Source organism: Streptomyces sp. MS06, from assembly GCF_047200655.1.
Taxonomy (GTDB): Bacteria; Actinomycetota; Actinomycetes; order Streptomycetales; family Streptomycetaceae; genus Streptomyces.
The window spans coordinates 1-56462 of the sequence record NZ_JBJZOJ010000052.1 but is presented as its reverse complement, the minus strand read 5'-3'; the positions used below and the strand labels follow the sequence as shown (position 1 = coordinate 56462).

At 72.8% G+C, this 56462-nt stretch carries 44 protein-coding genes and 1 pseudogene; 19 read left to right on the top strand and 26 right to left on the bottom strand.

Features of this window, described 5'->3' with window-relative positions; translation table 11 throughout:
• Nucleotides 1–277: 277 nt before the first annotated feature.
• Nucleotides 278–1285 carry a stage II sporulation protein M gene (locus tag ACL02U_RS24735; RefSeq protein ID WP_412793121.1) on the bottom strand — a complete coding sequence of 336 codons (1008 nt, stop codon included), beginning with the start codon at nt 1283–1285 and terminating at the stop codon, nt 278–280.
• A gap of 143 nt (nt 1286–1428) precedes the next feature.
• Here ACL02U_RS24735 and ACL02U_RS24730 point away from each other — a divergent pair, with 143 nt between their 5' ends.
• Nucleotides 1429–2445 carry an RDD family protein gene (locus ACL02U_RS24730; protein WP_412793120.1) on the top strand — a complete coding sequence of 339 codons (1017 nt, stop codon included), beginning with the start codon at nt 1429–1431 and terminating at the stop codon, nt 2443–2445.
• A gap of 52 nt (nt 2446–2497) precedes the next feature.
• Here ACL02U_RS24730 and ACL02U_RS24725 read toward each other — a convergent pair whose 3' ends face one another.
• The 8 genes from ACL02U_RS24725 to ACL02U_RS24690 all read right to left on the bottom strand — a co-directional run bounded on the left by ACL02U_RS24725 (nt 2498) and on the right by ACL02U_RS24690 (nt 11615).
• Complete coding sequence (locus tag ACL02U_RS24725) at nt 2498–3112, bottom strand: hypothetical protein (RefSeq protein ID WP_412793119.1); 615 nt, start codon at nt 3110–3112, stop codon at nt 2498–2500.
• A gap of 185 nt (nt 3113–3297) precedes the next feature.
• Entirely contained in the window at nt 3298–4755 is a 1458-nt protein-coding gene (ahcY, locus tag ACL02U_RS24720) for an adenosylhomocysteinase (protein WP_412793118.1), read from the bottom strand.
• Between the two features lie 283 nt (nt 4756–5038).
• Nucleotides 5039–6019: a cation diffusion facilitator family transporter gene (locus tag ACL02U_RS24715; RefSeq protein ID WP_412793117.1), complete on the bottom strand. Its 981-nt coding sequence runs from the start codon at nt 6017–6019 to the stop codon at nt 5039–5041.
• Nucleotides 6020–6190: 171 nt separating this feature from the next.
• Nucleotides 6191–7342, bottom strand: coding sequence for a mannose-6-phosphate isomerase, class I (gene manA / locus ACL02U_RS24710; RefSeq protein ID WP_412793116.1), 1152 nt, complete (start codon nt 7340–7342; stop codon nt 6191–6193).
• 76 nt (nt 7343–7418) lie between these two features.
• A complete protein-coding gene (locus ACL02U_RS24705) occupies nt 7419–8546 on the bottom strand; it encodes an SIS domain-containing protein (RefSeq protein ID WP_412793115.1) in 1128 nt (375 codons plus the stop codon).
• Between the two features lie 541 nt (nt 8547–9087).
• A complete protein-coding gene (locus ACL02U_RS24700; protein WP_361673752.1) occupies nt 9088–9258 on the bottom strand; it encodes a Trm112 family protein in 171 nt (56 codons plus the stop codon).
• Nucleotides 9259–9653: 395 nt separating this feature from the next.
• Nucleotides 9654–11018, bottom strand: a complete 1365-nt coding sequence (locus ACL02U_RS24695) for a phosphomannomutase/phosphoglucomutase (protein WP_412793114.1) — start codon at nt 11016–11018, stop codon at nt 9654–9656.
• 180 nt (nt 11019–11198) lie between these two features.
• On the bottom strand, nt 11199–11615 hold the full coding sequence (locus tag ACL02U_RS24690; protein WP_412793113.1) for a DUF3499 domain-containing protein: 417 nt from the start codon (nt 11613–11615) through the stop codon (nt 11199–11201).
• A 299-nt stretch (nt 11616–11914) separates the two neighbouring features.
• Here ACL02U_RS24690 and ACL02U_RS24685 point away from each other — a divergent pair, with 299 nt between their 5' ends.
• Nucleotides 11915–12364 carry a metallopeptidase family protein gene (locus ACL02U_RS24685; protein ID WP_412793124.1) on the top strand — a complete coding sequence of 150 codons (450 nt, stop codon included), beginning with the start codon at nt 11915–11917 and terminating at the stop codon, nt 12362–12364.
• A 66-nt stretch (nt 12365–12430) separates the two neighbouring features.
• Here ACL02U_RS24685 and ACL02U_RS24680 read toward each other — a convergent pair whose 3' ends face one another.
• From ACL02U_RS24680 to ACL02U_RS24670, 3 genes are all read right to left on the bottom strand, one after another.
• The gene (locus ACL02U_RS24680) at nt 12431–13981 is read right to left on the bottom strand and encodes a DUF5719 family protein (RefSeq protein WP_412793112.1); all 1551 of its coding nucleotides are present in this window, start codon (nt 13979–13981) and stop codon (nt 12431–12433) included.
• On the bottom strand, nt 13978–17904 hold the full coding sequence (locus ACL02U_RS24675; RefSeq protein ID WP_412793111.1) for a glycosyltransferase: 3927 nt from the start codon (nt 17902–17904) through the stop codon (nt 13978–13980). The genes ACL02U_RS24680 and ACL02U_RS24675 overlap by 4 nt, the downstream gene beginning before the upstream one ends.
• Before the next feature lie 366 nt (nt 17905–18270).
• Nucleotides 18271–18534 carry a WhiB family transcriptional regulator gene (locus tag ACL02U_RS24670; RefSeq protein WP_164338682.1) on the bottom strand — a complete coding sequence of 88 codons (264 nt, stop codon included), beginning with the start codon at nt 18532–18534 and terminating at the stop codon, nt 18271–18273.
• 765 nt (nt 18535–19299) lie between these two features.
• On the opposite strand from ACL02U_RS24670, the pseudogene ACL02U_RS24665 reads away from it, so the two are divergent.
• The 4 genes and pseudogenes from ACL02U_RS24665 to ACL02U_RS24650 form a co-directional block, all read left to right on the top strand.
• Nucleotides 19300–19782 (top strand): annotated as a pseudogene (locus ACL02U_RS24665) (cysteine dioxygenase); the annotation flags it as partial.
• Between the two features lie 225 nt (nt 19783–20007).
• Nucleotides 20008–20967: a 2-phospho-L-lactate transferase gene (gene cofD / locus ACL02U_RS24660; RefSeq protein ID WP_412793110.1), complete on the top strand. Its 960-nt coding sequence runs from the start codon at nt 20008–20010 to the stop codon at nt 20965–20967.
• Nucleotides 20964–22337 (top strand): coenzyme F420-0:L-glutamate ligase, encoded by a 1374-nt coding sequence (locus ACL02U_RS24655; protein WP_412793109.1) that lies wholly within the window; start codon nt 20964–20966, stop codon nt 22335–22337. The genes cofD and ACL02U_RS24655 overlap by 4 nt, the downstream gene beginning before the upstream one ends.
• A gap of 121 nt (nt 22338–22458) precedes the next feature.
• The gene (locus ACL02U_RS24650; protein WP_412793108.1) at nt 22459–23460 is read left to right on the top strand and encodes a DNA-3-methyladenine glycosylase family protein; all 1002 of its coding nucleotides are present in this window, start codon (nt 22459–22461) and stop codon (nt 23458–23460) included.
• A 223-nt stretch (nt 23461–23683) separates the two neighbouring features.
• Here ACL02U_RS24650 and ACL02U_RS24645 read toward each other — a convergent pair whose 3' ends face one another.
• Nucleotides 23684–25216, bottom strand: coding sequence for a peptidoglycan recognition protein (locus tag ACL02U_RS24645; protein WP_412793123.1), 1533 nt, complete (start codon nt 25214–25216; stop codon nt 23684–23686).
• 141 nt (nt 25217–25357) lie between these two features.
• Here ACL02U_RS24645 and ACL02U_RS24640 point away from each other — a divergent pair, with 141 nt between their 5' ends.
• The 7 genes from ACL02U_RS24640 (at nt 25358) to ACL02U_RS24610 (ending at nt 35040) form a co-directional block, all read left to right on the top strand.
• Nucleotides 25358–26116, top strand: a complete 759-nt coding sequence (locus ACL02U_RS24640) for a TIGR03089 family protein (protein WP_412793107.1) — start codon at nt 25358–25360, stop codon at nt 26114–26116.
• A 416-nt stretch (nt 26117–26532) separates the two neighbouring features.
• Nucleotides 26533–27693, top strand: coding sequence for an LCP family protein (locus tag ACL02U_RS24635; RefSeq protein WP_412793106.1), 1161 nt, complete (start codon nt 26533–26535; stop codon nt 27691–27693).
• 228 nt (nt 27694–27921) lie between these two features.
• Entirely contained in the window at nt 27922–29706 is a 1785-nt protein-coding gene (locus ACL02U_RS24630; protein ID WP_412793105.1) for an LCP family protein, read from the top strand.
• A 104-nt stretch (nt 29707–29810) separates the two neighbouring features.
• Complete coding sequence (locus ACL02U_RS24625) at nt 29811–31496, top strand: LCP family protein (RefSeq protein WP_412793104.1); 1686 nt, start codon at nt 29811–29813, stop codon at nt 31494–31496.
• A gap of 159 nt (nt 31497–31655) precedes the next feature.
• Nucleotides 31656–32102, top strand: a complete 447-nt coding sequence (locus tag ACL02U_RS24620; RefSeq protein ID WP_412793103.1) for a hypothetical protein — start codon at nt 31656–31658, stop codon at nt 32100–32102.
• Nucleotides 32103–32113: 11 nt separating this feature from the next.
• Nucleotides 32114–32554 (top strand): hypothetical protein, encoded by a 441-nt coding sequence (locus ACL02U_RS24615; protein ID WP_412793102.1) that lies wholly within the window; start codon nt 32114–32116, stop codon nt 32552–32554.
• An 812-nt stretch (nt 32555–33366) separates the two neighbouring features.
• Entirely contained in the window at nt 33367–35040 is a 1674-nt protein-coding gene (locus ACL02U_RS24610) for an LCP family protein (protein ID WP_412793101.1), read from the top strand.
• Nucleotides 35041–35155: 115 nt separating this feature from the next.
• On the opposite strand, the gene ACL02U_RS24605 is transcribed toward ACL02U_RS24610, so the two are convergent.
• A complete protein-coding gene (locus tag ACL02U_RS24605) occupies nt 35156–36217 on the bottom strand; it encodes a glycosyltransferase family 2 protein (RefSeq protein ID WP_412793100.1) in 1062 nt (353 codons plus the stop codon).
• 276 nt (nt 36218–36493) lie between these two features.
• On the opposite strand from ACL02U_RS24605, the gene ACL02U_RS24600 reads away from it, so the two are divergent.
• Nucleotides 36494–37867, top strand: a complete 1374-nt coding sequence (locus ACL02U_RS24600) for an LCP family protein (protein ID WP_412793099.1) — start codon at nt 36494–36496, stop codon at nt 37865–37867.
• 263 nt (nt 37868–38130) lie between these two features.
• Here ACL02U_RS24600 and ACL02U_RS24595 read toward each other — a convergent pair whose 3' ends face one another.
• Nucleotides 38131–38688, bottom strand: coding sequence for an acyl-CoA thioesterase (locus ACL02U_RS24595; protein ID WP_412793098.1), 558 nt, complete (start codon nt 38686–38688; stop codon nt 38131–38133).
• 119 nt (nt 38689–38807) lie between these two features.
• Between ACL02U_RS24595 and ACL02U_RS24590 the strand changes: the two genes are divergently transcribed.
• The gene (locus ACL02U_RS24590; protein ID WP_412793097.1) at nt 38808–40112 is read left to right on the top strand and encodes an LCP family protein; all 1305 of its coding nucleotides are present in this window, start codon (nt 38808–38810) and stop codon (nt 40110–40112) included.
• A 126-nt stretch (nt 40113–40238) separates the two neighbouring features.
• Here ACL02U_RS24590 and ACL02U_RS24585 read toward each other — a convergent pair whose 3' ends face one another.
• The 3 genes from ACL02U_RS24585 to ACL02U_RS24575 all read right to left on the bottom strand — a co-directional run bounded on the left by ACL02U_RS24585 (nt 40239) and on the right by ACL02U_RS24575 (nt 42926).
• Entirely contained in the window at nt 40239–41057 is an 819-nt protein-coding gene (locus tag ACL02U_RS24585; RefSeq protein WP_412793096.1) for a class I SAM-dependent methyltransferase, read from the bottom strand.
• Between the two features lie 71 nt (nt 41058–41128).
• Nucleotides 41129–41497, bottom strand: a complete 369-nt coding sequence (locus tag ACL02U_RS24580) for a four-helix bundle copper-binding protein (RefSeq protein WP_412793095.1) — start codon at nt 41495–41497, stop codon at nt 41129–41131.
• Between the two features lie 271 nt (nt 41498–41768).
• Nucleotides 41769–42926 (bottom strand): acyl-CoA dehydrogenase, encoded by a 1158-nt coding sequence (locus ACL02U_RS24575; RefSeq protein WP_412793094.1) that lies wholly within the window; start codon nt 42924–42926, stop codon nt 41769–41771.
• Between the two features lie 240 nt (nt 42927–43166).
• Here ACL02U_RS24575 and ACL02U_RS24570 point away from each other — a divergent pair, with 240 nt between their 5' ends.
• Nucleotides 43167–44510 (top strand): UDP-glucose dehydrogenase family protein, encoded by a 1344-nt coding sequence (locus ACL02U_RS24570; protein WP_412793122.1) that lies wholly within the window; start codon nt 43167–43169, stop codon nt 44508–44510.
• 526 nt (nt 44511–45036) lie between these two features.
• Here the strand turns inward: ACL02U_RS24570 and ACL02U_RS24565 are convergent.
• The 3 genes from ACL02U_RS24565 to ACL02U_RS24555 are packed head-to-tail and all read right to left on the bottom strand — an operon-like array spanning nt 45037 to nt 48021.
• Nucleotides 45037–46248, bottom strand: a complete 1212-nt coding sequence (locus ACL02U_RS24565; RefSeq protein ID WP_412793093.1) for a dipeptidase — start codon at nt 46246–46248, stop codon at nt 45037–45039.
• 55 nt (nt 46249–46303) lie between these two features.
• The gene (gene purE, locus ACL02U_RS24560) at nt 46304–46837 is read right to left on the bottom strand and encodes a 5-(carboxyamino)imidazole ribonucleotide mutase (RefSeq protein ID WP_412793092.1); all 534 of its coding nucleotides are present in this window, start codon (nt 46835–46837) and stop codon (nt 46304–46306) included.
• Nucleotides 46834–48021: a 5-(carboxyamino)imidazole ribonucleotide synthase gene (locus tag ACL02U_RS24555; RefSeq protein ID WP_412793091.1), complete on the bottom strand. Its 1188-nt coding sequence runs from the start codon at nt 48019–48021 to the stop codon at nt 46834–46836. The genes purE and ACL02U_RS24555 overlap by 4 nt, the downstream gene beginning before the upstream one ends.
• Nucleotides 48022–48222: 201 nt before the next feature.
• Here ACL02U_RS24555 and ACL02U_RS24550 point away from each other — a divergent pair, with 201 nt between their 5' ends.
• Nucleotides 48223–48798: a GtrA family protein gene (locus ACL02U_RS24550; RefSeq protein ID WP_412793090.1), complete on the top strand. Its 576-nt coding sequence runs from the start codon at nt 48223–48225 to the stop codon at nt 48796–48798.
• 127 nt (nt 48799–48925) lie between these two features.
• Here ACL02U_RS24550 and ACL02U_RS24545 read toward each other — a convergent pair whose 3' ends face one another.
• Both ACL02U_RS24545 and ACL02U_RS24540 read right to left on the bottom strand, forming a co-directional pair.
• On the bottom strand, nt 48926–50203 hold the full coding sequence (locus ACL02U_RS24545; protein ID WP_412793089.1) for an ATP-binding protein: 1278 nt from the start codon (nt 50201–50203) through the stop codon (nt 48926–48928).
• Nucleotides 50204–50236: 33 nt separating this feature from the next.
• Nucleotides 50237–50914 carry a response regulator transcription factor gene (locus ACL02U_RS24540; RefSeq protein WP_412793088.1) on the bottom strand — a complete coding sequence of 226 codons (678 nt, stop codon included), beginning with the start codon at nt 50912–50914 and terminating at the stop codon, nt 50237–50239.
• A 505-nt stretch (nt 50915–51419) separates the two neighbouring features.
• Between ACL02U_RS24540 and ACL02U_RS24535 the strand changes: the two genes are divergently transcribed.
• Nucleotides 51420–52916 (top strand): oligopeptide:H+ symporter, encoded by a 1497-nt coding sequence (locus ACL02U_RS24535; protein WP_412793087.1) that lies wholly within the window; start codon nt 51420–51422, stop codon nt 52914–52916.
• Between the two features lie 531 nt (nt 52917–53447).
• Here the strand turns inward: ACL02U_RS24535 and ACL02U_RS24530 are convergent.
• Together ACL02U_RS24530 and ACL02U_RS24525 are read right to left on the bottom strand one after the other, a co-directional pair.
• Complete coding sequence (locus ACL02U_RS24530; RefSeq protein WP_412793086.1) at nt 53448–53924, bottom strand: ATP-binding protein; 477 nt, start codon at nt 53922–53924, stop codon at nt 53448–53450.
• Between the two features lie 290 nt (nt 53925–54214).
• On the bottom strand, nt 54215–54664 hold the full coding sequence (locus ACL02U_RS24525; RefSeq protein WP_412793085.1) for an STAS domain-containing protein: 450 nt from the start codon (nt 54662–54664) through the stop codon (nt 54215–54217).
• A 250-nt stretch (nt 54665–54914) separates the two neighbouring features.
• Here ACL02U_RS24525 and ACL02U_RS24520 point away from each other — a divergent pair, with 250 nt between their 5' ends.
• Nucleotides 54915–55874: an RNA polymerase sigma factor SigF gene (locus ACL02U_RS24520; RefSeq protein WP_412793084.1), complete on the top strand. Its 960-nt coding sequence runs from the start codon at nt 54915–54917 to the stop codon at nt 55872–55874.
• A 268-nt stretch (nt 55875–56142) separates the two neighbouring features.
• On the opposite strand, the gene ACL02U_RS24515 is transcribed toward ACL02U_RS24520, so the two are convergent.
• The coding region (locus tag ACL02U_RS24515; protein ID WP_412793083.1) for a LamG-like jellyroll fold domain-containing protein at nt 56143–56462 on the bottom strand (320 nt) is incomplete at its 5' end.

Sequence of the window (56462 nt, the reverse complement as noted above, 5' to 3'; positions counted from 1 at the left end):
CCCTCGGTGCTTTCCAGGTTCCCGCTCTCGCGTTTCCCTTTCCGGCGGTTCCGACTCTATCAGAACTTTTTGGCTGTTTGATCAGCCGCTCGTTTCCGATTTATCGGGAGGTGCTTCGCCGGAATCGAATTCCGGGAGGCGGTCAGATACCAACGGTTGCCGATCGGGTTCAACCCATCTCCAGGCAACTGTTCGAATCTACCTCCCCGGAGTCGCTGTGTCAACAGCTCTTCCGGGGCGAGGGAGAGACTAACAGCTCACCGGGCCCGCACGCACATCAGGCGGCGGTGGGCACGGCGGCGCTGCGCTCGGCCGGCTCGACATCGCCGGTGGCACCGGACCGGGCTGCGCGGCCGCCGAGGACGTAGACATAGGCGAGGAAGGCCAGCTCGGCTCCGACGCCGACACCGATCCGCGCCCAGGTGGGCAGGCCCGAAGGGGTGACGAACCCTTCGATGGCTCCGGAGACGAAGAGGACCAGGGCGAGCCCGATGGCCATGCCCACTGCGGCACGTCCCTCCTCCGCCAGGGCGGCGCGGCGGGTCCGCGGGCCCGGGTCGATCACCGTCCAGCCCAGGCGCAGCCCGGTTCCCGCGGCGACGAAGACCGCGGTCAGTTCCAGCAGGCCGTGCGGCAGGATCAGGCCGAGGAACGTGTCGAGGCGACCGACCGAGGCCATCAGTCCCACGCCGACGCCCAGGTTGAGCATGTTGAGGAGGAGGATCCACAGGACCGGCAGCCCCAGGAACACCCCCAGCACCAGGCACAGCGCGGCGGCCTGGGCGTTGTTCGTCCAGACCTGCGCCGCGAAGGCGGCCGCGGGATGGCTTGAGTAGTAGGTCTCGTACCCGCCGCCGGGGCGCGTCAGCTCGCGCAGGTCGCCGGGGGCGGCGATGGTGGACTGCACCTCGGGGTGCGTGCCGATCCACCACCCCAGCAGGACGGCCACGGTCGTGGACAGCAGTGCGGTGGGGACCCACCAGTGGCGGCAGCGGTAGACGGCCGCCGGGAAGTCCTGGGTGAGGAACCGCGTGACGTCCCGCCAGGAGGCGCGGCGGCTGCCGGTGACGGCGCTGCGCGCGCGGGCGACGAGCTGGCTGAGCCGACCCGTCAGCTGCGGGTCGGGGGCGCTGGACCGGAGCAGTGAGAGGTGCGTGGCGGTGCGCTGGTACAGGGCCACCAGTTCGTCGGCCTCCGCTCCGGTCAGGCGTCGCCGGCGCCGGAGGAGGGCGTCGAGGCGGTCCCACTCGGCTCGGTGGGTGGAGACGAAGACGTCGAGGTCCATCGGGTGCCTGCTCCTGCGCGGTTCGTCGGCGGCTCGTCCGGGTGTCGGGCCGGACTGTCGGGCAGTCGCACTGCGGGCGCGATGCGCCCTCAGCTTGGCAGACTGGCGGTACTCGGGGCAGGCCAGGGGAAGGGGATGCGAACGTGGACGAGCTGGTGACCGGTGAGGCGGTGGTGCTCGAGCTGCGCCCGGCGAGGCTGCCCAGCAGGGCTCTGGCCGTCCTGATCGACCTGGCCGTGGCGATGGCCGTCTTCCTCGCGGTGAGCCTGGTGCTGGCGCTGTCGACGGCTTCCCTCGACGTGGCGGCGCAGACGGCGATGTCGATCGCCGCGTTCGTGCTGGTGCTGGTGGGCGGGCCGATCGCGGTGGAGACGCTCAGCCACGGTCGTTCGCTCGGGAAGCTGGCATGCGGGCTGAGGGTGGTGCGGGACGACGGCGGTCCGGTCCGGTTCCGGCATGCGCTGGTGCGCGGTGCGATCGGCGTGGTGGAGATCCTGCTGACGTTCGGGGTCGTGGCCTGCGTGGCCTCGCTGGTCTCTGCCCGCGGGCGGCGGCTCGGGGACGTCTTCGCCGGAACCCTGGTCGTGCGGGAGCGGGTGCCCTCGGCGCCGTCGGGTTTCGTTCCGGCGCCTCCGCCGTGGCTCGCCGGCCGGTTCACGGAGCTGGACCTTTCGGCGGTGCCGGACGGACTGTGGCTCGCGATACGCCAGTACCTGACACGTATGCAGCAGTTGGACCCGCAGGTGGGCTGGTCGATGGGGGAGCGGCTCTCCGCGGACCTCTCGGCCTGCACGGGTGCTCCGGCGCCGTACGGGGTGCCTGCTGCCGCGTATCTGGCCGCCGTGGTGCAGGAGCGGCAGGCACGGGAGGCCCGCCGGTTCCCTGCGGGCGGGTACGGCGCCGACGCGAGCGGGGTTGCGGTGGGCGGTGCCTCTGAGATGTACGGGGTCGGTGGTGCCGGTGGTGCCGCAGTGTCCAACGGGACGACCGGCTGGGCGGAACCGGCGGGACCCGCGGAAGCGGCGGCACCGGCGGCGTCGGCAGCGTCGGCGCAAGCTGTTCGGGGTCCCGGCACGATGGGACGAGCCGACTCCGCGTCGAGCGGTCCGTCGGGGGCTGCCGCCGAGGGGCGGGCGACGGGGTTCGCACCACCGGCGTGACTTGGGGGGGGCGGGCGGGCGGCGGCTGCCCGGCGGTGGACCGTCCGGCCGCTCAGTCGAAGGACGACGGCGGCGAGTCGAGGTCCTCCAGCTCGATGCCGGGGGCGGACAGGACGACGTCGCCGGCGAGGTGCACGGTGTGCTGCTCTCCCGTGTCCAGGGCTGTGACCTGGTATTCGTCCACGGTCAGCGGGCCGTTGTCAGTGGGGTGTGCTTCTCTTCTCGTCAGGGCCCAGGACTGGTCGACGGTGCGTGGGGCGAGCACCGGATCGGTGAAGGCGACGAGGCGCAGGCGGGTGGCCTGCCCGGAGGGGGTGAGGCGGAGGAGACGGGTGATGGCGACCAGGAACGCGGGGGAGCTTCCGGTGAAGGCGTGGGCGCCCACGTTTCCCTCACTGGCGTCGGCCCCGGCGGGATCCGAGCGGACCCAGGTCAGACCGTCGAGAGCAGCGCCGCGCACCTGCCAGCCACCCGCGTGGAGCTCGAGGCGCAGCGGGCGGCCCAGCTCGTCGAGGGTGAGGTCGACGGATCCGCGCTGATCGCCGGCGGGCGTGGTCAGCCGCGATACGTAGCGCCAGCCGGACGGGCCGGGGGCGCACTGGAAGTGCTCTTCCGCGAGAGGGGTGTGATCGTGCGGATCGTGAAGCGAATAGCGACCGCGGGGCATGGGGGTCCTGGATCGTGACGGGCCGTTCCCCCTGCTCCGGCCGACCGGTCCGGCCGCGCCTGCGGCCGGACGGGACCGGAGCCTGAGGCAGGCCCCCGACACGGGGGTGCGGGGGCCTGCCTCGGAGGACCTGCCGCGGTGGGGTGCGGGTGCACCGGCACCCCACCGCGGACAGAGCGGCGGACTCAGTAGCGGTAGTGGTCCGACTTGTAGGGGCCGTCGACCTCGACACCGATGTACGCGGCCTGCTCCGGGCGCAGCGTGGTGAGCTTCACGCCGAGCGCGTCGAGGTGGAGGCGGGCGACCTTCTCGTCGAGGTGCTTGGGCAGCGTGTAGACGCCGGTGGGATAGACGTCGGGCTTGGTGAACAGCTCGATCTGGGCCAGGGTCTGGTCGGCGAAGGAGTTGGACATCACGAACGAGGGGTGGCCGGTGGCGTTGCCCAGGTTCAGCAGGCGGCCCTCGGACAGCACGATGATCTTCTTGCCGTCGGCGAAGGTCCAGGTGTGGACCTGCGGCTTGATCTCGTCCTTGACGATGCCGGGGACCTTGGCGAGGCCGGCCATGTCGATCTCGTTGTCGAAGTGGCCGATGTTCCCGACGATGGCCTGGTGCTTCATCGCGGCCATGTCGGACGCCATGATGATGTCCTTGTTGCCGGTCGTGGTGATGAAGATGTCGGCCTTGTCGACGACCTCGTCGAGGGTGGTCACCTGGTAGCCGTCCATCGCGGCCTGCAGGGCGCAGATCGGGTCGATCTCCGTGATGATCACACGGGCGCCCTGTCCGCGGAGGGACTCCGCGCAGCCCTTGCCCACGTCGCCGTAGCCGCAGACGACCGCGGTCTTGCCGCCGATCAGGGTGTCGGTGGCCCGGTTGATGCCGTCGACCAGGGAGTGGCGGCAGCCGTACTTGTTGTCGAACTTCGACTTGGTGACCGCGTCGTTGACGTTGATCGCCGGGAACAGGAGGACGCCGTCGCGCTGCATCTCGTACAGCCGGTGCACGCCGGTCGTGGTCTCCTCGGTGACACCGCGGATCTCGGAGGAGAGCTGGGTCCACTTCTGGGGGCTCTCGCCCAGGGTGCGGGTGAGCAGTTCGAGGATGACGCGGTGCTCGTCGGATTCGGCGGTGTCGGGCGAGGGGACCTTGCCGTCCTTCTCGTACTCGACGCCCTTGTGGACGAGGAGGGTGGCGTCGCCGCCGTCGTCCAGGATCATGTTGGGGCCGCCGGTCGGGGTGTCCGGCCAGGTCAGCGCCTGCTCCGTGCACCACCAGTACTCCTGGAGCGTCTCGCCCTTCCAGGCGAAGACCGGGATGCCCTGCGGGTCGGCCGGGGTGCCGTGCGGGCCGACGGCGACGGCCGCGGCCGCGTGGTCCTGAGTGGAGAAGATGTTGCAGGACGCCCAGCGGACCTGCGCGCCGAGCGCGACCAGGGTCTCGATCAGCACGGCCGTCTGCACCGTCATGTGCAGCGAACCGGTGATGCGGGCGCCCGCGAGGGGCTGCGCCTCCGCGTACTCCTCGCGGATCGCCATCAGGCCCGGCATCTCGTGCTCGGCGAGGGTGATCTCCTTGCGGCCGAACTCGGCCTGGGACAGGTCGGCGACCTTGAAGTCCTGCCGGTTGTCGACAGTCGTCATTACGGGCTGCTCCTCGGGTTGGGACGAGGTGGGTACGGCTGACCTGCGCGGCGGCGGACACAGGGGTGCCCGGAAGGGACACGGCATGCCCGCGTGCGCGCAGCGCAGTCCGTCGGAGGCCCTCTCTCCCTCGGCCGGCCCGTACGGACCGCCCGACCGCCATCAGCAGCGACGTCTGGCTCCCCTCCAAGCTACACCGGCGGGCCCGGCTGTCCCCAGCCCGCCGGCGCACAGATCACGCCGATCACCGCGGGTGACGTCGGCGTGCGCACGCGAGGCGCGGTCAGTGGTCGGCGCCGTGCGGTCCCGGACCGCCCGGGGTGGCCTCGGGGTCGGGGCCCTTCGCGGCCTCGGCCTCGCTGTAGATGTCGGGTTCGAGGTAGATGACCCGGGCGATGGGCACGGCGGCGCGGATACGGGCCTCGGCGGCGTCGATGGCGGCGGCCACCTGGGCGGCCGTGTCGTCGTGCCGGACGGCGATCTTGGCTGCGATGAGCAGTTCCTCGGGGCCGAGGTGGAGGGTGCGCATGTGGATGATGCGGGGGACGGTCTCCCCGTCGACGAGTGCGGTCCGGATCCTCTCGACCTCCTCGACGCCGGCGGCCTCGCCCAGGAGCAGCGACTTGGTCTCGGCGGCGAGCACCAGGGCGATCATGATGAGCAGGACGCCGATGCAGAGGGTGCCGACGCCGTCCCAGACCCCGTCGCCGGTGAGCAGGGCCAGCCCGACGCCGCAGAGGGCGAGGACGAGGCCGATCAGCGCGCCGAAGTCCTCCAGGAGGACGACGGGCAGTTCGGGCGCCTTGGCGCGGCGGATGAACTGCGACCAGGACAGTTTTCCGCGCAGGTCGTTGGACTCCCTGATGGCGGTGCGGAAGGAGTAGCCCTCGGCGAGGACGGCGAAGACGAGTACGCCCACCGGCCAGTACCAGTGCTCCAGTTCGTGCGGATGCCTGATCTTCTCGTAGCCCTCGTAGACGGCGAACATGCCGCCGACGGAGAAGAGGACGATCGAGACGAGGAAGGCGTAGATGTAACGTTCGCGCCCGTAGCCGAAGGGGTGTTGCGGGGTCGCCTCGCGCCGGGCCTTCTTCCCGCCGATCAGCAGCAGGAACTGGTTGCCGGAGTCGGCGAGGGAGTGCACGCCTTCGGCGAGCATCGAGGAGGAGCCGCTGAACGCGAACGCCACGAACTTCGACACGGCGATCGCCAGGTTGGCGCTGAGCGCCGCCGCGATCGCCTTGGTACCGCCTGACGCGCTCATCTGTCCGCGTTGTCCCTTCGCTGCGCCGGGCCTCGGACTGCGCCCGGCCCGGTGCGGTCGGTGTGGTGCCGGTGGGCCATTGTTGCAGCCCGGTCCGTGCGCGGTGCGGCGGACCGGGCGTGCGCGCGGGACGGTTCCGGGGGGGGCGGGCGGCGGCGGTGGCGCGGGAGTTCAGGCGGCGACGGTGGCGCGGAAGAGGGTGCCCCGGCCGGTGACGCGGGTGGGTTCGCCGGCGGGCACGAAGACCGACTGGCCGGGTGTCAGCAGGTGTTCGCCGACGCGGACGGCGCCCGCGGTGCAGAGCAGGATCTGCGGGGCCGGCCGGGTCAGGTCGCGGGCCGGGCCGCCTGCCGGGAGGACGTGGCGTGAGAGGCGGAACTCCTCGGTCGGGGTGTCGTAGAGCTCCTCGCCGTCCGGAGACGCCTCGGGGCGCAGCACGCCGGGGTCGGACGCCTCGAAGCGGACGATGCGCAGGAGTTCGGGTACGTCGACGTGCTTGGGGGTGAGGCCGCAGCGCAGGACGTTGTCCGAGTTGGCCATGATCTCGACGCCCAGTCCGCTGAGGTAGGCGTGCGGGACGCCGGCGCCGAGGAAGAGGGCCTCTCCGGGCTGGAGCCGGACGTGGTTGAGGAGCATCGCGGCGATGACGCCGGGGTCGCCGGGGTGGTGGTGGGCGACGGCGGCGTAGGGGGCCCAGTCGCCGCCGAGGCGGTCGCAGGCGGCCGCGGCCTCGGTGACGGTGCGGGCCATCTCCTCGCGGTCGGCGGTGAGGATCGCGGTGAGGACCTCGCGCAGCGCGGCCTCCTCGGGCTGGGCGTGCAGCAGGTCCACGTACGGCTTGAGGGAGTCCACGCCGAGGCCGTCGAGCAGGGCGGCGGCGCGCAGCGGGTCGCGGAAGCCGCACAGACCCTCGAACTCGGTGAGCGCGCAGAGCAGTTCGGGCTTGTGGTTGGCGTCCTTGTAGTTGCGGTGCGGGGCGTCGGCGGGGACGCCGCGACGTTCCTCGTCGGCGTGGCCCCGCTTCGCCTGGTCCAGGTCGGGGTGGACCTGGAGGGAGAGCGGGGCGCCGGCGGCGAGGAGCTTGAGCAGGAAGGGCAGGCGGGGCCCGAACCGGGCGACGGCGGCCGGACCGAGTTCCTTCTCGGGGTTCGCGTCGATCACCTCGGCGAGGGTGCCGCGGCCGGTGCGCGAGGGCGCGCCGGGGTGGGCTCCCATCCACATCTCGGCCTGGGGCTCGCCGGTCGGCTCGACACCGAGCAGCTGCGGGATCGCGGTCGGGGACCCCCAGGCGTAGGGGCGGACGGTGTTGTCGAGGCGGTCCATGGGTGTCTGTGTCTGCTCTCTCTGCGTGCGGCGCGGTGTCGCTCCGCGTACGGCGGTCAGCGTGTCGCGGACAGGATCAGGCTCCGGAGGCGAGCGCCAGGTAAACGGCGGCGAAATCGGTGACGGCGATCAGTTCGGCGAGCGTCTCCAGTTCACCACCGGGTTCCGGCTCCAGCTCGCTGATCGGCGTGTCGTGGCTGAGGGCGAGGTCGCGGGCGGCGGGCGCGGCGGTGAGGCCGTCGATCGGGCGGTCGCGGAGCAGCACCACGCGCGCGTGCAGCGCGGGGGGTTCCTCGACCCGGTCGCGGAAGAAGTCGTCCGGGTCGGCACCGGCGGCGAGGCGGCCGGCGAGCAGGGTGGTGTGGGCGGCGAGGGCCTCGGGCAGTTCGGCGACGACCGCGGGCGCGCCGGACAGTTCGGCGAGAGCGGCGGCGAAGCGGCGGCCGGCCGGGCCTGCCGAGGTGCCCTCGGTCCAGACCACGGGCAGGGAGTCGGCGAGTTCGGCGGCGAGGGTCTTGGCGGGGTTGCTGTAGGTCTCGATGGCGGGCCCGCAGCGTTCGGCGACGTGGTCGAGGCGGTCCGCGACCCTCTGCAGCGCGTCGGGCGGTGCGGACAGCAGGCCGGCGCGGTCCAGGAGGGCGAGGAGTGGGGTGAGCAGGGCCCAGAGCACGCCGGGGGCGGAGGCGGCGATGGGCTCCTCCGGCTCGTAGGGGGCGGTGGCCATGGGGACGAACAGGCCGTGCGCGCCGGCCACGGCCTCGGCGAGCGGAGTGCGCGTGGGGGCGACGGCGACGACGGTGCAGCCGCGCCGGTAGGCCTGCTCGGCGAGGGCGGAGAGGGACGGCTCGGTGCCGTCGGGGGTGGCGATCAGGAGGAGGTCGACGGAGCCGACCCAGCCGGGCAGTTCCCAGCGCAGCGCTCCGGCGGCGGGTGCGACGCCGCCCGGGGCGAGCCGGATGACGGGGCCTCCCGCGCCGGCGAGCGTGCCGAGCAGGTCGGCGGCGCAGGTGGCAGCGGCGCCCGGCCCGGCGATCAGCACGGCGCGGGGGCGGCCGTCGGGTTTCAGGTCGTTGACGCCGGACTCGGCGGCGTGCCGGGCCGCGGTGCGGACGCGGGCGCCGGCCTCGGCGGCGCCGCGCAGCAGGGCGCGGCGATCGGCCTCGGCGAGCGCCTCCGGGGTGTCGAGCAGCGATTCGTCGAGCATGGTCGGCAGTCTCCGATCGCCGGGTTCGTCTCTGGGCGAGAACCGTAGCTGGTGTGGCCCGCGGGGCAGGTGGGGGCGGCTTCCGGTAGGGCCGTGCGGTCGCCGGGTGCGCGGTGGCACGACCCGCCCTGGCCGGCCGGAGCGGCCGGACCAAGCCGTCGTGCCCGATGCCGAGCCACCGACGGGCCGGCGCCGGCGCGTCGACACGCCCACGGGATCCGTACCCCGCCCGGCCGGCGCCTTCCGCGGTACGCGCTCCGTGCCTTTGCCCGTGGCCGCGCGCCGATGGTCGGGGGCGGTGGTGGACGGCGGGTCCGCCGGTGGTCGTCGGCCGCCGGTTCGCGCCCGGTGCCGCCACCCGTGGAAGCCCCGTTCCGGTACCCCTTGCGCATGCGCCGTGCTCGCAGGCGGGGATGCCGTCCGGGTGGCCGTCCCGTGTCCACGACGGTGGCCACGGCCCGCGCGCCGACCGAGTACGGCCGCCCGGCGGGTCACCGAGGTGACGGCGGGAGCGGTCGTCCGGCGGACTCCGGCCCGGACGTCACTCGGGGCGGCGGGCCTCGTCGACGAGCAGGACGGGGATCCCGTCGCGGACCGGGTAGGCCAGACCGCAGTCCTGCCCGGTGCAGATCAGCTCCGCGTCCTCCTCCTTCAGGGGAGCGTGGCAGGCCGGGCAGGCGAGGATCTCCAGGAGGCCGGCTTCGAGCGGCATGGGCTGTCCCTTCGGGGCTGTTCGGGGGTGTCACGCGTCTGTGAGTCGTGTGCAGTTGTGCCTGGTCAGGGTACCGCCGTACAGGGGCGCGTGTCGGGGTCGGGCGATCCGCGGTTCGCGGTGGGCGGGGCGAGGCGCACGGCGGGCGGGCGCACGGACCCGGCGGTGCCGCTGCCATGAGGTGGCGGAGTACGCGGCAGGGTCACTGGGTGCGCCGCGAGGCCGCGAGGCGTGCCCCGAGGTGACGAGGTGAGCGGCGAGGTGACGCGGTGCGCGGCGACGGCGGTACCGGGCGGCGGGTCCCGGTGCCGGTCCGGCGACGCGCGGGGCGGTGCGCCGGTCGGGCGGGGCGGTGCGCCGGTCGGGCGGGGGCCCGCCGGGCCGGCTCCGCGCCGTCAGCCCCTGATGATCGCCAGGACCTCGTCCCGCACCTTGGCCATCAGCGCCGCGTCCCGGGCCTCCGCGTTCAGGCGCAGCAGCGGCTCGGTGTTGGAGGGGCGGACGTTGAACCACCAGTCGGCGGAGGACACGGTCAGTCCGTCGAGGTCGTCCAGGGCGACGTCGTCGCGGCCTTCGTAGGCGGCGCGGATGGCGGCCAGGCGGGCGGACTGGTCGGCGACGGTGGAGTTGATCTCGCCCGAGCCCGCGTAGCGGTCGTACTGGGCGACCAGCGCCGACAGCGGGCCGTCCTGGCCGCCGAGGGCCGCGAGGACGTGCAGCGCGGCCAGCATGCCGGTGTCGGCGTTCCAGAAGTCCGCGAAGTAGTAGTGGGCGGAGTGCTCGCCGCCGAAGAGGGCACCGGTCCGCGCCATCTCGGCCTTGATGAAGGAGTGACCGACCCGGGTGCGGGCCGGTGTTCCGCCGTTCTCGCGCACGACCTCCGGGACGGACCGGGAGGTGATCAGGTTGTGGATGACGGTGCCCCGGCCGCCGTGCCGGGCGAGTTCCCGCGAGGCGACCAGGGCGGTGATCGCGGACGGGGAGACCGGATCGCCGTGCTCGTCGACGACGAAGCAGCGGTCGGCGTCGCCGTCGAAGGCGAGCCCGAGGTCGGCGCCTTCCTCCCGTACCCGCTGCTGGAGGTCGACGAGGTTCGCCGGGTCGAGGGGGTTGGCCTCGTGGTTCGGGAAGGTGCCGTCCAGCTCGAAGTACATCGGCACCAGGGTGAGGGGCAGCCCGGCGAAGACGGTGGGGACGGTGTGGCCGCCCATGCCGTTGCCCGCGTCGACGACGGCCTTCAGGGGGCGGATCGACGCCAGGTCGACGAGGGAGCGCAGGTGGGCCGCGTAGTCCTGCAGGATGTCGCGCCGGGTGACGGTTCCCGGCGCTGCGGCGGACTCCGGGGCGCCCGACTCGCTCCACTGCTCGACCAGTTCGCGGATCTCGGCGAGACCGGTGTCCTGGCCGACGGGTGCCGCACCGGCACGGCAGAGCTTGATGCCGTTGTAGCGGGCGGGGTTGTGCGAGGCGGTGAACATCGCACCGGGCAGGTCGAGCGCGCCCGAGGCGTAGTAGAGCTCGTCGGTCGCGCACAGGCCGATCTCGGTGACGTCGACGCCGAGGGCTGCGGCGCCCCGGCCGAAGGCGCCGGCGAGGCCCGGCGACGAGGGCCGCATGTCGTGGCCGACGACGATCGCGGTCGCGCCCGTCACCCGCGCGAAGGCGGCACCGAACAGCTCCGCCAGTGGCTCGTCCCACTGGTCCGGGACCACTCCGCGCACGTCGTACGCCTTCACGATCTGCGACAGATCAGCAGCCACGGCCAACCCTCCTGATGTCCTAGCGGTCAGCACAAACTACCCGCACCGGCCTGCCGGCCGCCGTGCGGTACGGCAGGAGCGCTGGGAGAGGGAGCGGAACGCGCCGCGCGGCCCGCGGACGGTCCCGGCGCGCTCGGTGCGGCTCGGGGTGTCAGGGTGCCCGCAGTGCGGGCGGCCGGTTCAGTCCTCCGGTGAGCGCAGTACCCGGAGGTGGCCGCGCCGGGCGACCTCCATGGGGTCCGCGCCGCGCCCGCCGCCGCCGGCAGCCCGCTCCTGGGGGCGGGCCGCCTCGCGCACGGCGTTGGCGAGGGCTTCCAGATCGTCACCGCTGGGGCGGGCCGGAGCGGAGCCGTCGAGGAGGCGGACGACCTCCCAGCCGCGGGGTGCGGTGAGGCGCTCGGAGTGCTCGGCGCACAGGTCGTAGCAGTGGGGTTCGGCGTAGGTGGCGAGCGGGCCGAGGACCGCGGTCGAGTCGGCGTAGACGTACGTCAGCGTCGCGACGGCGGGTCGGCCGCAGGCGGTGCGCGAACAGCGACGTACAGGGCTCACGATGTTGGACGGTACCGCACTCTTGAGCGGGCCGCGATGACTCTCCACCAAGGTCACCCCACCGTGTCGTGTCGGGAAACGCAGCACAGGACCTCTCTGTCATACCCCGCTGACCTGCACCGGCACCAGGTCCCGTGGCCCCTCCCGGCCGGGCCGCCGGTCGCTGTTCGGTACAAACACCGTCATTCGGCGGGACCCCGGTGGACCCGGAAGGGGGCGGAATCGAGCCCGGACTTGGCCGAAACGTTCAGCCCGGGTCACGGCGTGCGGGCCGGGCCGCGGTGCCGGGCGGGCACGGCGGCGCGGCACCCGCGCGGCACCGCGCCGGGGACTACCCTGCACCAGTGATGGACAAGCCCGTACCGCCTCGTGCCGCCGGCCCCTGGCCCCGCCGCCGCGATCGCCACGGAAGGGGCATGCGCGGACCGATCGCGCCACCTCAGGTGCCGCTGGCCGCGAGCCGTGCCGAGGTGTTCGCGGACCTGGTGCAGGACTCCGTGGAACGCCTGGAGCGGCGGTGGCCGCAGCTCGCCGACATCGATTTCCTGGTCCTGGAGGTGCCGCGGCTGGACGGCACCGGTACGCCCTGGAACGACGAGGCGGTGCCGCTCGGCGGGACGGTCTCCGCGCGGGACGGCAGACGGGCCCGGGTGGTCGTCTACCGGCGACCGGTCGAGATCCGCACCAAGGGGCGGGACGAGCGGGCGGCCCTGGTCCACGAGGTGGTCGTGGAGCAGGTGGCGGAGGTCCTGGGACTGACGCCGGAGACGGTGGATCCCCGGTACGGGGAGGAGTGAACCCGCTGGCGGGGAGGCCTGCCCGGCCCCCCGAGCAGACCTCGGCGCGGGCCTGGGGCCTTCCCCCTAGTCCTGCAGCACGGTGAGGTCCTGTTCGGCCTCCGGCACCGCCACCGTGCCGCGGTCGTCCGGCAGCGGCTGGACGGTGATGCCGGGGACGCCGTCCTCGGTGGCGGTGAGGGTGCGCGAGGCGTACACCGGTCCGCCGGACACGGGCTCGACGGTCAGGGCGTAGACGCCCTTCAGGCCGGCCGGGGCGGGCGGGGTGATGTCCTGGGTGGTTCCGGCCTTGATCGTGTACGTCTTGGTCGCCGCCGAGCCGCCCCCGCTGCCGGCGGAGGCGGTGACCTTGACCTGCGCGGTGGCCGTGGGCGCCGTGACGGAGAGCGTGGTGCCCTTGGCGGTGTTGTCGGCGGACGTCGCGCGCGCGCCGACGGGGGCGGTCGCCGGGAGGAACGCCGTCTCCTGCTTGCTTCCCTTGCCGCGCACGATCCGCAGCGCGGCGACGACCGGCACGGACCGCTCGGTCGGTGTCAGCACCAGCGAGCCGGCCTCCCCGCGGGTGACGTCCCCGAGGTCGACGGCGGTGGTCATGCCGGCCTTCACGTGCAGGGTCTCGTGTCCGGCGGGGGTGATCAGACCGGAGGGGGAGGCCAGCTGCACCTTGAGGTCCGCGTCGGCGTCGCCCGGCGTGTACGCGATCAGGTGGACGGACGCGGCGTCCTTGGGGATGCCGGGCAGGACCAGGGTTCCCGCCGGGTCCGCGGCGGCGGGCAGCCAGTCTCCGCCGAGCTTGTCGTCCAGGGCCTGCACGGCGGCGGCGACCCGCCCGCTGCGCACGTTGAGGTGCACCGTCAGGTCGTTCTGCTTCTCGCCGGTCAGCGTGGACAGCAGCACGGGTTCGCTGGAGTGCGGTTTGACCGTGATGCCGTCCCCCACCGTCGTCTTCAGGGCGCCGTCCTTGCCGTAGAGCTCGATGTCGACGACGGCCGCGGAGTCGTCCGGGTTGGTCAGGTGGACGTAGTCGGTGCGGGAGGAGGCCGTGCTCGCGCCGGGGAACCAGAACTCCGTGTCCGGGGCAGTGCAGGCGACCCCGTGCAGGCCGCGACCGGTACCGGCGGCGATCTCGGTGGTCTCCTGGACGGTCCAGCCGGGCGCGAACCTGCCTTCCGCCGTGCCCACGAGTGCCGGGGCGTCGCCACCGGAGACGTCCCCGGTGGCGGGCTTGCCGGGGTCCTCGGGCGTGAGGACCGGCTTGTCCGACTTCTTGTCGGTGCTCTTCTTGTCGGTGCTCTTCTTGTCGGTGCCCGTGGTGCTTCCGTCCTTCGTCCCGTCGGCGGAGTCAGTGCCGGCCGGGGGCTGCGTGACCGGGCGCAGGGCGGCTGCGCCGTCCTTGCCGGTGCCCTCGGTGGTGGGTGTGAAGGAGGTGTACGAGGTCTCGGCGAGGTCGGAGGTGCTGGGCGCCGGACAGGCCAGTGTGGTGCGTTCCACGGGCCGGCGCACCGCCGCCGCGGCGGTTCCGCCGCCGGGGCCGTCGGGCGCGGTGAGGGCGGCGGCGCCGGTCAGGGCGGCGAGCGCGGCGCCGCAGGCGATCAGGGACAGGGTGGTGCGGTTCACTGCTGGCTCCCGTCGGGGCGCTCGCTGCCGGTGCCGTGCGGGTGCGGCCGCGCGGGGTCGTACGTCGTCGCGTCGTAGCCCTGGTCGTAGGGCTGCCCGTACTGCGCCTCGCCGTGGTTCCCGCCGTAGGCCGCCCCGCCGTATCCGGAGCCGTCGTACTGGGCCGGGTCGTACCCGGTGTCGTAACCGGCCGTCCCGGCACTGCCGTCGTAGGCGTAGGGGTCGTACGTCCCGGACCGGTACGGGTCGGCGCCGTAGCCCTGGTCGTAGCCGCCGTCCGCCGGATACTGCTGCCGGGCGCCCTCGTAGGTGTCGCCGGGCTGCTCCGTGTACACGGTGCCCGCCCCGTCCGAGGCGCCCCAGTCGTCGTAGGACTGCCGGGAGTAGGGCTGCTCCTCGTAGGACTGCTCCTCGTAGGGCTGCTCCTCGTAGGGCTGCTGCTCCTCGTAGGGCTGCTCCGGGTGGGGCGCTCCTTCGTGGGACTGCTGGCGCGGGATGGCGACCGGGTGCTGCTGCGGCGGGGGCGGCGCTTCCTCGTCCACCCGGCCGGCGGCCTCGGCCTCCGCCTCGGCCTGGGCGCGCAGGCGGCGGGCGCGGCGGCCCTCGCCGGCGGCGGCCTCGGCGGGGGCGGACGGCTCCTCCGGCAGGTCGTCGTCGATGTCGCGGCGGCGGCCGGGCAGGGCGAGCACCACGAGAACGGTGGCGAGGGCGCCCTGGGTCCACAGCCAGCCGGTGTGGCCGATCGGGGTGTCGTAGACGACGTCCAGCCGCCCTCCGGACGCCGGCAGTGCGAAGCCCTGGGCCCAGCCGTCGACGGTGGTGCGGGTGAGGGGCCTGCCGTCGAGGGTGGCCGTCCAGCCGTCGGCGGCGGAGTCGGCCAGGCGCAGCACACGGCCGGCGGGCCCGGCGGGGATCTTCGTGTGGATCTCCACGGGCCCGGCGGCGACGGACTGCGGGGTGCCGGTCTCGGAGGCGGTGCCGGAGCCGGTGCCCGCCTTCACCGGGGGCACGATCGTGGCGCGCGCCACCTCGCGGTCCACCCGCCACAGCCCGCTGCCGTCCTGCTGGCTGAGCCGGCTCAGGCCGGGGGTGGCGTCCAGGACGTGGGCGATCCCGCGCGGTGCGCCCTTGTGGACGAGGACGTAGCGGACGGCGAAGGCGCCGAGCTGGTCGGCCTGGTTGGCGCCGGAGCCGGCGACGAGGTTGGCGACGACCTTGTCGAGCCGCTCGTTCCCTCCGGTGGCGGCGGCGAGTTCGGCGTCGCCGAGCCGGGCGCCGGAGCCGCGGACCAGCACGTAGCCGACGCGGGCGGCCGAGTCGCTGTCCAGGACGAGGGTGCGGGCCTGGTCGCGGGTGCCGCTCTCCTCCGCGACGAACGCCGGCACCTGCACCGGGTCGCGGCGCTCCAGTGGGCCGTCGGCGCCTCCGATCACCCAGCCGGCGGCGACGAGCAGCGGGCCCGCGGCACAGGCGAAGGCGATCAGTGCGGCGACCGGCTGGCGCCAGCCGAAGCTCTGCTCGGCCACCCGCGAGCGGGCCCCGTCCGCGCCGAGCACCGCGGCGGTCAGCACGGCGAGCCCGTAGACGAGGGTGGCCGGGCCGGCCCAGGCGGAACGGCTGGACAGCACCGCGAAGAGGAGCCCCACCAGGGCTACCGCCCAGGCGGTGAGGATGCCCGCGCGGCGCTCGGTGCGCAGCAGGGCGGCCAGCGCGGCGAGCACGACGCCGATGAGCATCAGCCCGTGGACCGTGCCGGGCCCTCCGGGGCTGGCGCCGAGCAGGTCCAGGGCCGAGGGGGCGGTCGTCCCCCGGTCGAGGCCGGCCTCCCGGAAGAAGCCGAACGGCAGCAGCGTCAGTGACCAGGGCGCCAGGACGAGCAGCGGGGTGCCGAGCTGGGCCAGGAAGCGCAGTCCGTAGGCGGGGAGGTCGGTGCGGCGCACGGCCAGCAGGGCGAGGCCGAGGGCCAGCGCGATGGGCCAGACGACGGGCGTGAAGGCGGTGGTGAGGGTGAGCAGCAGCGCGTAGGCCCAGGTGGCGCGCCAGCTGCCGCGGGCGCCGGAGGGGTGGGTGAGGCCGCTGGCGGCGAGGGATGCGCGGGCCAGCAGCGGGAGCAGCACGGCCAGCACGGCGGTGCCGATGCGGCCGCCGGCCAGTGCTCCGGTGGCGGCCGGCAGGAAGGCGTAGACGACGGCGGCCCAGGCGCGCAGCAGGCGCGACTCGACCAGCGGCCGGGAGGCGAAGTACGCGGCGAAGCCGGCCAGCGGCACCGAGCACACCAGCAGGACGGTGATCGCGAGGCCGGTGGAGCCGAACAGTGCGGACGCCAGCAGGGCGATGATCGCCAGGTAGGGGGGTGCCGCGGGGGTGCCGCCCGGGCCGACCGGGTGCCAGGCGTCGAGATAGTGCGCCCAGAGCGCGGAGGCGTCGGCCGGGGCGGGGAGCAGGGCGCCTCCGGCGAGCGCGCCGCCGCCGAGGAGGTTGCGGCAGGCGGCCAGGGAGACCAGCAGCAGTACGAGGAAGAGGACCGGGCCGGGTTTGCGGGCGATGCGCCTGAGGCGGGCGAACTGCTCGATCTCCAGGAAGTCGGCGTCGTCGCCGCCGGGCCCGGATTCGACCGCGCCGCCGTGCCGGCCGGCCGAGGTCAGTTCCGGGTCGGAGCGGCCGACGAGGTTGCCGGCGACCTGCTCCACGGTGGCGCGCACGGTCGCGCCGGGCGGCGGGAAGAGCGGCCGCAGTTCCTGCTTGCCGACTGCCGGTCGGCCTCGCCTGCGCCGCGCGGCGATGATCCGCCCGGGCCGCAGCAGGGTGCCGAGCAGGCCGCGGATCTCGTCGACGGCCTGTCCGGGGACCTTGCCGACGAGGTAGGCGACGGTGCGCAGGACGGTGCCGAGGACGAGGCGCAGCAGCACCCAGGGCAGCACGGTGGTGCGGCTGTTGACGAGGAGGGTGTAGGCGGCGCCCGCCTTGTCGACCCGGTGCGGGGACGCGCCGTGCCGGGCGAAGAGGTTCGCCGCGGCGTCCCGGTCGGGCGCGGTGCGGGAGGCGCGGCCGATGCAGTCGACGGTGCGGCGTTCCCGGGAGGCGGCCTCGGCGTGGCGGACCACGGCCTCCGGGGCGACGAGGACGCGATGGCCGGCGGCGTTCGCACGCCAGCACAGGTCCACGTCGTCGCGCATCAGCGGCAGCCGGCGGTCGAAGCCCCCGAGCTGTTCGAAGACGTCCCGGCGGATCAGCATGCCGGCGGTGGACACCGACAGGACCGGTCCGACGTGGTCGTGCTGGCCCTGGTCCTGTTCGCGGCGGTCCAGGCCGGTCCAGCGGCGGCCGGAGTGGGCGATGGTGACGCCGACCTCCAGCAGCTGGCGGCGGTCGTACCAGCCGCGCAGTTTGGGGCCGACGACGGCCACGTCGTCGCGGCCGGCCTCCCGCTCGCGCTCGACGACGCGCAGCAGCTCGGCCAGGGCGTCGGGGGCGGGGGCGCAGTCGTCGTGCAGCAGCCACAGCCACTGCACCGGTTCTCCGTGCGGGAGTTCGGGGAGGTCGTAGGCGTCGTCGCGCCAGGTGCGGGTGACGGGGTCCCAGCCGCTGGGCCGCCTCAGGTACGGCAGGTCCTCCGGGGTGAGGACGGGGGCCGCGCGGTGGGCTTCCTCGACGGCCTGGCCGAAACCGGTACGGCGGGCGAGGTGCAGCACGCGGTCGGCGCCGAGGGCGTCGGTGACGAGCTGGGCGGAGTCGTCGGCGCTGCCGGTGTCGGCGGCCACGGCGGACTGCACGGGGCGCTCCTGGCCGAGCAGGCCGGCGAGCGCGTCGGGCAGCCAGCGGGCGCCGTCATGGGAGACGAGGACCGCGGTCACCACATGACGCGGGAACTCTGGGGTGGCAGCCGCGCTGGGCTGGTCTGCCGTGTGGCTGTGCACGGACATCGAGGTACGGGCCCCGGTTCGGTGGACTGCGGTGGACGCCTGCGCCCGGTGAGGGCGGCGGGGCGTCTCGGACGAGCGACCACACTATCGGCTGGGCATGACGGCGGCCCGCCGCCTGTGGACAACCCACGGGCAACGGGCCGTTGGATGCGTGCGTGGATGCCGTTTGCTCGCACGGGCCGGCTTCGCCGCGGACCCGCTCACGCCCGGGGGCACCCGGTGTCCGGCACTCTCGTCCGGACGGCAGCCGCCCTGTTCGGACGGGGGGCCGCCCGCCTGCGTCCGGCAGCCTTGCCTTGCCGGAGCAGTGCCGGCCGGTCCGGGAGGGCGGCCTGCGCGGCCCGCCTCGTCGGGGCCGGGCCCGTTCTAGACGGCGGCCTTCTTCAGCCGGCGCCGCTCGCGCTCGGACAGGCCGCCCCAGATACCGAAGCGCTCGTCGTTGGCGAGGGCGTACTCGAGGCACTCGGACCGGACCTCGCAGGCCAGGCAGACCTTCTTGGCCTCCCGGGTCGAGCCGCCCTTCTCGGGGAAGAAGGATTCGGGATCGGTCTGGGCGCACAGCGCGCGCTCCTGCCAGCCGAGTTCCTCGTCCGCGTCGTCGACCAGCAGTTCCTGCACCAGCTCGGTCATGTGCGCCCCTCGTCCGTCTTTCGCGTCCCCGTGATGCAGCCGTTACCGAACCGGCTGAACGACACGAGTGAAATTACAAGTGTGCTGCTCCGGGCGAGTCAAGCCGAGATCTGCTATTGGGCCCCTGATTCACTCTGCGGAACCAAGGCCCTGCGGTAAGTGTTCAAATCGCCATAAACCTTGACACAGAGCCGCGCCCTCAAGGGCGCTCTCCCCCGTTCGAAGCCCTCACAGGGCCAGTACGAAGAAGGACGCCCCGGCGTTCGATCCCGTTCCGACACGCACCGCGAAGCGAGCCGGATCACATTCGGATCACGGGATCGCAACGGGGCTTGCGCACCCGGTTGTGCGCCATGTCTCCCGGAGGCCACACGAACAAACCTTTCCCCTCACGGATGAACCGGAAGAGGTGAAAGACGTCCCACATACCGGGAGGGAAGTTGACAGTGCGGGTGTGAGCCGCTGTCCTTGTGGGCATGCTCGCGAACTTGGCACTCACCTCGACCCGCCCCGCCGGGTCCCACGGTGCTGCCCGCGCTCGCTGTAGCTGTTGCCGCTCCTGCTGTTGAGCCGACCGCGCTCCGGCAGTCCGCGCCCGCCCGGGCCCGGCCGCACCGCTCCGCCCCCGCCCCCTCCCGCGGGCCCTCACTCCGCAGCCCGTCGGCAGGAGACCGCACCCCGGCGTGCGGCGCGCACACCCCCACCGGGCCAGCGCACCCGCCCCGCCCTTCCGACCGTCCTCACGGCAAGGAACCCACCGCTTCCATGAACAGCGACAGCGACCTCCAGATCGCCGGCGATCTCCTCGAAGTGCCCCACCTGCTCCAGCCTCCGCGTGAACACCCCGCCACCGTCGCCGAGTTCGCCGGCCTGGCCCGCTCCCTCGCCGCCGGCCGCGCGCAGTGGGAGCACCTCGTGCGCTTCGACGCCGCCACGCGCTGGTACCACCGGCTGCGCACCGGCCCCGGCTACGAGGTGTGGCTGCTGTCCTGGCTTCCCGGTCAGGGCACCGGACTGCACGACCACGGCCGCTCCAGCGGGGTCCTGACCGTCCTGGAGGGCACCCTGACCGAGCGGACCCACCGCGGCTCCCGCGCGCTCGCGCCCGGAGCGCAACGCGTGTTCGCACCCGGATACGTGCACGAGATCGTGAACGACGCCCTGGAGCCGGCGGTCAGCCTGCACGTCTACTACCCGGGCCTCACCGAGATGCCGATGCACACGGCCGCCGACCGCGCAGTTGCCGGTCCCGCCGCCCGCTCCCCCTACACCGCGTCCCCCTACGGCGCGTCCTCCGGCACCACGCCCGCCGGCACCACGCCCGCCGGCACCGCGCCTTCCGGCGCCCGAGCCGCCCAGTCCTCGGGCACGCCGTCCTCGGGCACGCCGTCCTCGGGCACGCCGTCCTCCGCCGGCCCGGGCCCGACCGTCGCCGCCTGACGCGTCGTCGCGGGCGCCTGACAGACTTGGCCCATGCGCATTGTGGTTCTGGCAGGCGGCATCGGCGGTGCCCGGTTCCTGCGCGGTCTGAAGCAGGCCGCACCGGACGCGGACATCACCGTCATCGGCAACACCGGCGACGACATCCACCTCTTCGGTCTGAAGGTCTGCCCCGACCTCGACACGGTGATGTACACGCTCGGCGGCGGCATCAACGAGGAGCAGGGCTGGGGGCGCACCGACGAGACCTTCCACCTGAAGGAGGAACTCGCCTCGTACGGAGTGGGCCCGGAGTGGTTCGGGCTGGGCGACCGGGACTTCGCCACGCACATCGTGCGGAGCCAGATGCTGGGTGCCGGCTATCCGCTCAGCGCCGTCACGGAGGCGCTGTGCGACCGGTGGAAACCCGGAGTGCGGCTGATCCCGATGTCCGACGACCGCATCGAGACCCATGTCGCGGTCGAGGTGGACGGCGAACGCAAGGCGGTCCACTTCCAGGAGTACTGGGTGCGGCTGCGCGCCTCGGTGCCGGCCGAGGCGGTCGTGCCGGTCGGTGCGGAGCAGGCCAAACCCGCCCCGGGGGTGCTGGAGGCGCTCGCCGAGGCGGACGTCATCCTCTTCCCGCCGTCCAACCCGGTGGTCTCGATCGGCACGATCCTCGCGGTGCCCGGCATCCGGGAGGCCATCGCCGAGGCCGGGGTGCCCGTCGTCGGGCTCTCCCCCATCGTCGGGGCCGCCCCGGTGCGCGGCATGGCCGACAAGGTGCTCGCCGCGATCGGAGTGGAGTCCTCCGCCGCGGCGGTCGCCGAGCACTACGGCTCGGGGCTGCTGGACGGCTGGCTCGTCGACACGGTGGACTCCGGGGCGGTGGCGCGGGTCGAGGACGCGGGCATCCGCTGCCGCGCCGTCCCGCTGATGATGACCGACGTCGAGGCGGCAGCGCAGATGGGCCGGGAGGCGCTGGCGCTGGCCGAGGAGGTGCGGGGGGCTTGAGTGCACCGCGGGCGGAGGGGTACCGGGTCTGGGCCGTGCCGGGGCTGCCGGAGGTGCGGCCGGGCGACGACCTCGCCAAGCTGATCGCCGCCGCGGAACCCGGTCTGGCCGACGGGGACGTACTGCTCGTCACCTCCAAGATCGTTTCCAAGGCGGAGGGTCGGATCGTCCGGGCGGCCGACCGGGAGGCGGCGATCGACGCCGAGACGGTCCGGGTGGTGGCCCGGCGCGGGACGCTGCGCATCGTCGAGAACCGGCAGGGCCTGGTGATGGCCGCCGCCGGTGTCGACGCCTCCAACACCCCCGCCGGCACGGTTCTGTTGCTGCCCTCGGACCCGGACGCGTCCGCGCGGGCGATCCGGAAGGGCGTGCGCGACGCGCTCGGCGTGCGCGTCGGCGTCGTCGTCACCGACACCTTCGGCCGGCCCTGGCGCACGGGACTCACCGATGTCGCGATCGGCGCCGCGGGCGTGCGGGTGCTGGACGATCTGCGTGGCGGCGAGGACGCCCACGGCAACCCGCTCGCCGCGACGGTGGTGGCGACCGCCGACGAACTGGCCGCCGCCGGGGACCTGGTCAAGGGCAAGACCGCGGGGCTGCCCGTCGCGGTCGTGCGCGGCCTCGGGCACCTGGTCGCGCCCGAGGCCGACGCCGACACCGACGACACCGACGACCCGGACGACGCAGCCGACGCGGATGACGCGGACAGCTGCACGGGTGCGCGGGCCCTGGTCCGGGATACCCGTGACGACATGTTCCGGCTGGGCACCTCGGAGGCGGTCCGGCTGGCGGTGACGCAGCGGCGCACCGTCCGGGAGTTCACCGAGGAGCCGGTGGACCCCGGGGCGGTCCGGCGGGCCGTGGCCGCCGCGGTCACGGCGCCCGCACCGCACCACACGACGCCCTGGCGTTTCGTACTGCTGGAGTCGGCGGGCGCGCGGACCGCGCTGCTGGACGCCATGCGGGACGCCTGGGAGGCCGACCTGCGGCGGGACGGGAAGAGCGAGGAGTCCATCGCCCGGCGGGTGCGCCGCGGCGAGGTGCTGCGCCGGGCCCCGTACCTCGTCGTGCCGTGCCTCGTCGCGGACGGCGCGCACCACTACGGTGACGTGCGGCGGGACGGGGCCGAGCGGGAGATGTTCGTGGTCGCGGCGGGCGCCGGGGTACAGAACTTCCTGGTCGCGCTCGCCGGGGAGCGGCTGGGGTCGGCGTGGGTGTCGTCGACGATGTTCTGCCGGGACGTCGTGCGCGGGGTGCTGGGCCTGCCGGCGGACTGGGACCCGATGGGCGCCGTCGCGGTCGGCCACCCGGCGCAGCGGCCCGCGCCCCGGCCGGACCGGGACCCGGCGGCCTTCGTCGAGGTGCGCTGAGGGTGGCCCAGGGCCCGTTCCGGGCTCCGGCACCGCGCCCCCGGGCGTCCCCTCGGACCGGGCGGTCCCGGACAGGCCCTACTCTCGTGGGACACATCTCCGGCTCATCTGGGACCCGACAGTGGCAGGACGCTTCGCACCCCGGCCCACCCGCACCACCGTGCGCGGGGGGCATGTCGCCGTGCCCGCCGCGCTTCCCCGCCCGGCTCCCGTGCCGGGACGGGTGCGGACCTGGGTGCCCGAGGGCCCGCTCGACCTCGGGCTGGTGCTGGGTCCGCTGCGGCACGGGAGCGGCGACCCGACCTTCCGCACGCTGCCGGACGGGTCGGTGTGGCGGGCCAGCCGGACACCCGCCGGCCCCGGCACGCTCCGGGTGTCCGGTCAGGGCGGCGAGGTCCGCGGCGAGGCCTGGGGACCGGGGGCCGAGTGGCTCCTGGAGAGGTTGCCCGAGCTGCTCGGCGCAGCGGACGATCCCTCCGCCTTCGCGCCGCGGCACCGGCTGCTGGCGGTGACCCGGCACCGGCGGCCCGGGCTGCGGCTCACGCGTACCGGTCTGGTGCTGGAGTCGCTGATCCCCGCGGTGCTGGAGCAGAAGGTCACCACGCAGGAGGCCTACCGCGCCTGGCGCCTGCTGGTGCGCAAGTTCGGGGAGCCGGCGCCCGGGCCGGTCGACGGGCGGATGTGGGTCATGCCGGAGCCGCGGACGTGGGCGCTCGTCCCGTCCTGGGAGTGGCATCGCGCCGGGGTGGACGACAAGCGGGCCTCCACGGCCCTGCGGGCGGTGCGGGTCGCCGCCCGGCTGGAGGAGGCGGTGGCGATGGAGCCGCAGGCGGCGCAGCGGCGGCTGGAGCTCGTACCGGGCGTCGGCCCGTGGACGTCGGCGGAGACGGTGCAGCGCAGCCACGGCGCCCCGGACGCGGTGACCGTCGGTGACCTGCATCTGCCGGGAATCGTGGGGTGGGCGCTGGCCGGGGACCGGGACGCCGACGACGCGGAGATGCTGCGGCTGCTGGAGCCGTACGCGGGTCAGCGGCACCGCGCGGCCCGGCTGGTCCTGCTCAGCGGACGGACGCCCGGGCGGCGGGCGCCGAAGATGCCGCGGGTGGACATCGCGCGGTGGTGAGCGGCACCGGACCGGCCCGGGGGCAAGGCGGTACGGGCCGACCGGTCGGTGACGGTCTCCTCCGGCGCCTGCGGCTTCTCCGGGAAGGCCGGCGCGCGCCCCGCGGCGTCGGTGGGTGCCGGGCGTAGGCGCACGGTCCCTCCTCGGTGACGTACTCCGGCCGACGGACCGCCGGGCCGGGCCCGGGTTTCCGGTGGCGCTCGGCGGTGCCGCCGGTCCGGTGTCAGCGCCCCTGGTAGCGGGCGGCGGTCGAGCGGGTGGAGTCGAGCTTGCCGTAGAGGTAGCGGCCCGGGCACTCCGTGGCGTAGCCGTCCCGGTGTCCGGAGATGACGTTCAGTCGCACCTCCTTGCCCTTCTTGTAGAGATTGCCACCGCCGGACTTGAGGTACGTCTTCGCGCTGGGGTTCCTCCCGTACAGGCCGAGCTTCCAGGCCGTCAGCTGCGCGATGGCCTTCACCGCCGCGGACGACGGCTTCGCCGAGGTGAAGGTGCCGAGGACGGCGACTCCCATGCTGTCGGTGTTGAACCCGTAGGTGTGGGCTCCCATCACCGGCTTCGCCACGCCGCCGGCACGGCCCTCGTAGATCTTTCCGCACTTGTCGACGAGGAAGTTGTAGCCGATGTCGCGCCAGCCCAGGCTCTTGACGTGGTAGCGGTAGATGCTGCGGATGACCGCCGGGGCCTGCGAGCAGCTGTACGCGTTGCCGGTCACCGTGTGGTGCACGAAGGCCGCCTTGACGGTGTTCGTGTAGCGGAACTTGCTCTCCCGGAGCTTCTCGTCCGCCCCCCAGCCGCGCCGGGTGACGATCCCCGGGCGGGGGCCGATGTACGGCTTCGCCCGCTGCTGCTCCGTCAGCCCGGTGCCGGGCAGGGCGAGCAGTTCCCGCTCCGTCTGCTGCCGGTCGAGCGCGGGGATCTCGGTGGCGCCGAGCGCCACTCCGGCAAGCTCGGTGTTGGCGGCGGAGGCGGCCCGCGCCCGGGAGCCGAGCGCCGCCGGCACCGCGCCCGGCACCGCCTCCGGCTGCCCGGCCACCTGGTCGGGGGTGTCCCGCCCGACCGGCCCGGCAGGTGCGGCGCCGGCGCGGTCGGCACCGGCGGCGCGGTCGGTCCCCTCGGCACGACCGGTACCGTCGGCCGGTGCGGCGCGGCCCGGGTCGACCAGTTCCACACGGAGACCGGAGGGAAGCCGGGAGGGGGCGTCCCCGCCGGTCCCGCCGGTCCCGCCGGTCCCGCCCTCCGCGCGGACGCGGACCTGTACGCCGTCGGAGTCGCCGACCCACAGCGGGGCGGTGCCGCCGCGGACCCGGCCGGAGGCGCGTTCGGCGCTGCCCGGGTCGGCGCCGTGGTCGGCGTTGTCCGGCTCGACGTCCTGCCAGCCGGACCAGGCGCCGGTGGCGGTGGCACGGGCGCGGACCTGCACGGTGCCGTGCAGCGCGGCGTCGGGATCGTCCCAGACGACTCCCACGAGGGAGAAGCGCCGCACCCGGCGGCGGGGCAGGCCCTGTTCGGCGGCCGGGCCGAGGGAGCGGTCGCGGGCCAGGGGTTCGAGGGGCAGCGACTGGGTACCGCCGGCGACACCGCCGGACGCGGCCGCCGCCCGGCCGGCTATGGCCGCCGCGCCGGCAGCCGGCGACGTACGTGCCGCCGGCGCGGGCGTTGCCGCGGCGGGCTGGGTCAGGGGGAGGGCGAGCGCGGCCGCACAGGTGGCGCCGATCGAAGAAGCAAGCAATCTACGCATGCCCTCGATCCTGGACATAGTCATACATATCTGTCCATCGGGGAACTGACGGTGCATCGGAACCATTCCGCCGAACCGGTGGCGCACGGCGGGCCGGCCGGGGCCCGACCGGGCTACGCGGGTCGGACCGCGGGCAGGGGGCGGCGTAACCTGATGCGGGTGAACGCCACCGATCGCACCCCTGCCGACCTGCTGCGTTCCGCGCTCGCCGCGGATCCCGCGCGCCCGCTGGTGACTTTCTACGACGACGCCACCGGCGAACGCGTCGAACTGTCCGTCGCCACCTTCGCCAATTGGGTGGCCAAGACGTCGAATCTGCTCCGCGACGAGATGTCCGCCGAGCCCGGCGACCGGGTCGCGCTGCTGCTGCCCGCGCACTGGCAGACGGCCGTCTGGCTGCTGGCGTGCGCCTCGGTGGGCGCCGTCGCGGACGTCGACGGCGATCCCGCCCGGGCGGACTTCGCGGTGGCCGGTCCGGGCCGTTTCGAGGAGGGGCTGGCCTGCCGCGGGGAGCGGTACGCGCTGTCCCTGGCGCCGCTCGGCCGGCGCTTCGTACCCGAACCACCCCAGGGCTACGCGGACTACGCGGTGGAGGTGCCCGGCCACGGCGACCTGTTCACGCCGTACGCGGCGGTGGATCCGGAGGAACCGGCGCTGATCGTCGCCGGGGCCGAGTACACCGGGGCCGAGATCGTGGAGCGGGCGCGGGCGGACGCCGCGGGACTGGGCCTGACCGGGCCCGGCTCGCGACTGCTGTCGGCGCTGCCGTACTCCACCTGGGAAGGCCTCAGCGCGGGACTGTACGCACCGCTCGCCTCCGGCGGTTCGGTGGTGCTGTGCCCCGCCCTCGGCCAGGCCGACGCCGAAGCGGTGGCCAAGCGGATCGAGAGCGAACGCGTCACCGCCACGGCGCGCTAGCGGGCACCGCGCCCCGTCCCGCCGCGGACCGCTCCCCCAAGCCCCTCGCCACCCAGCCCCACCCCGCACCGCCTCCTCGTCCGTCCCGCGGTACCGGCGGCGGCCCGCCCCAGACCCGTACCGCCACCGCACGCACCCGCCGCCCGTGCTGTCGCCGCCCGCGGTCGCCGCCCGCGGTCTCGTCCCCCGTTCGGCCCAGTCCCGCTCCCCATGTCAGCCCGGTGCGCGTCATCGTCGTAGCAGCAGGTGCCCGGCACCGGACACGGAGGGCGGCCCGCGCGTCGGGCCCTGAGGATGGAAGCCGAGGACGACACGGGCACAGGAGCAGGCGCAGGAGCAGACACAGGCGCAGACGCAGACGCAGACGCAGGGCCGGAGCAGGACGAGACGTTCCTACGGCGAAGGGGGACGCTGCCGTGACCGACGCCGCGGGGAAGCCCGCCGGAAGGCCGTACGGCCCCGAGCCGGGAGCGACCGCCACCGGCACCGGACTGGCCCGGCGCCGCCGCAGGCGCTGGCTGCGCGGTGGCGCCCTGGGGGTCGCGGCGTTGCTGACGGCGGCCGCCGGCACCGGCTGGTTCCTCTACGCCAAGCTCGACGGGAACATCACGGCGGACGAGGCGGCCGCCGCCGAACTGGCCCGGTACGACAAGGAGCGGCCGACCGCCCTGGTGAAGGACGCCCAGAACATCCTGCTGATCGGGTCGGACACCCGCTCCGGCGAAGGGAACGGCGAGTACGGGCGGGACTCGGGGACGGAGCGGTCGGACACCGTGATCCTGCTGCACCTCGCCGCGGGGCGGCAGCGGGCCACCGCGGTGTCGATCCCGCGCGACCTGATGGTGGACGTGCCGGACTGTCTCCGCCGCGACGGGCGCCGCGGCGGACCGGTGTTCGCGATGTTCAACTACGCCTACGAGATCGGCGGCTCCGCCTGCACGATCCGCACCGTGGAGAAGCTGACCGGAATCCGGATCGACCATCACGTCGTGGTCGACTTCAGCGGCTTCAAGAAGGTCGTGGACGCGGTCGGGGGCGTCGGGATCTGCCTCGCCGAACCGATCCGGGACAAGGACGCCCGGCTCCGGCTGCCGGCCGGCCGGGTCACGCTCGACGGCGAGGAGGCGCTCGGCTACGTCCGCGCCCGCAAGTCCCTCGGCAACGGCAGCGACACCGACCGGATGAGCCGCCAGCAGCACTTCCTGGGGGCTCTGATGGACGAGGTACGCGGAAACGACGTGCTGCTCAACCCGGTGAAGCTGTATCCCGTCCTGGACGCGGCCACCTCGTCCCTCACCACGGATCCGGAACTGGCACATCTGCGCGGTTTGTACCGCCTTGTGCGCGGCCTTCGCAATATCCCCACGGAACACTTGCAGTTCCTGACCGTTCCCCGGGAGCCGTACTCCCGCGACGCCAACCGGGACCAGCTCGAGCAGCCGGAGGCGCGGGAGCTGTTCCGGCGGTTGCGCACCGACAGGCCCGTGGCGGTCGGCGCGTCCACGCCGACCGCCGACGCCCCGACGGCGGGGCGCACGTTCGACGGGAGTACCGCGACCGAGGACGCCTGCGGGTAAAGCGCTCACCAAGGTGGCGAACAGCAGTTCTGGGAATGGGGACAATTGCCCGGTTGTAAGGGCGTGGAGTTTGTCACCGTAGTCGCTTGCCGCCGAATGGGGCGGATAGTGTGAGCGGTCCGGTGCACCGGCCACGCGACCGTTCGCGGGCACTCGCACTGTGAGACCGAGACCGGAGCGCCTCCGGGGGTGAGGCGCGGCGTGGCCCCGACGGAGGATCAGGCAACCGTGGACGCGCAAGGCCGTGGGCGGGCGGAGAACGTCGATCCCGCCGACCAGTGGGTACTCAACCCGAACACCGGCGAATACGAGCTGCGACTGAGCCGTTCCGCTCCGCAACCGCCGGTCCCCGGACCCCGGAGGCCGGCGACGCGGACACAGGCACCCGGTGCACGGGCGCCGGGGCGCGGGGCACCCGGGCGTGCGGCGCCGGGACGTGAGGCTCCGGGACGTGAGGCACCCGGCCGCGAAGCGCCGGGGCGTGACGTTCCGCCACCGCGCAGGCGCCGCGGCACTCCGGAGGAGCCGCCGCCGGGTCGGCGCGGGCACCGGCCCCCGAAGAAGAAGTCGCGCGCCAAGAAGGTGCTGGTGTGGACCGGCGGCACGATGGCGTTCGTGGTGGTCGCGGCCGCCGCCACCGGCTACTTCTACCTGAAGCACCTCGAGGGCAACGTGCAGTCGACCGACGTCGGCGACGCCGGTTCCAAGGGTTTCAGCAAGGACGAGGCCTTCAACATCCTGCTGATCGGCACCGACAAGCGCACCGGCAAAGGCAACGAGGGCTACGGCGACAAGGGCAGCGTCGGGCACGCCGACACCAACATCCTTCTGCACGTCTCCAAGGACCGGACGAACGCCACCGCGCTGAGCATCCCGCGCGACCTGGTGATCGACGTCCCTGACTGCCCGACGAAGCAGGAGGACGGCTCCACCAAGGTCATCCCGGGCACCGAGAACGAGCGCTTCAACGTCAGCCTGGGGCAGTCAGGCCGCGACCCCGGCTGCACCATGCGCACCGTCGAGGCGATCACCGGGATCCACGTCGACCACTTCATGATGGCGGACTTCAACGCGGTCAAGACGCTGACGACGGCGGTGGGTGGCGTCGACGTCTGCGTCGCGCACGCCGTCAACGACAAGAACTCGCATCTGAAGCTCCCTGCGGGCAAGTCGACGGTGGAGGGCGAGCAGGCCCTCGCCTTCGTCCGCACCAGGCACAGCTGGGGGAACGAGGGCGACCTGGACCGCATCAAGGTGCAGCAGCAGTTCCTGAGTTCGCTGATGCGCAAGATGTCCTCCGGCGACACCCTCACCAACCCGACCAAGCTGTACAAACTCGCCGAAGCAGCCACGAAGTCCCTCACCGTCGACACCGGTATCCACAGCCTGAACACCCTCAAGGACGTGGCGCTGGAGCTGAAGAAGGTGCCGACGAAGAACATCACCTTCCTGACGGTGCCGGTGCGGGACAACCCGGCGGACGGCGCCACCCACAAGACGGTGCTCCTCCAGGAGGACGCCTCGGCGAAGGTGTTCAACGCCATCAAGAACGACGTGTCCTTCACCGAGGTGAAGAAGCAGCAGCAGCAAGCCGCCAAGGACGCCCAGGCCGCCAAGTTGAAGGGCACCCGGTCCGCGGCCTCCGCGGTGCGGGTGCGGGTGCTCAACGGCGGCGCACCCGGCGGAAGCGCGCAGCGCACCCTGGAGTGGCTGCAGAACGAGCAGGGGGTGACCAAGTCGGAGAACGCGGGCAACGCTCCCGCGAACGTCGCCAGGACCACCCTCGAGTACGCACCCGACCAGGCGGACCAGGCGCGCGAGTTGGCCGCACTCATGGGCCTTCCGGGCTCGGCGATGAAGCCGGGCAAGAGCGTGACCAACTCCCAGGGTCTGCCCACGATGACGCTGACGCTCGGCCCGGACTTCGACAAGCCGGGCACACCGCTCACCGCTCCGACGAAGGCGCCGGACGTCGACAAGACCACGGCGGACGAGGTCAAGTGCGCCAAATGAGCCGCTGACCCGGCTCGACCGCCCTGCCGCGCGTCCCCCGGGCGTACGGCGGGTGCGGCGCGCACGCACCGCACCGTGGCACCACCAGGGGGAGGACGGGGCACATGACGCAGTGCGGCCTGCGGGGTGAGAGGAGCGCGGGCGAGGACGGCATAGCCGGCGCCGCGGCAGGGCCGTCGGCACCGGCCGGTACCGGCCCGCACGACCGCGGGGCGCACCCGGCGGCGCGTGACCGGCCCCGCCGCGGGCACCGGGTACTTCGCTGGTCGGCGGCGGCCCTGGCGGTCCTGGTGCTGGGTACCGCGGGCGGCGGCTACCTCTACTACCGGCACCTGAACGGCAACATCCGCAAGGACGCCCTCAACCTGGGCGACCGCAAGGACCGGGCGGCCGCGCCCACCGCGAACGCGGCCGGACACACCCCGCTGAACATCCTGCTGATCGGCTCCGACGGACGGAACAGCGCCGAGGACCAGAGACTCGGCGGCGCGAAGGAGACGTTCGACACCCCGCCGCGGGCCGACGTGCAGATGCTGCTCCACCTCTCCGCGGACCGCACCGACATGTCCGTCGTCAGCATGCCCCGCGACACCCTCGTCCGGCTGCCGAAGTGCACCGACCCGGACACCGGCGAGGTCTACCCGGCGACCGTGTCGCGGAGGATGACGAACGAGTCGCTCGGCCGCGGCGGCCCCGGCTGCACCGTGGCGACCTGGGAGAAGCTCACCGGCATCCACATCGACCACTTCGTCATGGTCGACTTCGCGGGTGTCGTGTCGATGGCGGACGCCATCGGCGGGGTGCCGGTCTGCGTCGACGCCGACATCTACTCGCACACCTCCAGCGGACACGGCTCGGGGCTGCGGCTCGAGAAGGGCACCACGTACGTCAAGGGCGAGCAGGCCCTGCAGTGGCTGCGCACCCGCTACGGCTTCGAGGACAACACGGACATCGCCCGGGCCAAGGCGCAGCACCAGTACATGAGCGCGATGGTCCGGCAGCTCCGCGCGAACGCCACCCTCGGCAACCCGAGCCGGCTGCGCGGGCTGGCGGAGACGGCCACCCGCGCCCTCACCGTGGACGAGGGCCTGGGCGCCGTGAAGAAGCTCTACGACCTGAGCGTGGAGCTGAACAAGGTCCCGACCGACCGCATCGCCATGACCACGATGCCGTGGGTCTACGCCGCGGACGGCAACCGGGTGCTGCCGAAGCCGGGCGACGCGGAGCAGCTGTTCCGCCTCGTCCGCGAGGACATCGCACTCGACGGCAGCGACGGGGAGCAGGGCGCCGGCGGGAACCCGGAGCAACAGGACCAGGGGAGCACCGCCACCGCCTCACCACCGGCGCCCTCGGCCTCGGCCGCCCCGGACGCGGAGATCGCGGTCCGGGTGCGCAACGGGACGCGGAGCGGCACCCGGGCTGCCGTGAACGGCCGGGCGGAGGCGGTCCGCCGGCTCCTCGCCGGCAAGGGCTTCGCCCGCGCCACGGTGGACCCGTCCGCCGCTCCCGGCGAGGAGACGACGGTCGTGCGCTACCCGGGCGCGGATCTGCTCGGCGACGCGCAGCGCGTCGCCGGGATCCTGGGCCTGCCCGCGAGCGCGGTGCGGCAGTCGGCGAACGTGTCCGGAATCACGCTGGTGGTCGGCGCGGACTGGCGGTCCGGCACCACGTACACCGCGCCGGACACCGGGCGGACCGGCCAAAACGGCTACAGCACACCGGAGTCGGCCGACGTCCTCAACGGCTCGGACAGCGGCTGCATGCACGTGAACCCCGACTACATCTGGTAATTCTCGGGCAGTCGCCGGGAATGCGATCTTCTCAGCCACATTGATCGATATCCGGTCAACAACCTGGCCTGAACTAGTTCGAACTGATCGAACATGCCAAGCTTTGTACCTCCCGGGGGTGATAAACCCCTGCGAGGCCATTGAACCCAAGGGGGACTGATGGGGGTCAGGAACAAGGCCGGGAGAGTCACCGCGTCACTCGGACTCATCGTGTCGGGAATCGCGGGTTACTCACTCGCCACCGCACCGGCCGCGAGCGCCGCCACCTACGGCTGCAACGGCTACCAGATCGATAGCTGGAACAACGTCGGCGACGACGACAAGGTCTATGCGACAACGTACGTGTTCTGGGATGGCACGTACAACTGCGTCGCAGCCGTGAAGCGCGGCGACTACTACGGCAAGTCGTCCCGCATACGTGTGGAGGGCTACACCGACGCAGAGGGCTACATCGGCAAGGACGACGGCCACTACCTCTACTACGCCGACTTCAAGTTCTACGGCAAGAACCGCTGCATTGCAGTGGAAACGGACATATGGAACTTCAACGGTAACAACATCATTCAGGATCACGTTCCGTACGACGGGTACTTCCACTGCGGCTGAGGGGGGCTGACGTGCAGCACTTCAGGATGAAAGTCGGACGCTGGCTCATGAGCGCGGCGGTCCTACTCGGGGTCGCCGTGGCAGGTCCGGTCGCGACAGCGCCGGCTGCAGCAGCGGCCACCGGATGCAACGGCACGCTCATCGACCAGATCAACCACGACTACAACGGGTCACTCGTCGCCATCACCTACCTGTACTGGGACGGCACGTACAACTGCGTCAAGTCCGTGAAGGCCGGCTCCTATTACGGCGTCAGCTCGCGCATGGGTCTCACACTCATGACTCCGGACGACATGACCGGGGACACGGGTTACTTCAAGTACTACGCAGGGCCGATCAAGCTATACGGCAAGGGCAAGTGCATCGCCTTCGAACTGGACATGTGGAAGCCAAACGGCCCGAACTTCCTGCAGGACAGGATTCCTTTTGACGGCTGGTTCCACTGCGGCTGAGTGCGACTCGCTGTCGGCCCCTCCTCGAAGGAGGGGCCCCTCGCCGTTTTCGCAGCGAGGACCAACGGAGACCCGTCGAAAGCCTCCAGACCGAATCCCAGCCCCGACAGCCCGCCCCGTCACTTCCGCAACCTCGGAAGACGGTGGACGGCGGACGACCACGAAAGGCGACCGCCTCGCCTGCCTGCAGCGTGAGACCATCGGGAGCCCCGGGTACGCGACCGACGACCCCGCACGACCTCAACACCGCGCGCCACCGGTGACATTCGTCACGACGTGCGGTAGGCCGGTCGCAGGCGCGGGTGTCGCCGTCCCGGGAGAGGACGCCGCAGGCGCCAAGCCCGGCCCCATCCCGATCTCCCGGCACGCAGCGAACAAAGGCCGCACCCCACCCTCAAATGACCACGCCGTCATGCAACATCGGTCGCCGCACCGCCCGCGTTCCGACCCGCCGCAAGACGGGTCGACGGCGCCCCCTCCGTGGAATCAGGCACATGACCGTCGCGTGTCGTCGGGAGCAGGCAGTGTCCGCGCTTCGGCGCCCCCGGCTCAAGCCTGCGAAGGACGTTGCAGAATACATGGAGCGACTACCGCCCCTGCGGCTTTTTCACCACTGGCACCGGTTCGGGGCGGACGGATCCGAAACCTTGGTCCTCACCGCTCCGGCGAAGACGCCGGATGCGGACGAGTCCACGGCAGAGAAAGTTCAGTGCATCAATTAGCGCCCCGAGGGCCACCTTAAGGGCCTGTCGTGCGTCCAACTGGACGATGGCAGGCCCGTCGGGCGACTTGAAGGGTGGGGAGACGGAAGCATGACGCAGAGCACTGTGCCCGGAGAGGGGACACGGAGGGGCAACCGCCGTGCCCGCGAACTGCACCAGGAGACCGCTCGGCGTGCGGCCAAGCGGTCGGGGCACAGGGGTTCGGACGGCGAGGAGCCGGGTCGCAGAGGCCAGCGTAAGCGGCGACGCAAGGGCAAACACCGCATATTCCGCTGGATCGCCATATCCATGGCGGTGCTGATACTCGGCACCGCCACCGCCGGCTACCTCTACTACCGGCACCTGAACGGCAACATCCAGTCCGGCAAGCGGAGCAGCGGGGACTCCAAGGTCAGGAAGTCCGCGGCGAACGCCGACGGACAGCGCCCCCTGAACATCCTCCTCCTCGGCTCGGACAGCCGTAACTCCGCGGAGAACGTGAAACTGGGCGGGCACAAGGAGAGCGTCGGCACCAAGCCGCGGGCCGACGTGCAGATGCTGGTCCACCTGTCGGCGGACCGCAAGAGCGCCGCCGTGGTGAGCATCCCGCGCGACACCCGCGTCGACATCCCCGCGTGCACCGACCCGGCTACCGGCGAGAAGTTCCCTGCGACGAACGAGATCATCACCGACACACTGACCCGCGGCGGGGCCGGCTGCACGCTGGCCACCTGGCAGAACCTCACCGGCGTCTACATCGACCACTGGATGATGATCGATTTCGCCGGCGTGGTGAGCATGGCGGACGCCATCGGCGGCGTCGACGTCTGCGTGAAGCAGAACGTGTGGGACCACCCGACGGCCATGGTCCGTGGCGGCTCCGGTCTGAAGCTGAAGGCCGGGACGACGAAGGTCAAGGGCAAGCAGGCGCTCCAGTGGCTGCGCACGCGCCATGCCTTCTACAACGATCAGGGTCGCGCCAAGGCCCAACACATGTACCTGAACTCGATGCTCCGCAGCCTGAAGGAGCAGAACGTCTTCACCGACAGCGGGCACCTGCTGAACCTGGCCGAGGCGGCCACGAAATCGCTGAAGGTCTCCGAGGAGATCGACTCGGTCAAGAAGCTCTACGACCTGGCGATGCAGCTCAAGACGGTGCCGACCGACCGCATCACCATGCTGACCGTGCCGACGATCAAAGACAACAAGGACGACCAGCACCTGCTGATGGCGGAGGCGAAGGCCGACAAGATCTTCTCGATGCTGCGCGAGGACGTGCCCTTCGACAAGAACGGCAAGGCCGCGGCGGCGACTGCGGCGCCGAGCCCGTCGTCGGCGTCCCAGGACCCGGCCGCCCCGGACGGCCAGATCGCCGTCCAGGTGCAGAACGGCACGCAGACGGACGCCCAGGCCGCCACGCCCCACCGAGCGGGCGCCGTCGCCCAGCTGCTCCTCGACAAGGGCTTCACGCAGACGGAGGTGGATCGTTCGCCTCCGCTCAGTGAGAAGACCACGGTCGTCCGCTACCCGTCCGCCGATCTGAAGGGGGACGCCCAGCGGGTCGCCGAGGCGCTCGGCATCCCGGCGACGTCGGCGCAGCCTTCCAGCGCTGTCTCCGGCGTCACGGTCGTCGTGGGCGCCGACTGGCGCTCGGGCACGACCTACCCGAAGCAGCCGGCGCCGAAGGCCGGGGACATCCCCGACGGCTCGGACGCCTCCAACGCGTCGGACGAGGTCGGTATCAACGGCCAGTGCATGGATGTGTACTGGCCCTACCGCTGGTAGGGCGCCAGAGCGAAAGCAGATGCGGATGCGGGTGGGGCCGGGAAACCAGTTCCCGGCCCCACCCGTCCCGCCTGTCCGGCCGGCAACCGCATCGTGCGCCTCCGGCCGTCCTCCGCTACTCGGTCGACCCGGCGGCCGGGTCGACCGACTCCGCCGGCTCCGTCACCGCCGGCCGGCGGGACGCGATGACCCTCTTCGCCAGTGACCGCGGGCTGGTGAGGAAGCCCCAGCCCCACGACATGTGCATGGCGCCCAGGGCCACCGGGATCCGCAGCCGCGCCTTCGGCGGCAGGCCCCTGCCGGCCGGGACGGACCCGGCGGCGATCGCGGCGAGGTAGCCGCCGGGGAGCAGGAAGCCCCACGGGGTCAGCAGGGCCCCCGCGACCAGGCCCGCCGCGACGGCGCACACCGCGGTCGGCGGGGCGAGGTAGCGCAGGTTGATGGAGCCGGAGTGGTAGCGGGCCACGACATGGCGCCAACGGCCGTAGTCCTTGTACTGCCTGGCCAGCGCCCGCACGCTGGGCCGCGGCCGGTAGGACACCTTCAGCTCCGGGGAGAACCAGATCAGCCCGCCCGCCTCGCGGATGCGGAAGTTCAGCTCCCAGTCCTGGGCGCGGATGAACTCCTCGTTGTAGCCGCCCTGCCGCTCCAGCGCCGCACGCCGGAACACCCCGAGGTAGACGGTCTCGGCCGGGCCGGCCCGGCCGCCGGTGTGGAAGGCGGCGTTGCCGACGCCGATCCGGGACGTCATCGCGGCGGCGACGGCGTGCTCCCAGTCGTTCTCGCCCTCGGCGTGCATGATGCCGCCGACGTTCTGCGCGCCGGTCTCCTCCAGCAGCCGGACCGCGGTGGCGATGTAGTTCGGGGACAGCATGCCGTGCCCGTCGACGCGGACGACGACCGGATGGCGGGAGGCCTTGATCGCCGCGTTGAGCGCGGCGGGCGTGCGGCCCGTCGGGTTGGGCACGGTGTGCACGCGCGGGTCCTCGGCGACGAGTTCGGCGGCGATCTCGTCCGTGCGGTCCGCGGAGGGACCCAGGGCGATCACGACCTCCATCTCGCCGTCGTACTCCTGCGCGAGGATCGCTTGGACGGCTCCGCGCAGATGCCGCTCCTCGTTGAGGACGGGCATGATGACGGACACGGCGGGGAGCTGCACGTCGGACTTGGCGTTCATCGGTGCTCACGTTACCGCGAACGGGGGACAGCCTTGCGCGCCGCCGGGTGCGCTGCACCGGGCGGCAGATCGTATCGGCCTACTGTGCTCACGGTCCCACGTACGGCCGTCGTCCGGAGGTGTCCCGTGCCCACACCGCCTCGGTCCCCAGCGGCCCGGCCCCAGCGGCCCGCGCGGCCGGCCCGCCCCGCGCGTTCCGGGCGGCCGCAGGCCCGCCCGCGGCCGTCGCAGCGGGCTCCGCGGCCGCCCGCGCGGCGCAGGAGGCCCCGCTGGGCGGTGCGGGCGGTGACCACCCTCTCGGTGGTCGTGCTGGCCTCCGCCGGGATCGGGCACTCCCTGATCAGCAGCCTGAACGGGGACATCGCCCGGGTCGACCCCTTCAAGGACATGAAGAACCGCCCGCGGGCCGGCCACGGCATGAACATCCTGCTGGTCGGCACCGACGGCCGGGACGACATCAGCGAGGAGCAGCGGCGCCGGTACCGGCTGGGCGGGGCGCCCTGCCACTGCACGGACACCATGATGATCGTGCACATCGCCGAGGACCGGAAGCGGCTGAGCGTGATCAGCCTGCCCCGCGACTCCTACGCCGAGACTCCGCCGCACACCGACCGGACGACCGGGCAGAAGCACCACGGCCACCCGCTGAAGCTGAACGCGGCCTACGCGGAGGGCGGCCCCCAGCTGACCGTGCGGACCGTGGAGCGGATGACCCATGTGAAGATCGACCACTACCTGGAGGTCGACTTCACCAGCTTCATGAAGACGGTGGACGAGCTCGGCGGGGTGAAGATCTGCACGCCGAAACCGCTGAAGGACTCCTACACCGGTCTCGACCTCAAGGCCGGGCCGCACCGGCTGTCCGGCGGCGAGGCCCTGCAGTACGTCCGTGCCCGGCACGCCGACGGCACCTCCGACCTGGGCCGGATGAAGCGGCAGCAGCGCTTCCTGGCCGCGCTGGTGGACCAGGCGACGTCGTCCGGGGTGCTGCTGAACCCGCTGAAGTTCCGGGACGTGATCCGCGCGGTGCTCGGCTCGGTACGGGCCGACAAGGGCTTCCGCACCGACGATCTGCTCGCCCTGGGCCGCGCCATGCGCACCTTCTCGCCCTCCGGATCGGAGTTCACGACCGTCCCGATCGGAAAGATGGGCTTCGACGTCAAGGGCATCGGCTCGACACTGAAATGGGACCCGGTGAAGGCCAAGGCCCTGTTCGAGAAGGTGCGCGAGGACCGGCCGCTGACCACGCGGCCGCGCCCGCGCCCCAGCGCCGTCACGGTGCCGGTCGCTCCGCAGCAGATCCACGTGCAGGTCGAGAACGGCACCCGCACCTCCGGTCTCGGCGGGCGGGTGGACCGGGCGCTGGCCGCGGCGGGGTTCCGCACCACCGGCCGGGCGGTCAACGCGGACGACCGCGCCGTGCGGCACACGGTCGTCGCCTACGACCCCCGCTGGGACCGTTCGGCGAAGTCGCTGGCCGCGGCCCTGCCGGGCAGCGAGCTGCGCGCGGTGAAGGGGCAGGGAGCACTGCTGAAGGTGATCGCCGGCTCCGACTTCCACCAGGTGCGCCCGGTGCGGGCGGCCCAGCCGGAGCGGCCGCCGAGCCGCCCCGCGGTGGTGCGGGGCGACGACGAGGTGCGGTGCTCCTGAGGACGGGGTGCGGTGCTCCTGACGACGGGGTGCGGTGCTCCTGAGGCGGGTAACGCGCATCTCCCGGCCCGGGCCCCGGCAGCCGCCGGGAACCGGCCTCCCCGGCCTCTCCGTCCTTCCCGACCGCCCGGCAACCCGGCAACCCGGCAACCCGGCAACCCGGCAACCCGGGACTCTGCGTCCGGGCCCTTGCCCTCGGCACCCGGCGCCGGCCCCCGGCCGCCGCCTCCCGTCCCCTGGCCTCTGGCCTGTGGCCCCTGCGCTCAGTCCTCCAAGCCCTCCGCCGCCCGCTTCTCGCGGAGCTCCCTGATGGCGCGCCGCCGGGCCAGCCGGTGGGTGCGGCGGATCTGGGCCTCCTGGTAGCGGCGCCGGTCCCGGTCGGTCTCCGGGATCACCGGCGGCACCCGGCGGGGCTTGCCGTCGGCGTCCACCGCGGCGAAGACCAGGTAGGCCGAGCCGACCTGGGTGGGCGGGGTGGACTCGTTCCAGCGTTCGGCCAGCACCCGCACTCCGACCTCCATCGAGGTCCTTCCGGTCCAGTTGACCTGGGCCTTCACATGGACCAGATCGCCGACGCGGACCGGCTCCAGGAACACCATCTCGTCCATGGAGGCGGTGACGGCGGGCCCGCCGCTGTGCCGGCCGGCCACCGCCCCCGCCGCGTCGTCGACCAGTTTCATGATCACGCCGCCGTGCACCGTGCCCAGGAGGTTGGTGTCGCTGTGGGTCATGATGTGGCTGAGGGTGGTGCGGGACGCCGCGGTGGGCTTGCCCGGGATCTCCCCGGTCGCCGTGGCCGCGTCGGAGGCCTGGTCTGTCATGGCCTCCACCTTATGTCGAGTCGGCGGACGCGGACTTTGTGCCGGGTTCGCAACAGCGGTGCCCTGATTTTCCGACGGCCCTTGTAATGGACACAGTCGCGCCCTGCACACTGGGCCGCATGAGCGATTGGCCCCAGGGACGGTCCGACGACAACCGCGATCCCCGCTACGGACGCGGCAGCACCGGCGCGGAGCCGGAGGGTGCACGTGTCATGCGCCAGGTCCGCAGGGGCCCGGCGGCACCGCCCGGGGCACCGCCCGGCCAGAACCCCTACGGCGGCCACGTGCCGCAGCAGCCGTCGTACGTCGACGGCGGCGAGGACCCCGCCTCCGGCTACGGCGGCTACGACAGCGGCTACAACACCGGGCAGGTCTACGGCGGCGGACACGGCGGGTCCGTCCCCGGCGGCGACGCCCCCGCCGGCCCCGGCGTGCGGGGCCCCCGGCCGAACTGGCGGCGGCGGATCAAGTGGACCGCGATCACCGTGGTGACCGTGCTGGTGGTCGCCTCCGTCGGAACCTACTTCTGGGCCGACTCCAAGCTGCGTCGCGAGGTGGACATGTCGACCGTCATCGACCGCCCCGCGGCCGGAGACGGAACGAACTACCTGATCGTCGGCTCGGACAGCCGGGAGGGCCTGACCGCCCAGGACAAGAAGAACCTGCACACCGGGTCCGCCGAGGGCAAGCGGACGGACTCGATGATGATCCTGCACGTCGGCGGCAGCGGCGACACCCTGATCTCGCTCCCGCGCGACTCGGACGTGGAGATCCCCACGTTCAAGGGCTCCGAGTCCGGCAAGACGTACAAGGGCACCGGGAAGCGCACCAAGCTGAACGCCGCCTACGCGGAGGACGGGCCGACGCTGCTGGTGCGCACCGTCGAGTTCAACACCGGGCTCCACATCGACCACTACGTGGAGATCGGCTTCGCCGGCTTCGCGAACATCGTGGACGCGGTCGGCGGCGTCACCCTCGACATCGACAAGGGCTTCTCGGACAAGTGGTCCGGCGCCGACTTCAAGGCCGGCAAGCAGACCCTCAACGGCGAGCAGGCCCTGGCCTACGTCCGCACCCGGCACGCCTTCGCCGCCAGCGACCTCCAGCGGACCAAGAACCAGCAGAAGTTCCTCTCCGCGCTGGCCCACCAGGTGGCGACGCCCTCGACGGTCCTGAACCCCTTCAAGCTGTACCCGACCATGGGTGCCGGACTGGACTCGCTGATCGTCGACAAGGACATGTCGCTGTGGAACCTCGCCTCCATGTTCTGGGCGATGAAGGGGGTCAGCAGCGGTGACGGCACCTCGATGAACATGCCACTGGCCGGATCCCGCGGCGGCAACCTGCTCTGGGACAAGGCGAAGGTGAAGACGCTGGTGGACGAGCTGAACAGCGGCAAGAAGGTCACGGTCAAGGGCAACTGACCCGGCGGGCCTGCGGGGCCGGTGCCCGCCGTACGGCCCCACAGGCCGGCGCGGGCACCGGCCCCGCCGCCCGGCCCGCCTGCCCTCCGCCGCACGGCCCGCCTGCCCCTCCCCCGTTCGGACCCTCTACACCGTGCCGTGCGCGAGCAGGGCTGCGTGCGGCAGCACCAGCCGCCCGTCGGCGCCCAGGAAATCCGTGCCGAGCCGCTCGTACTCCCGCCGGATCCGGGCGGCGGTCTCCGGTTCCTGCGAGGTGACCACCAGCCCGACCGTCGCCACGCCTCCGGCGGCGGCGCTCCACCACTCCTCGACTCCGGCACGGTGGTCCCACTCCACCTCGACGGCGGCGGTGCCGGCGAGACCGGCCTCGCTCAGCAGTCCGGCCAGCCCTTCCGCGGTGCGGGCGAAGTCCTCGACCGGGTCGAGCCGCGGCAGACCGGCGGGCGGCACGGCCCCCGCGGCCTCACAGGCCCGGCCCAGCAGTTCCTGCCCGGCACCGCGGCGGCCCCGCCACACCGTCACCGCGAGTCGGCCGCCCGGTCGGAGCACCCGGCGAAGTTCGGCGAGCGCGGTCCGCGGACGGCCCACGTGGTTCAGCACGAAATTGCCGACGACGGCGTCGAACCCGCCGTCGGGAAAGGGCAGTTCGGGCAGTACTGCGATCTCCGCACCGACCCCGCGCCCGCGGGCCGCGGCGACCATCCCGGCATCGGCGTCCACGGCGCGCACCCGCGCCCCGCGCCGCTGCGCCGCCAGGGCGGCGGCGCCGGTACCGGTGCCGGCGTCGAGGACGTAGCTACCCTCCCCCACGCCCGCCGCGTCCAGCAGCGCCTCGACCGTGTGGGCGCACAGCGGCGCGAAACTTCCCGCGTACACCTGTGCCCGGCCCGCCCACATGGCGCGCTCGGACGCGTCGAACGCCTTCGTCGCATCGGTGATCGTCATGCACCCACCCTGCCGCCCGGCACGGTGCGGGGACACCTCTGGGGGCGCCCCCGCACCGGGTGGGACGAAGATCACGTGGCAGCGCCGGCCATCGTGCGGCACATCCCGGCGCAGTGGCGGCAGGACTCGGCACAACGCATCATCTGCGGGTCGTCGGGCATCGACATGCACGCCTCGGCGCACATGTCGCAGGCCCGCGCGCACATCGCGCACATCTCGGCCGACAGGGGCGAGCGGCGCATCATCATGTCCGCGCACATGCGGGTCATCTCGGAGCAGTCGATGAGCGCGCGCATGATCTGCATCTGAGCCTGCCCGCCCAGTTGCAGGCAGGCGCTCATGGTCTCCTCGCACACGGAGTGGCAGTCCATGCAGGCGCTCACGCAGTCCTGCATCTCCTTGCTCAAGGGGGCGGTGGTACCGGGCTGGTTCATGGTCATGGCTTCTCCCGGGTCTCGCGCGGGACCCCGGAGCGGGACCCGCGCCCCTCCCGTCCTACGCCTGCCGGGCGCAGATCGCCAACGGGCAAGGGGCGGGCGCACGGGGCCGGACGCACGGGTGGCCCTCCGCGAAGGGGCGGAGGGCCACGGGCGCGGGGGCGCGCCGGTACGACCGCGGATCGGACCGGGCCGGAGGTTGAGCCGCCCCGGAAGCCCGGAAACCCGGAAACCCCGCGACCCGGAAACCCCGCGACCGGGCGACCCAGGCGAACTACGGCAGGTTGCGGGCCATGACGATCCGCTGGACCTGGTTCGTGCCCTCGTAGATCTGCGTGATCTTCGCATCGCGCATCATGCGCTCGACCGGGTAGTCGCGGGTGTAGCCGTAGCCGCCGAGGAGCTGGACGGCGTCCGTGGTGGCTTCCATCGCGACATCGGAGGCGAAGCACTTGGCGGCGGCGCCCAGGTAGGTGAGGTCGGCGTCGCCGCGCTCGGAGGCGGCGGCGGCCTGGTAGGTCAGGGCGCGGGCGGCCGAGATCTTCATGGCCATGTCGGCCAGCATGAACTGGATGCCCTGGAAGTCGGCGATCGGCTTGCCGAACTGCTTGCGCTCCTTGACGTAGCCCTTGGCGTAGTCGAGGGCGCCCTGGGCGATGCCGAGGGCCTGGGCGGCGATGGTGATCCGGGTGTGGTCGAGGGTCTTCATCGCGGTCGCGAAACCCGTGCCCTCCTCGCCGATCATCCGGTCGGCGGGGATGCGGACGTTGTCCAGGTAGACCTCGCGGGTCGGGGATCCCTTGATGCCGAGCTTCTTCTCCGGGGCGCCGAAGGACACGCCCTCGTCGGACTTCTCCACCACGAAGGCGGAGATGCCCTTGGAGCGCTTCTCCGGGTCGGTCACGGCCATCACCGTGTAGTACTCGGAGACGCCGGCGTTGGTGATCCAGCGCTTGACGCCGTTGAGGATCCAGTGGTCGCCGTCGCGGACCGCCCTGGTCTTCATCCCGGCGGCGTCCGAGCCGGCGTCCGGCTCGGACAGGCAGTACGAGAACATGCCGTCGCCCTTGGCGAGCGGGGTCATGTACTTCTTCTTCAGCTCCTCCGAGCCGGAGAGGATCACCGGGAGCGAGCCCAGCTTGTTGACGGCCGGGATCAGCGAGGAGGAGGCGCACACGCGGGCCACCTCCTCGATCACGATCACCGTGGCCAGGGCGTCCGCACCGCCGCCGCCGTACTCCTCGGGGACGTGGACGGCGTGCAGGTCGTTGGCGACCAGCGCGTCCAGCGCCTCCTGCGGGAACCGGGCCTCCTCGTCCACCGCGGCGGCGTACGGCGCGATCTTCGCCTCGGCCAGGGAGCGGACGGCGTCGCGGAGCATGTCGTGCTCCTCCGACGGGCGGTACAGGTCGAAGTCAGCCGATCCGGCCAAGGTCTCTCACGCTCCAAAGACGCAGTGCTTCTGACGCTAATTACCGTTAAGTAACTCAATTTTAGAGCCCTGCTCACAGGAGGGGTACGTGAGCTTGGCGACAAGGGCAACCTTCCCGGTGCCGGACCGGCCCACGCCCGCCATCCGGCGCGTGCCCCCACCCCGGCTATGCTCGGGCGCGCATCGGAGAATCGCATGTCGCAAGGCGCACCGCACACCCCCTGGAGCATCGGAGCATCCATGGCCCTGAAGATCACCGTGATCGGCACCGGTTATCTCGGCGCCACACATGCCGCGGCCATGGCGGAACTGGGTTTCGAGGTGCTCGGCCTCGACGTCGTGCCCGAGAAGATCGACATGCTCCGGCGCGGCGAGGTCCCGATGTACGAACCGGGGCTGGAGGAGCTGCTGCGCCGGCACGTGGCGGGCATCGAGGGTTCGACCGGGCGGCTTCGGTTCACCACCGACTACGCCGAGGCCGGCGCGTTCGGCGACGTCCACTTCGTCTGCGTGAACACCCCGCAGCGGCACGGCGAGTACGCCTGCGACATGTCCTACGTCGACTCCGCGATCGCCTCGCTGGCCCCGCACCTCGGGGGCCCGGCGCTCGTCGTCGGCAAGTCCACGGTGCCCGTCGGCTCAGCGGACCGGCTCGCCGCCTACCTCGCCGAGCACGCGCCGGCCGGGGCGGACGCGGAGCTGGCCTGGAACCCGGAGTTCCTGCGGGAGGGCTTCGCCGTCGAGGACACCCTGCACCCCGACCGGATCGTGGTCGGGGTGCGCAGCGAGCGCGCGGAGAAGCTGCTGCGCGAGGTGTACTGCACGCCGGTCGCCGAGGGCACCCCGTTCATCGTCACCGACTTCCCGACCGCGGAGCTGGTGAAGACCTCCGCGAACTCCTTCCTGGCCACCAAGATCTCCTTCATCAACGCGATGGCGGAGGTGTGCGAGGCGGCCGGCGGCGACGTCGCCAAGCTGGCCGAGGCCATCGGCCACGACGACCGGATCGGCAGGAAGTTCCTGCGGGCCGGCATCGGCTTCGGCGGCGGCTGCCTGCCCAAGGACATCCGGGCCTTCATGGCGCGCGCCGGCGAGCTGGGCGCGGACCAGGCGCTGACCTTCCTGCGCGAGATCGACTCGATCAACATGCGGCAGCGCGGGCAGATGGTGGAGCTGACCCGGGAGGCGCTCGGCGGCGGGCCGTTCCTCGGCAGGCGGGTGGCGGTGCTCGGGGCGGCGTTCAAACCCGACTCGGACGACGTGCGCGACTCGCCGGCCCTGAACGTGGCCGGGCAGATCCACCTCCAGGGCGGTCAGGTCACCGTCTACGACCCCAAGGGCATGGACAACGCCCGCCGGGTCTTCCCGACCCTGGGGTACGCGGACTCCGCGCTGGACGCGGTGCGCGGCGCCGACGTGGTGCTGCACCTCACCGAGTGGCGGGAGTTCCGCGAGCTGGACCCGGCGGCGCTCGGCGAGGTGGCGGCCACGCGCCTGGTCCTGGACGGGCGCAACGCACTCGACCCGGAGCTGTGGCGGCGGGCGGGGTGGACGTACCGGGCGATGGGGCGGCCCACGGCCTGAGCGGCCGCGCGGCGGGCGTGGCCGCAGTGTCCCGCCGCCCGTCCCGTCTCGTCTCGTCTCGGCTCCGAAGCACGGCCGGCACCGTTGAGCCGTCTGCACCGGTGGGAGTCGTCGGCACGGGCGGGCACAGGCACGCCGGCACGGGCGAGCACAGGGCACGGGCGGGCACAGGCACGCCGACTCGGACGGGCACAGGCACGTCGACGCGAGTGAGCGCCGGTCCGGCCGAGGCTCAGTCGGCCGGACCGGCGCCCTGTCGCATTCTGCACCACGTTCCGCCGGTTCGCGGCCTCTCCCGGGTAGCGCCGCGTCTCCGCGCACGTCCCGCGCCCACCGGACGGAGTCCCCGCCTCGGCGACCGGCGGGCCGCGGTCGCCGTTCCGCGGGAACCCGACCGGGGCGGGGCCGCCCGGAGGGCGAAGGCTCTCCGAGCCGTCCTCCGTGCGCGGCTGCGCCGCCCCGACCAGGACGACACCGGCAGGAGCAACTGCACCGGACCCACGACAGGCGGCGCCGGGCGGTCCGCTCAGCCGTCGAGTTCGTCGATCGTCGCGTGCGAGGGGCCCCGCGACGAGGACAGGTCCCGCGCGACGTCCTCCGCGGCGCCCAGCACCCGGACGGCGTTCTGCCAGGTCAGCTTGGCCAGGTCGGTGCGGGACCAGCCGCGGTCGAGCAGTTCGGCGATCAGCCGGGGGTAGCCGGAGACGTCGTCGAGGCCGTCCGGGGTGAACGCCGTGCCGTCGTAGTCGCCGCCGATGCCGAGATGGTCGACGCCGGCGACCTCGCGCATGTGGTCCAGGTGGTCGGCGACCGTGGCCACCGTGGCGACGGGGCGCGGGTGCTGCTCCTCGAAGGCGCGGTGCACCTTCATCGCCTCGGCGGTGGTGTCCAGGTGGTGGAAGCCGTGCGCGCGCATGTTCTCGTCGGCGGCGGCCGTCCAGTCGACGGCCGCCCGGAGCACGAACTTGGGGACGAAGGTCACCATCGCCACTCCGCCGTTGGCGGGGAGGCGCTCCAGCACGTCGTCCGGGATGTTGCGGGGGTGGTCGCAGACCGCGCGGGAGGAGGAGTGGGAGAAGATCACCGGCGCCGCGGTGGTGTCGAGGGCGTCCCGCATGGTCGTCGCCGCCACGTGGGACAGGTCGACCAGCATGCCGAGGCGGTTCATCTCCCGGACCACCTCGCGGCCGAAGGCCGACAGGCCGCCGACCGCGGGCTCGTCGGTCGCCGAGTCGGCCCACGCCACGTTGTCGTTGTGGGTGAGCGTCAGGTACCGCACCCCCAGGGCGTACAGGCCGCGCAGGGTGCCCAGGGAGTTCGCGATGGAGTGGCCGCCCTCCGCGCCCATCAGCGAGGCGATACGGCCCTCGGTGCGCGCCTGCTCCATGTCGGCGGCGGTCAGCGCGCCGCGCAGGTCGGCCGGGTACCGGGCGACGAGCTGCCGTACGCAGTCGATCTGCTCCAGGGTCGCCGGCACCGGGTCGGGCAGGTCCGAGCGGACGTACACCGACCAGTACTGCGCGCCGACGCCGCCGGCCCGCAGCCGGGGGATGTCGGTGTGCAGGTGCGCGGCCTGGTCGGTGGCGACGTCGCGGGCGTCCAGGTCGTAGCGGACCTGTTCGCGCAGGGCCCAGGGCAGGTCGTTGTGCCCGTCGACGACGGGGAACCCGTCGAGCAGTTCCCGCGCCTCGTCCAGCCGGGCCGTTCGCGTCACGCCGTCCGCCACCTTGTCCGCCACTTCTTCCGCCACCTCGCTCGCCGTCGTGCCTGCCGTCTCCCCCGTCACCGGGCCGTCACTTCCCGAAGCCGAAGCCGGTCGCCCCCTCGGCCTTCGCGCGCAGCCGCTTGCCCTTCTCGGTGGCCTGGTCGTTGAGCTCCTGCTGGAACTCCCGCATCCGGGCCAGCAGCTCCTCGTCGTGCGCGGCGAGGACGCGCACCGCGAGCAGGCCGGCGTTGCGTGCGCCGCCGACCGACACGGTGGCGACCGGCACCCCCGCCGGCATCTGCACGATGGACAGCAGGCTGTCCATGCCGTCGAGGTGCTTCAGCGGCACGGGCACGCCGATCACCGGCAGCGGGGTCACCGAGGCGAGCATGCCGGGCAGGTGGGCGGCGCCCCCGGCTCCGGCGATGATCGCCTTCAGTCCGCGTCCGGCGGCCTGCTCGCCGTAGGCGATCATCTCGCGCGGCATCCGGTGCGCGGAGACGACGTCGACCTCGTAGTCGATCTCGAACTCGTCGAGGGCCTTCGCGGCGGCCTCCATCACGGGCCAGTCGGAGTCCGACCCCATGACGATGCCGACGGCGGGGGCTGCGAGCGGGCTCATTCGGTGATCGTGCCTCTCAGGTAGCCGGCAGCGTGCCGGGCGCGCTCCAGCACGTCGCCGAGGTCGTCGCCGTAGGTGTTGACGTGGCCGACCTTGCGGCCGGGCTTCACGTCCTTGCCGTACATGTGGATCTTGAGCTGGGGGTCGCGGGCCATGCAGTGCAGGTACGCGGAGTACATGTCGGGGAAGTCCCCGCCGAGGACGTTCACCATGGCCGTCCAGGGGGCGCGGGGGCGCGGGTCGCCGAGCGGGAGGTCCAGGACCGCCCGTACGTGGTTGGCGAACTGGCTGGTCATCGCGCCGTCCTGGGTCCAGTGGCCCGAGTTGTGGGGGCGCATCGCCAGCTCGTTGACGAGGATGCGCCCGTCGCGGGTCTGGAACAGCTCGACGGCTAGGTGGCCGACCACTCCCAGCTCCTTGGCGATGGTCAGGGCCATCTCCTCGGCCTGCAGGGCGAGGGCCCCGTCGAGGTCGGGGGCCGGGGCGATGACCGTGTCGCAGACGCCGTTCACCTGCCGGGACTCCACCACCGGGTACGCGACCGCCTGGCCGTGGGGGGAGCGCACCACGTTGGCGGCGAGCTCGCGGGCGAAGTCGACCTTCTCCTCGGCGAGCACCGGCACCCCGGCGCGGAACGGCTCCGCGGCCTCGGCGGCGGAGTCCACGACCCACACGCCCTTGCCGTCGTAGCCGCCGCGGACGGTCTTGAGGACGACGGGGAAGCCGTCTGCCGGCCGCCCGTCCGCACCGGGCGGTGCGGAGGGCCCGTCCGCCGCGAGCTCCGCCGCGAAGGCGGCCACGTCCTCGGGATCGGAGACGATCCTGTGCCGCGGGCACGGGATGCCGATCGCGTCGAGCTTCGCGCGCATCACGCCCTTGTCCTGGGCGTGCACGAGCGCCTCCGGTCCCGGGCGCACGGCGACGCCGTCCGCCAGCAGGGCCTTGAGGTGCTCGGTCGGCACGTGCTCGTGATCGAAGGTGATCACGTCGCAGCCGCGCGCGAAGTCACGCAGCGTGTCCAGGTCGCGATAGTCGCCGATGACGACGTCGTTCACGACCTGTGCCGCGGAATCCTGGGGAGTGTCACTGAGGAGCTTGAACCTGATGCCGAGCGGGATGCCCGCCTCGTGTGTCATACGAGCGAGCTGGCCACCGCCGACCATGCCGACTACCGGGAACGTCACGACCCCAGGGTATCCGCCGTGGGGAGTGCGCCTGTTTCCGGCCGTTCTCCGGCGCCCCCGGCCGGTGTCCGCCCCCCGTCGCCCCTCGTCCCGGGGCACCCGTGGAGGGTGAGTGTGCTCTCTTCCGACAGCGGCCGCGCAGGGCGCTGGTTAGCATGGGCTGAGTTGACGAATCCGCGACGGACAGGGGCCTGCTCGACCATGGGACGTGGTACCTCGGAGCTGCGGCGCCTGGCGCACGAGGCCGCCAAGTTCGGCGCTGTGGGCGGCGCCGGGCTGCTGGTCAACCTCGGTGTGTTCAACCTGGTGCGCGGTGTCACCGACCTGCCGGTCGTGCGGGCCAGCGTGATCGCGACCGTGGTCTCGATCGTCTTCAACTACCTGGGCTTCCGCTACTTCACCTACCGCGACCGGGACAAGACCGGGCGGACCCGCGAGATGGGCCTGTTCCTGCTGTTCAGCGTCGTCGGCCTGGTGATCGAGAACGGTGTGCTGTTCGCGGCGACGTACGGCTTCGGCTGGGACAGCCCGCTGCAGAGCAACGTCTTCAAGTTCCTCGGCATCGGTGTGGCGACCCTGTTCCGGTTCTGGTCCTACCGCACCTGGGTGTTCCGGGCGCTGCCCGTCCGGGAGGCACCCGCCGCCCCGGCCCGAGGGGCCGCGGCCCGCGGGGCGGCGGCCCGCGGGGCGGCGGCCGGGCAGCGGTCCCGCCGGACGGGGGACGGCGCGGAGCCGCTCGCGGGGCCGGCGCCGGCCCGGCCCGGCCAGCGCGTCTGAGGACCGCGGCACGCCCGAGAGCGGTGTCCGCCCGCACCGGCCCGGGGCCCCGGAGCCCCCGGCGCTGCAGGTCACCGGGCTGCCGGGCTGCCGGGCTGCCGGGCTGCCGGGCTGCCGGGCTGCCGGGTCAGCGGACCGTCGGCTCCTCCCGCTCCGCCGGTTTCTTCGCCGGCGGGGTGCGGGACAGGAACAGGCCGAAGACCGGCGGTGACGCCTGCAGCATCTCCAGGCGCCCGCCGTCGGCCTCCGCGAGGTCACGGGCGACCGCGAGGCCGATGCCGGTGGAGTTCCGCCCGCTGATCGCCCGCTCGAAGATCCGTGCGCCGAGGTCGGCCGGGACGCCCGGCCCCTCGTCGGTGACCTCGACGACCGCCTGGTTTCCGGTGACCCGGGTGCGCAGCGCGACCGTGCCCCTGCCGTGCATCAGGGAGTTCTCGATCAGCGCCGCCAGCACCTGGGCGACCGCGCCCGGTGTGCCGACGGCCCTCAGGTGCCGCTTGCCGGAGCTGACGACGGCGCGGCCCGCACTGCGGTAGGCCGGGCGCCACTCGGCGAGCTGCTGCTGGATGACCTCGTCGAGGTCGAAGGTGACGGCCGAGCCGGTGCGCGGGTCGCGGGAGTTGGTCAGCAGCCGCTCCACCACGTCCGTGAGCCGCTCCACCTGGCTGAGGGCGACGTTCGCCTCGTCCTTCACCGTGTCCAGGTCGTCGGTGAGGGTGATCTCCTCCAGCCGCATGGAGAGCGCGGTGAGCGGGGTGCGGAGCTGGTGGGAGGCGTCGGCGGCGAGCCGCCGTTCGGCGGTGAGCATCCGGGCGATGCGCTCGGCGGAACCGTCCAGCACGTCCGCGACCCGGTCCAGTTCGGGCACCCCGTACCGCTTGTGGCGGGGGCGGGGGTCGCCGGAGCCGAGCCGTTCGGCGGTCTCCGCCAGGTCGGTGAGCGGGGAGGCGAGCCGGTTGGCCTGGCGGATGGCGAGCGCGACCGCGGCCACCACGGCGAGCAGCGCCACCAGGCCGATGATCAGCAGCGTCCGGCCGACCTCGCGGGTCACCGTGGAGCGGGGCTCCTCTACGACGACGGTCTCGCCCTCCTCCCCGCTGACCTCCTTGGAGCGGATCACGTCGCCGACCGGCCGGTCCCCCACTTCGATGGGCGGGCGGCCGGGGATGCGGACCACGGCGTACCGGTCCTGCATGCCGGGGCCGCGCAGGATGTCCGGGGTGACGTCCGCCGCGCTGAGCAGCCGGCTGTCGACGATGCTGGCCAGCCGCAGCGCCTCGGAGTCCACCCGCTCCTGGGCGCTGTTGCTGATCGTGCGGGTCTCCACGATCACCAGGGAGACGCCGAAGACCGCGATGACGACGAGGACGACGGCGAGGGTGGACTGGATGAGACGGCGACGCAAGGGGCCCTCCGGGCGGTGGTGCTGGGGGTTTCCCTAGCTCTTCTCGAACCGGAAGCCCACGCCCCGCACGGTGGCGATGTAGCGGGGGTTGGCCGCGTCGTCGCCGAGCTTCTTGCGCAGCCAGGAGATGTGCATGTCGAGCGTCTTGGTCGACGACCACCAGGTGGTGTCCCAGACCTCGCGCATCAGCTGATCCCGGGTCACCACCCGGCCGGCGTCGCGCACCAGCACCCGCAGCAGGTCGAACTCCTTCGCGGTGAGCTGGAGCTCGTCGTCGCCCATCCACGCGCGGTGCGACTCGACGTCGATGCGCACGCCGTGCGTGGCGGGCGGCTGCTGGGGTTCCGCGGAGCCGCGGCGCAGCAGGGCCCGGACGCGGGCGAGCAGTTCGGCGAGGCGGAAGGGCTTGGTGACGTAGTCGTCGGCGCCCGCGTCGAGGCCGACGACGGTGTCCACCTCGTCGGCGCGCGCGGTGAGGATGAGGATGGGAACCGCGTGACCGTCCGCGCGCAGTCTGCGGGCCACCTCCAGGCCGTCCATGCCGGGCAGGCCGAGATCCAGCACGACCAGGTCGACACCACCCTGCATTCCGGCGTCGAGTGCGGAGGGGCCGTCCTCGCGCACCTCGACCTCGTACCCTTCCCGGCGCAGTGCGCGGGCCAGCGGCTCCGAGATGGAGGCATCGTCCTCGGCGAGCAGTACACGGGTCATGAGGCGATGGTAGTCCGCCCCGCAACGGCGCCGAGGTGTGATCGGCGAGGGCGGCTCTTACCTGTGGACATCCCGGACAGTGCACCCCGTCGGCGGTACGGACCAGCGGTCCGGGGATGTCATCCTGGTGAAGACATCCGGCAAAGGTCTTGCGGTTTCGGGGTCACCTGTGATTCCCCTCTCAAGTCCTTCCATATCCGGCACTGTCCTGCCGTATGGTGAACCGACGCCTGTAGCACCATCGGACCTTTGGCGGAAACACCGCCGAAGGTCTCTTTCGTGTGCGGGCCGGTTCTCCGCCGGCTCCGAAGGAATGACCTGTGGCCGGGCCTCGTGGCGCGACAAGCGCGGAGGCGTGGATCCCGGTGGTCGCCGTCCTCCGCCCCGCGATCCGGGGCGGACTCCCCCCGGGCGTGGGGGTGGACGGGCCGACCGTGCCGGTGCCGGCCGCCGAGACCGGGCGCGCAACGCTCCACCGCGCGTCCCGACCAGCAAGGAACAACCAATGGCGACCAGCCTGACGAAGGACTCGGCCCTGCCGGGCACCCCCGGCTCCGGGAAGACCTTCTTCGGCCACCCCCGAGGTCTGGCCACTCTCTTCATGACCGAGATGTGGGAGCGCTTCTCCTACTACGGCATGAGGGCCCTGCTCCCGCTGTACCTGGTGGCACCGGGCGGACTGCACCTGAGCGCGGCGACGGCGACCGCGATCTACTCCGTCTACCTGTCGCTCGTCTACCTGCTCACCCTCCCGGGTGGCTGGTTCGCCGACCGCGTGCTCGGCCCGCGCAGGACCGTCGCCGTCGCGGGCACGGTCATCATGCTCGGCCACCTCACGCTGGCCCTGCCGTCCGCCGGCACCTTCTACGCGGGTCTCGGACTCGTCGCGATCGGTTCCGGCCTGCTGAAGGCCAACATCTCCACGATGGTCGGCCACCTGTACGACGGGCCGGACGACCCGCGCCGGGACGGCGGCTTCACCCTCTTCTACATCGGCATCAACGTCGGCGCCTTCGCCGCCCCGCTGGCCATCGGCACCGTCGGGGAGAACGTCGACTGGCACCTGGGCTTCGCGCTCGCCGCGGTGGGCATGGCGCTGGGCCTGGCCCAGTTCCTGCTCGGCAGCCGGCACCTGAGCGCCCGTTCGAACCTGGTCCCGACGCCGCTGTCCGCCGCCGAGAAGTCCGCGACGCTGCGCAAGTCGGCCCTGTGGGCCGGTGTGGCGGCCGTCTTCTACGCGGTCGTCGGCCTGTCCGGCGTCTACACGCTGAACTGGCTGCTGGTGCCGATCACCCTGGCGGGTCTGGTCATCCCGGTGATGGTGATCACCCGGATCCGGCGCGACAAGGACCTCGACCGCTCCGAGCAGTCGAAGATGTCGGCGTACATCTGGTTCTTCGTCGCCGCGGCCGTCTTCTGGATGATCTACGACCAGGGCGGCTCGACCCTGTCGCTGTTCGCGGACTCCTCCGCCGACAACTCGGTCCTCGGCTGGGACTTCCCGGTCTCCTGGTACCAGTCGGTCAACCCGGTCATGATCATGGCGTTCGCGCCGGTCGTCGCCTGGCTGTGGCTCGCCCTGGCACGGCGCGGCAAGGAGCCCAGCACCGCGGTGAAGTTCGCGTTGGGCCTCGGCTTCATCGGCGCCTCCTTCCTGCTCTTCCTGGTGCCGCTGTCGATCGCCGACGGCGGGCACAAGGCGGCCGCGATGTGGCTGGTGGGCATCTACTTCGTGCAGACGGTCGGCGAGCTGACGCTGTCGCCGGTGGGCCTGTCGGTCACCACGAAGATGGCACCGGCGAAGTACGCCTCGCAGATGATGGGTGTCTGGTTCCTGGCCGTCACCGCCGGTGACGCCACCACCAGCCTGCTGTCGCTGGCCGGCGTCGACCTGAACCGCACGGGCATCGTGGCCCTGGAGGCGGCCCTGGCGATCACCGCGGGTGCCGCGGTGTGGATGTACCGCAGGAAGGTCAGGGAGCTCATGGGCGACGTGCACTGAGCCGCACCGCCCGCTCCCGGCCGAACGCCCGGAGGGCCGTCGCACCCGCGTGGGTGCGACGGCCCTCCGGGCGTTCCGGGGACGGCGGAGGACGGCGGGGGCCGGCGGGGGGCCGGCCGGCGGGGGCCGCAGGCGGACGTCCCGCGCGCGCCTCGCGCCCGGCGCCTCGGGGCTCCGCGCGCACGGGGCTCCGCGCGCACGGGGCACCGGCGCGCGGGCCGGGCCACCACGAAGCGACCGCGCAGACCGCAGCGGCGGAACCCGGAGGGCCACCGGGCCGCGAGGACCGTGAGGCCCTCCGGGGACCCACGGGGACGGGCAGGGGCGCAGCCGGGGCCGCGGAGGTCGGAGGACCGCAGGGCCACATTCCGGATCGGCAGGGTCGGAGGACCGCAGGTCAGCAGAGCGGCAGAGCGGCAGAGTCTGGGTATCGCGGCCGCGGAGCCTGAGGGACCCCGGGGGCGCAGGTCCCGGGGCCCCGGGACCGGGCGCCGCACACCCCGGGGCCCTGTGCCTCGGGTTCTCAGGGTCTCAGGCGGGTGCGCCCAGTTCGGCCCAGACCGTCTTGCCCGCGACGCCCGGGGTCCGCACCACGCCCCAGTCCAGGCACAGTCGCTGCACGATGAACATGCCGTGGCCTCCCGGGCGGCCGGCCCGGTGCGGGGTGCGCGGGGCGGGCTGGCCGGTTCCCCGGTCGGAGACCTTGATGCGGATCACCTTGTTGTCGCAGGTGAGCTCCATCCGGTCCGGCCCCTCGGCATGCAGGCAGGCGTTGGTGACCAGCTCGGAGACGACGAGGAGCACGTCCTCGGCGGCGGCCCGCCGGTCCGCGGTGGCCGCAGGCATCCAGCCCCACGCGTACAGCGCCTGCCGGGCGAAGTCGCGGGCGAGCGGCACGACGCCGCTCCGGTCGTCGAAGCTCAAACTGCGCACTTGACGACCCGCCGACACCCCGGAAGCGCCGCTGGGCTCCGGGGAGCCCGGCGGATAGGGCCGGGTGGTGCTCATCAGCGCTTCACCTCACCGATTCACCAGTTCACGATTCAGAAGTCAGCACGCGGATCGACGGGGCTCCGCCGATGCCGGACGTGTCTGCTTGGCATCTGTTCAGCATGTCTCCTGCCCGACCGCGCCCCGGGAACACCCCCCGTTTCGGCGTGGCGGGCGGAGCGACCGAAAGCGGCCGTCGCGCGCTCCTGCGGCGGAGCGCCCGGCGTACGCGGTCCCGGCATGCCGCAGGCCCCGGCGCGGCGCCCGCGCCGGACCGGCCGCCCGGTCGGCCTCCCCCGGCCGCGGACTCAGTCGGCCTCGTCGGCCTCGTCGGCCCCACCGGCACCGTCGGCCCCCTCCGCCTCTGCCGCCTCTGCCGTACCGCCGTCCGTACCGGCCAGCGCGTCCTCGACCGTCTCGTGGACGGTGAAGACCGCCTCGGCGCCGGTGATCTCGAAGACGCGGGCCACCACCGGCTGCATCGCGGCCAGGTGCACCCCGCCGCCGGCGGCCTCCGCCTTCAGGCGGGCGCCCAGCAGCACGTTCAGCCCCGTGGAGTCGCAGAACTCCAGCCGGGAGCAGTCCACGACCAGGCGGCTGAGCCCCTTGTCGACGCACCCCTCCAGCGGCTCGCGCAGCAGCTCCGCCGTATGGTGATCGAGTTCACCCGCGGGGGTCACGACGGCGCTGGAGCCCTCTTGCCGCACCTCCACCAGAAGTCGGCCAGACTGTGCGCTGCCGACCGTCCCGTGGTCCATGCCGTCTCTCTCCCGAGGTCGTGCGTACTGAGTCACGCCTGAATGACGCCATCGAACATTACGCCTTCTGTGCGCGGTTCGACAGCCGAACAATCACCTGCAATCGGACATTTTGCAACGAAGCGCACTTGCGGTGGTGTCGGGGAAGCGGGTAGGGCTAGTAAGGACGCATACCCGACACACGGCCGGCTTTGGAGGCGCCGCACACCGTAGTGCACGTTCAGGCTTCGGCGGCCATATGCCGAGAACGATGGAGGACATCATGTCACCCCGGCTCGACGCCTCGCATACCCCGAGAGGGACGTCGACAACCTCTCCGGAACATCTGGATCCCATCGAAGACAACTCCTTCGCCGATCCCTTCCCCGCGGACCCCGAGTCGGGCATCGAGCAGGACGGCGACGCACTCGCCGGACTTCCGGAGATACCCCCGTACGACGAGGTCGCTCCGGTCGATGCGCGGGCCCTGTCCAGGACCCTCTTCGAGCGGCTGGAGTCGCTGGAGGAAGGTACCCACGAGTACTCGTACGTCCGCAACACCCTCGTCGAGCTGAACCTCGCGCTGGTGAAGTTCGCCGCCTCCCGCTTCCGCTCCCGCAGCGAGCCGATGGAAGACATCATCCAGGTCGGCACCATCGGGCTGATCAAGGCGATCGACCGCTTCGAACTCTCCCGCGGGGTCGAGTTCCCCACCTTCGCGATGCCGACGATCATCGGCGAGATCAAGCGCTTCTTCCGCGACACCTCGTGGTCCGTGCGGGTGCCCCGCCGGCTGCAGGAACTCCGGCTGGACCTGGCGAAGGCCGGCGACGAGCTGGCCCAGCAGCTGGACCGCGCACCGACGGTGACGGAACTGGCCGAGCGCCTCGGACTGACCAACGACGAGGTCGTGGAGGGCATGGCGGCCGCCAACGCCTACACCGCCTCCTCGCTCGACGCGCAGCCCGAGGAGGACGACGCCGAGGGCGCGCTCGCGGACCGGATCGGCTACGAGGACCACGGCCTCGAGGGCATCGAGTACGTCGAGTCGCTGAAGCCGCTCATCGCGGAACTCCCACCCCGCGACCGGAAGATCCTCTCGCTCCGCTTCGTCGCGGGCATGACCCAGTCCGAGATCGGCGACGAACTCGGCATCTCGCAGATGCACGTCTCGCGGCTGCTCTCACGGACCTTGGGCAGACTGCGCAAGGGGCTCACCGTCGAGGAGTGAGCCCGCGGATCGCCCGGTGTCCCGACGCACCACACGCCGACGGGACACCGGGCGACTCGCGTCACGGGGCCGTCCGGCTCCACCGCCGCGCAGCCCTGTCCCGCAGCTCAGGCCGTGAAGGCCGTGAAGACCCCGGTCGCAGGTGAGCGGGGGAACCGACCCGGCGGCACCGGTGTGCGGGGCCGCCGGGAAGAGTCACCCGATGCCCCGCCCCCGGGGCGGGGAGGGTGGTGCAGCGCGGACGCCGCACCACCCGAACGGGGGGGCCTCAGTCACCCACCGTCTCGCTCACCTGCTCGCTGCCGGCCATCGCGCCGGCCCACAGCCGCACATCCGCGATGCGCGCCGGCAGGTAGTGGCCCCAGACACCGCCGGTGAAGGCCTTGCCCACGGCGAATTCGCCGGCACCGACTCGTGCCGTGAACGCCTGGGGTCCGCCGTTCCGCACATGCCCGACGTAGAGGCTGATGGTCCCCGACTGCGCGTCGTACACACCCGTCAGGCGGACCATGCTGTCGGTGGCGGCGACCTCGTCGGACGCCACCGAGGTGAAGGAACCGTCCGCGTTCAGCCGGCCGAACTGCCAGA

Bases quoted from the DNA above. Each gene is read 5' to 3' on its own strand.
- ACL02U_RS24570 (WP_412793122.1), top strand. From the start codon at position 43,167: ATGGCCCTGAAGATCACCGTGATCGGCACCGGTTATCTCGGCGCCACA.
- ACL02U_RS24700 (WP_361673752.1), bottom strand. From the start codon at position 9,258: ATGCCGCTCGAAGCCGGCCTCCTGGAGATCCTCGCCTGCCCGGCCTGC.
- ACL02U_RS24620 (WP_412793103.1), top strand. From the start codon at position 31,656: ATGGGGGTCAGGAACAAGGCCGGGAGAGTCACCGCGTCACTCGGACTC.
- ACL02U_RS24585 (WP_412793096.1), bottom strand. From the start codon at position 41,057: ATGACGATCACCGATGCGACGAAGGCGTTCGACGCGTCCGAGCGCGCC.
- ACL02U_RS24625 (WP_412793104.1), top strand. From the start codon at position 29,811: ATGACGCAGTGCGGCCTGCGGGGTGAGAGGAGCGCGGGCGAGGACGGC.
- ACL02U_RS24735 (WP_412793121.1), bottom strand. From the start codon at position 1,285: ATGGACCTCGACGTCTTCGTCTCCACCCACCGAGCCGAGTGGGACCGC.
- ahcY (WP_412793118.1), bottom strand. From the start codon at position 4,755: ATGACGACTGTCGACAACCGGCAGGACTTCAAGGTCGCCGACCTGTCC.
- ACL02U_RS24645 (WP_412793123.1), bottom strand. From the start codon at position 25,216: ATGTCCAGGATCGAGGGCATGCGTAGATTGCTTGCTTCTTCGATCGGC.
- ACL02U_RS24705 (WP_412793115.1), bottom strand. From the start codon at position 8,546: ATGCTCGACGAATCGCTGCTCGACACCCCGGAGGCGCTCGCCGAGGCC.
- purE (WP_412793092.1), bottom strand. From the start codon at position 46,837: ATGAGCCCGCTCGCAGCCCCCGCCGTCGGCATCGTCATGGGGTCGGAC.
- ACL02U_RS24590 (WP_412793097.1), top strand. From the start codon at position 38,808: ATGAGCGATTGGCCCCAGGGACGGTCCGACGACAACCGCGATCCCCGC.
- ACL02U_RS24525 (WP_412793085.1), bottom strand. From the start codon at position 54,664: ATGGACCACGGGACGGTCGGCAGCGCACAGTCTGGCCGACTTCTGGTG.
- ACL02U_RS24675 (WP_412793111.1), bottom strand. From the start codon at position 17,904: ATGTCCGTGCACAGCCACACGGCAGACCAGCCCAGCGCGGCTGCCACC.
- ACL02U_RS24550 (WP_412793090.1), top strand. From the start codon at position 48,223: ATGGGACGTGGTACCTCGGAGCTGCGGCGCCTGGCGCACGAGGCCGCC.
- ACL02U_RS24595 (WP_412793098.1), bottom strand. From the start codon at position 38,688: ATGACAGACCAGGCCTCCGACGCGGCCACGGCGACCGGGGAGATCCCG.
- ACL02U_RS24605 (WP_412793100.1), bottom strand. From the start codon at position 36,217: ATGAACGCCAAGTCCGACGTGCAGCTCCCCGCCGTGTCCGTCATCATG.
- ACL02U_RS24530 (WP_412793086.1), bottom strand. From the start codon at position 53,924: ATGAGCACCACCCGGCCCTATCCGCCGGGCTCCCCGGAGCCCAGCGGC.
- ACL02U_RS24725 (WP_412793119.1), bottom strand. From the start codon at position 3,112: ATGCCCCGCGGTCGCTATTCGCTTCACGATCCGCACGATCACACCCCT.
- ACL02U_RS24610 (WP_412793101.1), top strand. From the start codon at position 33,367: ATGACGCAGAGCACTGTGCCCGGAGAGGGGACACGGAGGGGCAACCGC.
- cofD (WP_412793110.1), top strand. From the start codon at position 20,008: ATGCGCATTGTGGTTCTGGCAGGCGGCATCGGCGGTGCCCGGTTCCTG.
- ACL02U_RS24685 (WP_412793124.1), top strand. From the start codon at position 11,915: ATGGACAAGCCCGTACCGCCTCGTGCCGCCGGCCCCTGGCCCCGCCGC.
- ACL02U_RS24540 (WP_412793088.1), bottom strand. From the start codon at position 50,914: ATGACCCGTGTACTGCTCGCCGAGGACGATGCCTCCATCTCGGAGCCG.
- ACL02U_RS24715 (WP_412793117.1), bottom strand. From the start codon at position 6,019: ATGAGCGCGTCAGGCGGTACCAAGGCGATCGCGGCGGCGCTCAGCGCC.
- manA (WP_412793116.1), bottom strand. From the start codon at position 7,342: ATGGACCGCCTCGACAACACCGTCCGCCCCTACGCCTGGGGGTCCCCG.
- ACL02U_RS24580 (WP_412793095.1), bottom strand. From the start codon at position 41,497: ATGACCATGAACCAGCCCGGTACCACCGCCCCCTTGAGCAAGGAGATG.
- ACL02U_RS24670 (WP_164338682.1), bottom strand. From the start codon at position 18,534: ATGACCGAGCTGGTGCAGGAACTGCTGGTCGACGACGCGGACGAGGAA.
- ACL02U_RS24520 (WP_412793084.1), top strand. From the start codon at position 54,915: ATGGAGGACATCATGTCACCCCGGCTCGACGCCTCGCATACCCCGAGA.
- ACL02U_RS24535 (WP_412793087.1), top strand. From the start codon at position 51,420: ATGGCGACCAGCCTGACGAAGGACTCGGCCCTGCCGGGCACCCCCGGC.